44 protein-coding genes are annotated in these 44,463 nt (G+C 42.3%); 7 read left to right on the forward strand and 37 right to left on the reverse strand.

Features of this window, described 5'->3' with window-relative positions; genetic code table 11:
* Positions 1–446: 446 nt before the first annotated feature.
* Complete coding sequence (locus tag LEP1GSC194_RS14850; RefSeq protein ID WP_020774339.1) at positions 447–1,292, reverse strand: hypothetical protein; 846 nt, start codon at positions 1,290–1,292, stop codon at positions 447–449.
* A 413-nt stretch (positions 1,293–1,705) separates the two neighbouring features.
* Here LEP1GSC194_RS14850 and tpiA point away from each other — a divergent pair, with 413 nt between their 5' ends.
* The 6 genes from tpiA to LEP1GSC194_RS14880 all read left to right on the forward strand — a co-directional run bounded on the left by tpiA (position 1,706) and on the right by LEP1GSC194_RS14880 (position 7,422).
* On the forward strand, positions 1,706–2,458 hold the full coding sequence (tpiA, locus tag LEP1GSC194_RS14855) for a triose-phosphate isomerase (protein WP_036043157.1): 753 nt from the start codon (positions 1,706–1,708) through the stop codon (positions 2,456–2,458).
* Positions 2,459–2,563: 105 nt separating this feature from the next.
* Positions 2,564–2,911, forward strand: coding sequence for a preprotein translocase subunit SecG (gene secG, locus LEP1GSC194_RS14860; RefSeq protein ID WP_020774286.1), 348 nt, complete (start codon positions 2,564–2,566; stop codon positions 2,909–2,911).
* Between the two features lie 16 nt (positions 2,912–2,927).
* The gene (gene lenA / locus LEP1GSC194_RS14865) at positions 2,928–3,641 is read left to right on the forward strand and encodes an endostatin-like outer membrane lipoprotein LenA (RefSeq protein WP_051185337.1); all 714 of its coding nucleotides are present in this window, start codon (positions 2,928–2,930) and stop codon (positions 3,639–3,641) included.
* A gap of 6 nt (positions 3,642–3,647) precedes the next feature.
* The gene (locus tag LEP1GSC194_RS14870) at positions 3,648–4,775 is read left to right on the forward strand and encodes an LIC_12097 family sensor histidine kinase (protein WP_020774290.1); all 1,128 of its coding nucleotides are present in this window, start codon (positions 3,648–3,650) and stop codon (positions 4,773–4,775) included.
* Entirely contained in the window at positions 4,775–5,767 is a 993-nt protein-coding gene (locus tag LEP1GSC194_RS14875) for a response regulator transcription factor (RefSeq protein ID WP_020774315.1), read from the forward strand. The genes LEP1GSC194_RS14870 and LEP1GSC194_RS14875 overlap by 1 nt, the downstream gene beginning before the upstream one ends.
* Positions 5,768–5,994: 227 nt before the next feature.
* Positions 5,995–7,422, forward strand: coding sequence for an SBBP repeat beta-propeller lipoprotein, LipL53 family (locus tag LEP1GSC194_RS14880; protein ID WP_020774260.1), 1,428 nt, complete (start codon positions 5,995–5,997; stop codon positions 7,420–7,422).
* A 39-nt stretch (positions 7,423–7,461) separates the two neighbouring features.
* On the opposite strand, the gene LEP1GSC194_RS14885 is transcribed toward LEP1GSC194_RS14880, so the two are convergent.
* From LEP1GSC194_RS14885 to LEP1GSC194_RS14955, 15 genes are all read right to left on the reverse strand, one after another.
* Positions 7,462–8,541: an NHL repeat-containing protein gene (locus LEP1GSC194_RS14885; RefSeq protein ID WP_020774305.1), complete on the reverse strand. Its 1,080-nt coding sequence runs from the start codon at positions 8,539–8,541 to the stop codon at positions 7,462–7,464.
* The gene (locus LEP1GSC194_RS14890; RefSeq protein ID WP_020774373.1) at positions 8,538–9,794 is read right to left on the reverse strand and encodes a nicotinamide-nucleotide amidohydrolase family protein; all 1,257 of its coding nucleotides are present in this window, start codon (positions 9,792–9,794) and stop codon (positions 8,538–8,540) included. Before LEP1GSC194_RS14890 ends, LEP1GSC194_RS14885 begins: the two co-directional genes overlap by 4 nt.
* The gene (gene argS, locus LEP1GSC194_RS14895) at positions 9,794–11,554 is read right to left on the reverse strand and encodes an arginine--tRNA ligase (protein WP_020774375.1); all 1,761 of its coding nucleotides are present in this window, start codon (positions 11,552–11,554) and stop codon (positions 9,794–9,796) included. The genes LEP1GSC194_RS14890 and argS overlap by 1 nt, the downstream gene beginning before the upstream one ends.
* A gap of 283 nt (positions 11,555–11,837) precedes the next feature.
* Positions 11,838–12,083, reverse strand: a complete 246-nt coding sequence (locus LEP1GSC194_RS14900; RefSeq protein WP_021064796.1) for a hypothetical protein — start codon at positions 12,081–12,083, stop codon at positions 11,838–11,840.
* A complete protein-coding gene (gene recO, locus LEP1GSC194_RS14905; protein ID WP_020774365.1) occupies positions 12,067–12,849 on the reverse strand; it encodes a DNA repair protein RecO in 783 nt (260 codons plus the stop codon). Before recO ends, LEP1GSC194_RS14900 begins: the two co-directional genes overlap by 17 nt.
* Entirely contained in the window at positions 12,822–13,247 is a 426-nt protein-coding gene (gene ybeY, locus LEP1GSC194_RS14910) for an rRNA maturation RNase YbeY (protein WP_020774379.1), read from the reverse strand. Before ybeY ends, recO begins: the two co-directional genes overlap by 28 nt.
* 68 nt (positions 13,248–13,315) lie before the next feature.
* Complete coding sequence (locus LEP1GSC194_RS14915) at positions 13,316–15,736, reverse strand: HD family phosphohydrolase (RefSeq protein ID WP_020774298.1); 2,421 nt, start codon at positions 15,734–15,736, stop codon at positions 13,316–13,318.
* A gap of 4 nt (positions 15,737–15,740) precedes the next feature.
* Positions 15,741–16,622, reverse strand: a complete 882-nt coding sequence (locus LEP1GSC194_RS14920; RefSeq protein ID WP_173644566.1) for a PhoH family protein — start codon at positions 16,620–16,622, stop codon at positions 15,741–15,743.
* Between the two features lie 100 nt (positions 16,623–16,722).
* Positions 16,723–18,528, reverse strand: a complete 1,806-nt coding sequence (gene aspS, locus LEP1GSC194_RS14925) for an aspartate--tRNA ligase (protein WP_020774348.1) — start codon at positions 18,526–18,528, stop codon at positions 16,723–16,725.
* A 42-nt stretch (positions 18,529–18,570) separates the two neighbouring features.
* On the reverse strand, positions 18,571–19,899 hold the full coding sequence (dnaB, locus tag LEP1GSC194_RS14930; RefSeq protein ID WP_003009921.1) for a replicative DNA helicase: 1,329 nt from the start codon (positions 19,897–19,899) through the stop codon (positions 18,571–18,573).
* Positions 19,900–19,915: 16 nt separating this feature from the next.
* Entirely contained in the window at positions 19,916–20,365 is a 450-nt protein-coding gene (gene rplI / locus LEP1GSC194_RS14935; protein ID WP_020774285.1) for a 50S ribosomal protein L9, read from the reverse strand.
* Position 20,366: 1 nt separating this feature from the next.
* Positions 20,367–20,681, reverse strand: coding sequence for a 30S ribosomal protein S18 (gene rpsR, locus LEP1GSC194_RS14940; RefSeq protein ID WP_017808746.1), 315 nt, complete (start codon positions 20,679–20,681; stop codon positions 20,367–20,369).
* Between the two features lie 11 nt (positions 20,682–20,692).
* Positions 20,693–21,133, reverse strand: coding sequence for a single-stranded DNA-binding protein (gene ssb, locus LEP1GSC194_RS14945; RefSeq protein ID WP_020774387.1), 441 nt, complete (start codon positions 21,131–21,133; stop codon positions 20,693–20,695).
* The gene (gene rpsF, locus LEP1GSC194_RS14950) at positions 21,126–21,401 is read right to left on the reverse strand and encodes a 30S ribosomal protein S6 (protein ID WP_017807811.1); all 276 of its coding nucleotides are present in this window, start codon (positions 21,399–21,401) and stop codon (positions 21,126–21,128) included. The genes ssb and rpsF overlap by 8 nt, the downstream gene beginning before the upstream one ends.
* Positions 21,402–21,465: 64 nt before the next feature.
* Positions 21,466–22,629 (reverse strand): CapA family protein, encoded by a 1,164-nt coding sequence (locus tag LEP1GSC194_RS14955; protein ID WP_331272596.1) that lies wholly within the window; start codon positions 22,627–22,629, stop codon positions 21,466–21,468.
* 260 nt (positions 22,630–22,889) lie between these two features.
* On the opposite strand from LEP1GSC194_RS14955, the gene LEP1GSC194_RS14960 reads away from it, so the two are divergent.
* Positions 22,890–23,648 (forward strand): sterol desaturase family protein, encoded by a 759-nt coding sequence (locus tag LEP1GSC194_RS14960; RefSeq protein WP_036043189.1) that lies wholly within the window; start codon positions 22,890–22,892, stop codon positions 23,646–23,648.
* Between the two features lie 110 nt (positions 23,649–23,758).
* Here LEP1GSC194_RS14960 and LEP1GSC194_RS14965 read toward each other — a convergent pair whose 3' ends face one another.
* The 21 genes from LEP1GSC194_RS14965 to LEP1GSC194_RS15070 form a co-directional block, all read right to left on the reverse strand.
* Positions 23,759–24,193 carry a TA system VapC family ribonuclease toxin gene (locus tag LEP1GSC194_RS14965; protein ID WP_020774361.1) on the reverse strand — a complete coding sequence of 145 codons (435 nt, stop codon included), beginning with the start codon at positions 24,191–24,193 and terminating at the stop codon, positions 23,759–23,761.
* A 1-nt stretch (position 24,194) separates the two neighbouring features.
* Entirely contained in the window at positions 24,195–24,437 is a 243-nt protein-coding gene (locus LEP1GSC194_RS14970) for an antitoxin (protein ID WP_231384535.1), read from the reverse strand.
* A gap of 204 nt (positions 24,438–24,641) precedes the next feature.
* Positions 24,642–26,036, reverse strand: a complete 1,395-nt coding sequence (locus tag LEP1GSC194_RS14975; RefSeq protein ID WP_020774284.1) for a DASS family sodium-coupled anion symporter — start codon at positions 26,034–26,036, stop codon at positions 24,642–24,644.
* Positions 26,037–26,072: 36 nt separating this feature from the next.
* Positions 26,073–26,912 carry a glycosyltransferase gene (locus LEP1GSC194_RS14980; protein WP_017808482.1) on the reverse strand — a complete coding sequence of 280 codons (840 nt, stop codon included), beginning with the start codon at positions 26,910–26,912 and terminating at the stop codon, positions 26,073–26,075.
* 46 nt (positions 26,913–26,958) lie between these two features.
* A complete protein-coding gene (locus LEP1GSC194_RS14985) occupies positions 26,959–27,888 on the reverse strand; it encodes a glycosyltransferase family 2 protein (RefSeq protein WP_020774382.1) in 930 nt (309 codons plus the stop codon).
* 5 nt (positions 27,889–27,893) lie between these two features.
* On the reverse strand, positions 27,894–28,862 hold the full coding sequence (locus LEP1GSC194_RS14990) for a glycosyltransferase family 2 protein (protein ID WP_020774310.1): 969 nt from the start codon (positions 28,860–28,862) through the stop codon (positions 27,894–27,896).
* 9 nt (positions 28,863–28,871) lie between these two features.
* Complete coding sequence (rfbA, locus tag LEP1GSC194_RS14995) at positions 28,872–29,756, reverse strand: glucose-1-phosphate thymidylyltransferase RfbA (RefSeq protein WP_020774369.1); 885 nt, start codon at positions 29,754–29,756, stop codon at positions 28,872–28,874.
* Positions 29,757–30,806, reverse strand: coding sequence for a dTDP-glucose 4,6-dehydratase (rfbB, locus tag LEP1GSC194_RS15000; protein ID WP_020774296.1), 1,050 nt, complete (start codon positions 30,804–30,806; stop codon positions 29,757–29,759).
* Positions 30,803–31,717, reverse strand: a complete 915-nt coding sequence (gene rfbD, locus LEP1GSC194_RS15005; RefSeq protein ID WP_020774394.1) for a dTDP-4-dehydrorhamnose reductase — start codon at positions 31,715–31,717, stop codon at positions 30,803–30,805. Before rfbD ends, rfbB begins: the two co-directional genes overlap by 4 nt.
* 3 nt (positions 31,718–31,720) lie before the next feature.
* The gene (gene rfbC / locus LEP1GSC194_RS15010; RefSeq protein ID WP_020774359.1) at positions 31,721–32,281 is read right to left on the reverse strand and encodes a dTDP-4-dehydrorhamnose 3,5-epimerase; all 561 of its coding nucleotides are present in this window, start codon (positions 32,279–32,281) and stop codon (positions 31,721–31,723) included.
* 160 nt (positions 32,282–32,441) lie between these two features.
* Positions 32,442–34,193, reverse strand: a complete 1,752-nt coding sequence (locus LEP1GSC194_RS15015; protein ID WP_020774342.1) for a glycosyltransferase — start codon at positions 34,191–34,193, stop codon at positions 32,442–32,444.
* Between the two features lie 203 nt (positions 34,194–34,396).
* A complete protein-coding gene (locus LEP1GSC194_RS15025) occupies positions 34,397–35,236 on the reverse strand; it encodes a glycosyltransferase (protein ID WP_036043190.1) in 840 nt (279 codons plus the stop codon).
* Between the two features lie 135 nt (positions 35,237–35,371).
* Positions 35,372–36,166: a glycosyltransferase family 2 protein gene (locus LEP1GSC194_RS15030; protein WP_017809945.1), complete on the reverse strand. Its 795-nt coding sequence runs from the start codon at positions 36,164–36,166 to the stop codon at positions 35,372–35,374.
* 147 nt (positions 36,167–36,313) lie between these two features.
* Positions 36,314–37,399, reverse strand: a complete 1,086-nt coding sequence (locus LEP1GSC194_RS15035; protein WP_020774368.1) for a DegT/DnrJ/EryC1/StrS family aminotransferase — start codon at positions 37,397–37,399, stop codon at positions 36,314–36,316.
* The gene (locus tag LEP1GSC194_RS15040; protein WP_020774356.1) at positions 37,396–37,827 is read right to left on the reverse strand and encodes a sugar 3,4-ketoisomerase; all 432 of its coding nucleotides are present in this window, start codon (positions 37,825–37,827) and stop codon (positions 37,396–37,398) included. Before LEP1GSC194_RS15040 ends, LEP1GSC194_RS15035 begins: the two co-directional genes overlap by 4 nt.
* A 349-nt stretch (positions 37,828–38,176) precedes the next feature.
* Entirely contained in the window at positions 38,177–39,205 is a 1,029-nt protein-coding gene (locus LEP1GSC194_RS15045) for a glycosyltransferase family protein (protein WP_020774325.1), read from the reverse strand.
* Positions 39,202–40,092 (reverse strand): TIGR04325 family methyltransferase, encoded by an 891-nt coding sequence (locus tag LEP1GSC194_RS15050; protein ID WP_036043161.1) that lies wholly within the window; start codon positions 40,090–40,092, stop codon positions 39,202–39,204. The genes LEP1GSC194_RS15045 and LEP1GSC194_RS15050 overlap by 4 nt, the downstream gene beginning before the upstream one ends.
* A gap of 109 nt (positions 40,093–40,201) precedes the next feature.
* Positions 40,202–41,107 (reverse strand): glycosyltransferase family A protein, encoded by a 906-nt coding sequence (locus LEP1GSC194_RS15055; protein WP_020774314.1) that lies wholly within the window; start codon positions 41,105–41,107, stop codon positions 40,202–40,204.
* Positions 41,108–41,117: 10 nt separating this feature from the next.
* Positions 41,118–42,452: a flippase gene (locus tag LEP1GSC194_RS15060; RefSeq protein ID WP_020774327.1), complete on the reverse strand. Its 1,335-nt coding sequence runs from the start codon at positions 42,450–42,452 to the stop codon at positions 41,118–41,120.
* Between the two features lie 59 nt (positions 42,453–42,511).
* Positions 42,512–43,732, reverse strand: a complete 1,221-nt coding sequence (locus tag LEP1GSC194_RS15065; RefSeq protein WP_020774291.1) for a DUF1229 domain-containing protein — start codon at positions 43,730–43,732, stop codon at positions 42,512–42,514.
* A gap of 103 nt (positions 43,733–43,835) precedes the next feature.
* Positions 43,836–44,463: IS4 family transposase (locus tag LEP1GSC194_RS15070; RefSeq protein WP_020772098.1), on the reverse strand; the 628-nt coding region annotated here is incomplete at its 5' end.

Consider the following 44,463-nt stretch of genomic DNA (forward strand, 5'->3'; position numbering starts at 1 on the left):
TCCACCAATTCCGCGCCTTGAATTGGGCTGGAGAGTATTTGAGAAATCACATATAATCGCGATACTTTATAAGCTTCGCGAACGTTACCTCTTTTACTGTAAATCTGTACAAGAGCCTTTCTCATAAAGAATTCCTCCAACAATTTACCTCTTAAATATCATAATAGAGTTGTTGAAAAATTAATTCTCCATTTGTTTCCGTTGCATTGAAATGGACGATTGAAGCAGTTTTGTTAATCGCGACTATTGAATTTTTCAACAACTCTAATATAAAATTATGCATGAATTTAAGAACAAGAACGCGGCTCAAAAACTCAAATCCAGGCTTGGAATTCAAAATCAAATCAACCGCATAGAACTTTCAAAATTCAAAATATTCTAAAATCAATATATTATTCAGTCCTATAACTTTTTGTTCCCCGCCGCCTTCTCATTTACCGAATCGTCTATCGATACAAAGGCCCATCCACATCGTAAGTACATCTTAAAATATCCGGAAATTCCGCTCCGAACTGAAAACGGTTTACTCTTTTACCGGACCGGCCAGAGAAATGCTCCGGATTCAATTCTTTTATTTGATAATCGTTTTTCCCTAAATCAAAACAAGTTAGGTTACGCCTCCCCCAAAAAAAGAACTTCCGATTTTCCGGCACGCTCATCTCAAAAGTAAGATGAAAATTTTTAGAGATCCATTCCTTGGCCGGCCAAAGATCGTATTCGATCACCCCCCAAAAATCGGAATCTCCGAAAGATAAATATCCAAAACCGGTTTCATTCTGCCCAGGACGCATAACGTATCTGATTTCGATTTCTTGAATTCCTTTTTCCAAATTCAATTGAAACTCGGCAACATGAGGTGTGTCATAGACCTTATGCTCCGGATATTTCTTTTGTTCTTTCATAGAATCGGCGAGTTCTTTCAGATAAGGAGAAAGTTCTTTTATGGATTTTTCCGCTTTGGATACGGTCGAAATTCCATTTCGATTGTGAAGAACTTCCAAAGTAGCGGATGCGGGAAGAACAAAGGAAAAAAGATAACTTCCTTTTTGTTCCGAATGAATCCGATATACCGCCTTGATCGAACATAGGTTCTCGCAGTGTATGAATAATTTTTCCTCTTCTAAACGGACTTCTTTCGATTTGGAAAAGAGCACGCTTCCCGGTGCCGCGTTAACCGCTCTCGGAGCCCTACTGTTTGAATAAGTGGAAAAAATCGGGATCAGAAAACACGATAAAAGAATTCCTTTGATCCATTTGAAATGGGAAATTAAATTCGAATCGAGTCGTTCCATGTTCATTCTGAATTTTTTGATCTACAAAACTGTCTTTAAAAATCGAAACCTTCTGAAGAATCAAATTTTTGAAATCAAAGAAAATAACGATATAAAAACAAAACTCCTACCAAATTCTCAAACACCCAAAAACGAAACATTCTGTGTCTCGGAAAAAATTTTAAATTCATAGGAGTTCCCACATTCTGAGGACAAAGGACGAGGCAGCTTTGAAACAAAAATCATCGTAGGAGTTCCCACATTCTGAGAAAATCAGGTTTATCGATCGTCTTTAGATCAAAGTAAAACTTCAATTTTCTGCAAAATCTTTCCGTCTTCCACCGCCTATCCTCTGAATGCGAAAAAATCCTTGTAGCCATTTCCCTTTCCCCCAAACTCTTCCCATCTTTCATGAAATCATCAACGAGGAACGCATGCGTAAGACAGTGATCGCCGGAAATTGGAAAATGAATCTCTCCGAAAAGGAAGCGGTTTCCCTGGCACAATCGATCAAAGAAAAAATCCCGTCCATCTCCAAAAACAAGATCTCGATGGTCTTTCCTTCCACCCTCCATTTAACGAAAGTTGCAAGTATTCTCGAAGGAAGCGGGGTCATCGTCGGAGCGCAAAACTGTTATCACTCCGGATTTGCCGCTTTTACGGGAGAAACCTCTCCCGATCAACTGAGAGAAGTCGGCGTAAAAGTGGTGATGATCGGTCACTCCGAAAGAAGACAATTTTTAGGAGAATCCAGTTTTTTCTGTAACGAAAAGATCCGTTTTCTTTTAAAAAACGGTTTCACGGCTCTTTACTGCGTAGGGGAAACTCTTTTGGAAAGAGAATCCGGAAAAACATTCGAGATCATTTCTTCTCAAATCAAAGAGGGTCTCAAAGAAATCGAAAGCAGCTCATTCTCCAATTTAATCCTGGCTTACGAACCCGTTTGGGCGATCGGAACCGGAAAAGTTGCCACTCCCGCCGAGGCCCAGGAAGTGCACGCTTTCATTCGTAAAGAAGTTGCGGAACTTTTTGTGGGAGCGTCTTCCGTGGCCGAATCTCTTTCGATCCTTTACGGAGGTTCGGTAAAACCCGACAATATTCAAGATCTCCTAAAACAAAAAGACATAGACGGCGGTCTCGTAGGCGGAGCCAGCCAGAAAATCGATTCGTATGCGGGACTTTTTTAAAACGACTCGGACCAATCAGTAGGCCCTTAAGATGAGTATTTTAATTGTCAACCCTCACAGGCTCCATAATCTGGCAAAGGATTCAATTTTTTTTCAGGAACTGATATGTTAAACGGAGTGATTCTAACCCTTTTTGTTTTTGTTTCTCTCTTTCTGGTTCTGCTCGTTATGATTCAGACCGGCAAAGGAGGAGGACTTTTAGGAGGAGGCTCCAGCCAATCCGTTTTCGGTTCTTCCACTGCGGATGTTCTTACCAAGGCGACGCGTGTAACGGCGATTTTATTCATCGCCCTTTCTCTTGTTCTTTCTTTCCTTTTTGCTAAAAAAGAAGATAGACTGATGCCGGAAGCAACTCCGAATCTGACCGCACCGCCTGAGGAGACCAAAAGTGAAACGACCGCACCTACTACGACTCCCGTTCCTGCGACGCCAACCCCTACGACCAATCCTTAATCTTAGATCGGAACCAATCGAAGAAGAATTTTCCTTTCACCCGGAAAACTCTTCTTCGAGTCGAAAATCGGTTTCCTTTTTTTTAAACTTCCTGATTCTTCTTCTCGTATTCACAAACTTTTCCGTATTTTCCCAGAACGACGACAAACATCCGAACAAGTCCTCGGATACGGCTTCTATTTTAAACCGAAGAATCTTGAAAATCTACGAAGAACTGGGAGTCGCTAGAGAGTTGTTGAAATTGGAAAAAATGGAATCCGTTCCGAGCGGGACCTATGTTAGTTTCCTCGGAACCTACCCGAATCGAAAGGGAATTAAGATCGTAAAACATTCGATTCAGGAAGGAAAAAACGGAATCGAAAAAGCGGAAAGCAAATCGATTCTTTTGGAATTTACCGGAACCACTCTTTCCAAAATTGTAACGGAAGTAAAAGCCGAAAATGCGGACGGTTCCGATTCGACTCTGATCCGGTTAACGGACGAAACTCCCCTGGATCAGAATGTGGACGATATTCTTCTACAAGCGGATCGAAACGGAAAGGAAGTTCGATATCCGATTCAACTTCTTCCGGATGATCGAGAGAGGTCCGACTTTAAGCAGGGATTTTACTTAAAACTTCTGGAAGATTTTCTGATCCAACTCTTAAGACTTCAAGAGATGCAAAGCCAGGAATCGGCAAAAAATAAAAAAAAGTTACTGCAAACTTTTAAAGATTCTCTACAATATTGAATCTTCATGTCCTCGTTGCAGGAAAATCTCTTAGAAAGAGCCGGTGAACTTCAATCCATCTTGGATGGGATTACCGAGCCGTTGGTATTGATCGATCCGGGATTTCGTATACGCCGTGTCAATCGGTCTACTCTTGAATTTTCCGGTCAATCTTCGTTTTCTTCCATTATAGGAAAAAAATGTTACGAGGTTCTCTACAATCGCGGCGACGTTTGTCCCTATTGTCCGATGAAAGAAATGCAACCGGAAGAGGAGAATTTCAATCGATACTTTGAATATCCGAAATCGGACGTGAATCGGGAAATTTTTCATTCCGTCAAAGGCCAGAAAGAAACTTTTTATTTGGACTTTTATCCGATTGAGAAGGACGGGATTATCGGTTCCGTTCTCGAAAAGGTAAACAATATCACTCGAATCAAAGAAAAGGAAGAGGAAAATTTGAGGATTCGTAACCTCGCCTCTTTGGGAATTTTTATTTCCGGAATCGCACACGAACTCAACAATCCTCTCACCGGAATGAGTTTAACCCTTCAGAGCCTTTTGAACAACCTGACTTCGATCGACCCCGAATTTTTTCGTAAACGTTTGGACATGATGAAAGAGGATCTAACGCGGGCTGCGATGATTGTTACGGACATCATCAGTTTTGCCAAACCGGATCGATTGGCGACCACAACCGCCGACATTTACGAAACCATTCAAAAAGCGAAAGAGAACGTGATCTGGGTATACCCGGTCCTTTCTAAAAACATCACCTGGGAAATTCTCTGCGAACCCGGAACTATGTTTCAATTTAATCCAGTGAAGATGGAACGCCTTTTTATCAATTTGTTTAAAAATTCCCTGCAAGCCTTCGACTACGGAGAAGGAAAAATCCGTGTGGAAGTCCGTAAAACAAGAAACATGTTGCATATCATCGTGGAAGATAACGCGGGAGGAATCCCGGACAATCTGATCGATAAGATCTTTTCTCCTTTTTTTACGAAGAATAAAACCGGAACCGGACTCGGACTTTCCATCTGTCATTCGATTGTCAGGGAACACAGCGGCGAATTATCGGTGAAGTCTTTCGAAAAAAAAACCAGATTTCGAGTATCTCTTCCCTTCACACAAAATCACGGATATTCCTCCTGATGTATCATATTCTTATTGTTGAAGACATTCATTCGATCCGAGAGGCGATCAAGGATTTACTTTCCGCTCAATATAAAATCTTCGACGCGGAGAATTACGACGAGGCGATTCGTATATTAAAAAACGAAAAGATTCATTTAGTCATCACGGATATTCGGATGCCGGGAAAAACAGGACTCGATCTGATCAAAACGATCCAACACGAATTTCCGCACATACTTTATACTCTGATGACGGCTTACAACATCAACGACTATATCAACTTTGCCTACAAACACGGAATTTGGAATATCATCCCTAAATATTCTTTTCTGGATATAAAATTGATCTCCGTGATGGTTCACAAACTTCTCACCGGAGATATTTTCGGAGTGGAAAAATATTTCGGACCCGACTTTGCCATCGAAGAATCCGGAGCGGGAGATAAGGACTTCTCGGTTCCTCGCGCGGAAGGAATCGCCTTCAAAAGGATCTATTCGGACGAACAAAGAAACTTTCTCTGCAATCGAATCGCTAAATTTCTGGTGGAAAAAGGAGCTCCTAACGCGATCAATCAAATCCTGGAAGAATTGACTTCCAACGCGATGATCCGGGCCCCGCGGGATTCCAAGGGAAATTATAAATACCAGTACGAACTTCCTTCCCGAGATCTTGTCATCCCTTTGGAAAACATCCAACTCGCGGAATCGGATTTTTTCGAGATCGGTTATGGAATCGCCGAAAATACGTTCATCATCGTGATTCGGGATCATTTCGGTTCCTTGGACAAGAAGGAAATTCTAAAACGTTTGGACCGTCATATCACGGTGGATGAAAACACCGGATTTCCTCCCGGACTTGCCGACTCTCACGGTAGAGGTTTGTATATTTGTAGAGAGATTTCGGATCAGTTGATCTTTAATATCGAAAAAGAGAAAAGGACCGAAATCATCGCTCTCCTCGATAAACAGGGGAACAAAAGTTATAAATCCCTTTCGATTTACGAAGTTTAAACGAATCGAAAAAATATACGTAACGAAAGTTGTGAACATTACTCAAAGGCCGTCTGCACGTTAAGCGCCTTTTACCTTGGACATACCAATTCCATTACTTAAAGAATACAAATTGAACTACATTCACGTATATTATAATAGGTTAAATTACCCTATTTCTAGTTAAATTCCTATCTCAAATATCTCCCGCAGTTTTAGTAGGTCGTGAAACGTTGGGAAAAAATATCGTGAACCGCTTTTCCATTCTGGTTTTTATTTTGCTTTCGGCTTGTGCCCCGGCTCGGATATTCAACGTCGCAGATCCGGGAACCGGCGATTTTTGGATTCAATTTTTACTTCGAGGAAGCGCCGATCACGATCCGTCATTACACGATACATTCCGCGAGGATTCGCCACACTCCTTGGAGCTGGATTGGACCTTAGCAATCGGATCGCCGAACAGTATGGTTAACGGCCAAGATCTTGTGGTCGATCAAAACGGTTTTATCTATGTTCTCGCAGGCACCGACGGGGGCATTTACATTCCGCAGGCAATCGGAACCGAGGACATTATTGTCGGAAAGTACGATTCTCAGAGGAATGAAATCTGGACACAACAACTCGGAGCCGCAAACGCGAGGTTGGAGTCGGTAGGCTTAACCGTCGATTCGAATGGAAACGTATATGTAACCGGCAACACGTATGATGACGGTTTTTTAATACGTCCCGTCGCGAGTTCGCTAGATATGTTCATAATCAAATTCAACGCCGACGGAACGCGAGGTTGGACGGCTCAGACAGGCGCGATCGGTCCCGATTTCCTAACAAATCCTAGGGGTATTTGCGTAGATACATTTGGAAATACTTACGTAGTCGGTGAATCGAACGGTCCCTTCGGAGGTCCGGAAGTCGGTGGTGACAACGGATTTATCGTTAAGTTTGACTCGAACGGAAATCAGGTTTGGGCTCGTCAACTTTCAATTCGAAACGCCCTCATTCAGCCGAAAGCAGTAGCCTTTGACGGATTTAGCGGCGATATCTATATGGTTGGCACGAGTGCGAGGGTAAATTTTGAGACGTATACGGCAGCGGGTATCGGACTAAGCGATCTTTTTATTCTCAAATACGACGGTGACAACGGAAATAGAAGTTTTTTTGCTCAACTCGGCTTTCCTTTAAAAAACGTCGAGGGAAACTTTATAACTGTGGATCCGATGGGAAACGTTTTTGTGGGCGGACAGAGCAACGCAGATTTCGGATCGGGAGCGGACGGGACGGCGAATCTTGGAACCTTAGTGAAATACAATTCCTTAGGCGTCCGTCAATGGATCCGACAATTCGGTCCTAAACGCGGACTTCAGATTAAGACGGGAATCAACAAATTAACAACGGACGTACATGGAAACGTTTATTCTACGGGTATAACGAACGCGAATATTCTGGACGAAAACAAAGCCGCTTTGTCGCAGAACGAAGTTTTTTTAACAAAACACGATCCCTTTGGACGAATAGAATGGGCGCGGCAGTTCGGTACTCCCGTAGTAGGAATAATATGGCCCGCCGGAATCGGAGTTGACCTTAAAGGAAATCTTTATTTTGCCGGAAATACCGACAGGGGTCTAGATTGGCTTCCTCGCGTAGGAATGGTCGACCTATTCATATCCAAATACAAATGAATGTTTATTATTTTTTTAGAATATTCGGGATTTATTAAATCAAAGATTCCGATAAAGAAACAATTCCTTTCCCGTTTCCAATACGACCGAACCGTTTTTACCGGAAGGAAAAAAACGAGCGGGTAATTCGGAACCTCGAATCTTCTCCTTTTTTAAGATTTTTCCGTTTTCATCGATAAAAAGAATTTCCTGATTTAACTCCGCGATAAACCAACTTCCGTTGTGATATGCGGTTTGATAAACGCCGTTGTTCGAAGTTCGCTTTAGATCCAGAATTTTCTTACCGGTAATATCGCGGAACTCGATCCGATTCGGAGCCGCCACGAGCACTTCTCCCGTATTAGAAATCGCTAAATAAAGTTTATGAGGATAAATCGTATCCAAATCGAAAGTGGAAATCTCCTCACCCTTCTCCCCTAAAACGAGAATCTTGTCCTTATTCGCATTCAAAAGATGAACGGCGGTTTTGGTTCCGTCGGGAGAAATCGTAACACTCTTTGCAAATACGGGATTTTTTTCGGAGCCGAGACCTTTTTTGATTTGAATCGCCCCTTTTGCGTCGAGAACGAACAATTCTCCTCCCGAAAAAAGAACTCCCGTTATGAGCGAGGATGAAGCGAACGTATAATCGGTCAAAAATCGTCCGTCTATTTTTACGGCCCCGGTTGTGTTCCCGTTGATATCGGATAAAATTACCTGATTATGATCTCCGGCGATAAGAAGCACAAGATTTCCGGAAGGGGAAATGCGAGGATAACTTCTGTATTCTTTCGTCCAAAACATCTCTCCGGAAGGAGAATAAAAATTCACTTCGGAGCCTATCTTTTTGTATTCGAGATATCCTTTAGCGTTCAGCGGATATTCGATTCTCCTTGTGTCGTCTAACGCGATTCCGTTTGAAGAATGGATCGTATAATACGAATTTTCGAATTTATACCCGTTGATCGTGTCTTCCGGATTCCAGGAAAATCTGGGATCGGGCGCCATTCCGGCGTGTGCCGATTTGGAAAAGGCCCATACTTTTTGGATTCCGATCGCGGTAGGATACGGATTCCCCAGAAAATAAAAAAACAACACGGAAAAAAATAAACCGAATCCCGCTATGGAAATGAGTTTCATACCGACCTCTTCAAACGATTGTATAACAAATAAATTCCCGTATGAGCCGCAAATTCACGGAAAGAACTTCGAGGAAACGGAAAGTAATGTTCGTGAATTTCGGTTTCCCCGTTTTTTTGTCCGATTCCGAAATAGACAAGTCCCACTTTTTTTTGGGGAGTTCCACCTCCCGGTCCCGCGATTCCGGTAACGCTGATCGAATAGTCGACTCCAAGAGCGACTAACGCACCCTCTGCCATTTCTTTCGCCGTTTCCGCGCTCACGGCTCCGAACTCGTCCAACGTGCCGCGTTTGACTCCGAGAAGTCCTGACTTTACGCCGTTATCGTAGGAGACCACTCCCCCGTAAAAATACGCGGAGGAACCGGGAACATCCGTAAACGTTTTGGCGATCAATCCGCCGGTACAACTTTCAGCCGTCCCTACTTTGATTTTTCTTTCCACCAATAATTTGGGAAGTTCCTCGAATACGTCAGCCGTGGATTTGGGTCCATAAACTTTATCCAATTTTTGGAGCAGATCCTCGACTAACACGCGTTCGGCGGATTGAAAACTGACTCGGATATATCCCCTTTTTGCCGCGACTCCCCATATCACTTTACCGGTTGAGATCGTTTCCTCTTTAGAAATAAATTCTTTCTGAAACTGGGACTCGCTCATCCACCAGATAAACCGGAATCCGGAATACAATTCCTGCGCGGAAAATGTCTTTGTTATCCAAGGCGCCAGTTCGTCCCGAAACATTTCGGTCATTTCTCCCGGAACTCCCGGCATACAGACTAAGTGCGCGTTTTCTCGTAGGGAAACGATAAAACCCGGAGCGATCCCGACGTTGTTATTTAGGATCGTAGAACCTTCCGGAACGGATACTTGACGGATTGCGGTTTGCATCGCTTCCTGAAAATTTTTTCCGCGAAGTCTGTACAGTGTTTCGATCCTTTTCCTTGCGACCGAACTTTCTACGGAAACGACTTCTTTTAATTTACAGACAACTTCCAGAGTATAATCGTCTTCCGTGGGTCCGAGTCCGCCCGTCATCACTATTAGAACCGGGGTTTCCTTCGTTGCGAGAGCGGCTAACGTTCTTAATTCCTCGTCGATCGCGACCGGATCGTCCGGTAAAACTACGAACTTGGAAACCGTAAATCCCATCCCGAAAAGTTCGTTTGCGATCCAGGAAGAATTCGTATCCCGGCTTCTTCCGGCCGTAAGTTCCGAACCGGTGGACAAAACGACAATCCTAGGCAAAAACATCAGCTTTCCTTTTCCATTCTCTCCGGTGCGGAAACCCCGATCAATCCGAGACCTTCCGCAAGCACGTTCCTAGTCGCCAGACAAATTCTTGCAAGTCCTAGTCGCACGTCCGGAGTCGCGTCCTTTAGTTTATTATTCTTTCCTAAATAAAAACCGGTAAAGGCTTTTGCAAAACTCTGCAGATAATTGGTGACACGATGCGGTTCCATAGCATTTGCAGAATCGAATATTTCCTCCGGGAACCTGGCGATCCAAAATAATAGCCGTTTCCTTTCTTCAGACATTTCTAATGTAGCGGCCGCCTCTTTTGAGGTTTGGTTTCCTACTTCCCGAAAAATGGAACAGATCCTTGCGTGTGCGTATTGCAAATAAAAGACGGGGTTTTTATCCGATTCGTCCTTTGCAAGATCGAGATCAAAGTCCAAAGGTGCGTCGAGTGACCGCATTACAAAAAAGTAACGTCCCACGTCCTTTCCGTGTTTTCCCAAATATCCGATGAGATCACTCATCGTTTGAAAGGAACCGGCGCGTTTGCTCATCTTTACTTTCTGTCCCGATTCGAGGAGGTTGACTTGTTGTGCTATAAGCACTTTAAAATTCTCTTTTTTATATCCCAAAGATTGCACCGCTCCGGAAAGCCTCGCGATATAACCGTGATGATCGGGTCCCCAAATATCGTAGATTCTATCATATCCGCGTTCGATCTTATCCTTATGATAGGCGATATCCGCCAAAAGATACGTGGGTCTTCCGTCGTCGCGAACGACAACCCTATCTTTGTCGTCTCCGTATTCCGTGGAACGAAATACTTTTTTTCCTTCCTCTTCGAAGATCTTTCCGGATTTTTCCAAATCCTTCATCACCGCGAGAACCTTGTCGGTCTCGTGTAACGTGCGTTCGCTGAAATAATTGTCGAACTCGACTCCGAACGAATCCAAATCCCTTCTTTGCCAAACGAGATTGTTTTCCACGGTCCACACCGAACAAAGTTCCGCAAGTTCGCGGTATTTTTTTTCCTTCAATAACGTTTCGATTTTATGGGATTTCGCCGGATCTTTTAAAAGAGTATTTGCAATATCTTTAATATACTCGCCTCGGTAACCCTCCGCCGGAAGGATATTCTTTTCCAGAATCGTCTCGATCGGTGTGGAATCGTCCGTTTCCTGCTGAGTCCCGGATTCGCCTTTCAATTCACGGATCCGAACCAAGGTCGAGACACCGAGCAGAAAAACCTGATTTCCATAATCGTTTATGTAAAATTCCTTATCCACATTATGACCGATCGCTTTCAATAGGGAAGCCATAGCATCTCCGTTGGCGGCTGCGCGCGCAGATACGATGTTGAGCGGACCCGTCGGATTTGCGGACACGAACTCTAAATTGATTTTGAGAGGACGATCGACTTTCGGATAATAATTTCCTAATAGAATAGACGATTCGATAAATCTTAAAAGAAACGCCGACGAGATCCGAAAATTCACAAAACCGGGAGGAGTAAAATCCACCGTTTCAAATAAATCCGTTCGTTTTTGCATAATGGCGACCAAATCACCGGAAACCTGAATCGGATTCTTCTTTAGAATTTTAGAATTTTCTAATGCAAAGGAGGTGGAGTAATCCCCAAATTTTTCCTCTCTGGAATATTCGATTTTTATCCGGAGCGATTTTTTTTCAACTTCCGGAAAAGAGGTTATCAGGGCATCCACCCCTTCTTCCAATGCTTTTAGTACGACTTGTTTGAGCGTTTCATTTTCTTTCATATGTCAAACGATCCATAGAAAGCGAGGCTGAGTTTAGCGTTGTTTCTCAGCGTAGCTGAAATTCGAGATCTTCTGTAAAATGTGGGAACTCCCACGAAATTCGAAATCTTCCGTAAAATGTGGGAACTCCCACAAGAATCACTGCATTTAATCATTCTATCCTCTCAACTTGCGGGGTTTTATGATAGGAAACGAGACACTGCGTTTAACCGGAGAACTCGCGTTTGGCGTGAGAAATCATACGAATCGTTTTTGTCGTCAACTCCGGAAGGAACAGTCGATTTCATTTCCTTTCGTAGAACACGTTTTTCTTTCGAGACGTTTCCCAACTGATTTCCAATTCCTCAAAAACCATTTTTTTTAAATTCATCATGGAAACAAGTATTGATCTTTTCCCTCTTTCTTTCGTTTCCGCAACAACCGGAATTTGCACCGGGGTTTTTTGATCCCATCGGATATCTAAGATTACGAGAAAAAGTAAAACGCAGAAATAGAACGTAAAAAGTATCGTTTTAAGAAAATTTTCCAAGATTTTCTCCCAAAGCCTCGTAGAGCGTAAGCGCCGATTTCAACTTCTTTCTTAAGATGGGTTCGAGCATTCGATTACAAATTCTGTCCAGGTCCAGGATGTTTTCAACGGATATTTTTTTTTCCTTTAACTCCCGAAACCGGAGCATCAAAAACGTCTGAATCCATTGCACAAAACCCAGATCGTTCCGATCTCCATGAAGACAATTTCCGCAGACGAGTTCCAAAGGAGAAGTTTGTAAAGTGACGGACGTCATCTCTTTCAACTCCGTCCCGCAGGAATGACAAAGAAGTTCCTTGGAAAGGAATCCTCCGGAAACGAGAAGACGCAATTTGAAAAAAGGAAGAAGCAAAGCGGATGGCCCGTTTTCCTCCAATTCTTCCAGAGCCCCGGAAAGAAGACGAAATTCTCCGGGATGTTCCCCTCCGTCCGGAGTAAAGGAAGAAGCCAACTCTACAAGATACGATACGAGCACGGTCCCCAAGTAACCCGACTTCGCTTTATCGAAACGATTGATAAGCGAAATCTCCTTTACGTTATGCGTCTCTTTATTTTTGGAATGATAATAGTCCACGTCGGAAAGGGAACCCGGTTCCACGGATGCCATCGGTCTCGTTTTGCTTTTTTTTATTCCTCTAACGCGAAAATTCTCCACCTGCCCCGTCTCCGGTAAAAGCCGAATGATTGCGTCGCCGTCTTGAATCGTCTTCGATTCCAAAACAATTCCCCGTATTTTTCTCAAAGCCCCCGGAGCATTTCCAGACATTCGTCTTCCTTCGATTTCATGATTTTTTCCTCTTCCTCTCCCCGTTCGTGATCGTAGCCGAGAAGATGTAAAAACCCGTGAACTAGAAGTCGATAAAACTCTTCCTTAGGCGAATGTCCGATCTCGACGGCCTGTCTTTCGAGAGTATCAACGGAGATGATAATTTCGCCTAACGCAATCGGCGGAGAAGAATCGGAATCGGGACGTTTTATACCTTGAAGGACGTTTCGTAAAGGGGAAAAATCGAACTCCAACGGAAAGGAAAGTACGTCCGTCGTTTTATCCCTTCCTCTTCTCAAAAGATTGATTTCCTTCATATCGAAATCGTCCACGAGCAAAAGACTGAGTTCGCAGTGTGCGTTTTTGAATTCTTTGCGGAAAAGAATTCCGCAGTTCAAAAGAACCTCCTCTTCCTTCCACCAGGAAATATTCCCGTAGTCGTTCGAAATGGAAACGGAATCCGCGATCAGTTTCCTTTCCCCGATGCGGTTCTGGTTTGTTTGTGTCCGTTTGCGAAGTTTAATGCATTCTTTTTTTCTAATGCTTTGGTTGCTTCCATACTCGGATATTTCGGTCTGGAATGAAGGCTGGACAACAAAACTTCCTTAAACGAAGCCTTGATTACTTCAAGGTCGCCTAACGTAAGTCCGCATTCGTCCAATTGATTTTCGGCGAGTTTGATTCCTATGATCTTCGTGATCAAATTGTCCAGGGATTCCTGATTGATCTCCTCTAAAGAACGGGAAGCGGCTTCGAGAGAATCCGCGATCATCACGATGGCCGTTTCCTTTCTCTGCGGTTTCGGACCAGGATATTGAAAATCCTGCTTTTTAAGTTTTTTCTTTTGTGTCGGAGAAAGTTCGGACAACGCTTTATGATAGAAGAAAGCCATCGTGGAAGTTCCGTGGTGTTCCGGAATGAAGTCGATCACCTCTCTCGGCAGTCTGGCTTTTTTCGCCATTTCGATTCCGTCTAACACGTGATCAATGACGATCTTTGCGGCAAGAGCCGGATTATTCTTATCGATGTTTTCTTTTTTGGGAATCAAATGCTGATTCTCCACAAAAAAACCCGCGTTCGGAATTTTACCGATATCGTGAAAATAAACCCCGACCCTGGTCAAAAGCCAATCGAGTCCCAGATTTTGGCACGCGCGTTCCGAAAGCGCCGCAACTAAAAACGTATGTGTGTATGTGGAAGGAGCCTTTGTTAAAAGATCTTGCAACAACGGATGCCCCGTATCCGCGAGCTCCATCAGTTTAAAACGAGTCGGAACGTTAAAAAGATATTCGTAGATCGGAAGTAAAAACTGAGCCGCGGTCGAACAAGCAAACCCGTTGATCAAACAAAGAACGTATAACTTAAAGATATTGGATTCGATCAAGTCCTTGAGCCAGGAACCGCTCGGAATTGCGACCCAATAATTGCGGGAATCGAAAAGATAACCGCTGGAAGCGATGATAATCTGGACGCCCGCGATATACAAACCCGCTTTGATGAAATCGATTCGTTTCCTGAGATTTCTTCCGTAACTCGCCGAAACGATACAGGAAACAAATCCGAGCATAAACGAAGTCGGATTGTAATGCGAAGCCATAAATACGAAAAAGGAAAGATAAAATCCGATCGCAATGGAAAGTTGTTCGTCGTAGATAAAACTGATGATCAGACAGACCATTCCCACGGGAACGAACAAGGCGAAGTAAAAAATGGAATCGTATTTGGTTTCGAAATTGAAAAAGATCCTGGAAGCAATCGTACAACTTAAAACCAAAAACCAGATCAAAGAGAACACGATCACGTTACTCGAAACGTCGTTCAATCGTTTCGGATTGTATTTTTTCAAAAAAATATAAATGATGACCACAAAAACGGTCTGGATGAGCAGAATCGAAACGATGGACGCGATGTTCGCGCGGGTCGCGTACGTGTTTACAATTTGCAATTTTTTGAATATTTCGGGAGTGATGATCTCTCCTGATTTTACGATGTTCTCCCCCGCTAAAATCCGCGAATTGATCGGTTCGGCCCGATCCGCCGCAAACTTCTTAGCCGCAAGAGTCTCGTCCGCATTATATGAGCAGGAAGGATTGGAATAAATATAACTTAAGGAGATCTTCTGAATGATAGGAAGAACCGCCGGATCCATTCGGGAAAGTTTTTCCTGAGCCATCCGATTGAGAATATTGACCGTATCCGGATCCCGATACAGAAACGATCTCGGAACGATATAGCCGCCTTCCAAATTGGAGATCTGTTCCTTGATTCCCTGATTTCGGACCCGCGCCCCGGACGTTTTCAGAGTCGCGTAATCGGGCGGCAAGTCCCGTAATATGCAAAAAGAAGAAAATACTAAATTAGAATATTGTTGAACGAGATCCTTGAGTTTTCCCTTTCCCGGGGTTTTGTATAAAAGTTCGATCTCTTCTTTGGAACGATTCTTCCATCGGGGAACGACGCCCAAAAGTTCCGGATAAGCTCTTCCCTCCGCGCTCGGTTTGAAGGAACGAAAATTTTCCATATCCTCTTGAATGGCGTTATTGATCTGATCTTGTAGCGGTGTATAGTCGCGGTCGAAAACGAAAGGAGCGGATTGATAAGCGGCGAGTTTTTTGGCTTTGGTCTTATCCTCGTCTTCGTAGACGATCTCTTTTGCCGAAACGATTTTTTCGGGAGCGGTCTTACCTTCGGAATACAATCCGTCGGGAGAAAGATCCATTTTATCCTGACCGAAAAAAGGGATGGCGAGCATCCAAATCACCATGAATAAAGTGATGACGACTAGAACGACCTGAAATCTACGAACGAATAAAATCGGACGGACTCTTGTCAGAGTATCCGTAATCCAAGCCATAGCGGATTCGATCTGTTCTCCCGGACTGGGCATACGATCACAACTCCTCGAACTTACGAACGATTACTTCCACAAGCGGGTGTCTCGTAATATCTTCTTTGCCGAAAAACACCATTCCGATTTGATCCGTGTTTTTGAATAAAGTCACCACTTTTTCAAGTCCCGAACGTCCGTGATCCAAGTCGATCTGAGTCGAGTCGCCGGAAATACACATTCTCGAATTGCGACCCAAACGAGTCATAATCATCTTGAGTTGCGCCAAGGTGCAATTTTGCGCCTCGTCCAAAATGATAAACGCATTGGAAAGAGTTCGACCTCGCATAAACGCAACGGGAGCGATTTCGATTTTTGTAAGCGCGATATATTCCTGCGTTTTTTCGGCGCCTATACATTCGTTCAAAGCGTCGTAAACCGGACGCAGATAAGGATCCACCTTTTGGTTGAGATCCCCCGGTAGAAAACCCAGATTTTCTCCCGCCTCGACCGCAGGTCTTGTAAGAATGATTTTATCGATCGTGCCGCTCTGCAAAAGACGACAAGCGGTCGCCACGGAAAGGAACGTCTTTCCGGTTCCGGCGGGACCGAGTGCGAACGTGATCAGATTCTCTTGAAAGGATCGAAAATAAATTTCCTGATTTCTGGTCCGAGGAAAGATCTGTTTTCCCCGGTATGTGGTGAGAATTTTTTCGCTCGGTTTCCAAGGAGTAATTCGTTCCGGTTCGGTTTCCCTCGCCCTCTTTTTGCGAAGTTCCTTACCTGCGTCTTTTAGAATATAAGAAAAATCGAATGAATCGATAAAATCCCGGTCCGGACGTTCTCTATAGTTCGCCTCGAGTTTTTTAAAGAAGTCTAACGCGAATTCCACTTTGGTGGAATCGCCCTCGATCTGAAAACCGTTTCCCCTCGGGATGATGTCCATTTCGAGTTGTTTTTCGAGAATTTTGACCCCGTCGTCGTTGATGCCGCAGATCTTACGATACAGATCCTGATTCTCGAAGTTAAACTGTTCTTTGCGCAATTTAAACCTTTACGAGTTTGATCTTCAACTCTTGAAGCTGTTTTTCCTCGACGGGAGAAGGACATTCGCTCATGAGACAAAGGCCTTTTTGCGTTTTCGGGAAAGCGATCACGTCCCGGATCGATTTTCCTCCGGTGAGTAGCATGAGCATTCTGTCGATTCCGAACGCCAAACCTCCGTGAGGCGGGGCGCCGAACTCCAGTGCTTCGAGTAAAAATCCGAATTTTTCCTTGGCTTCTTCTTCCTCGATTCCGAGAACCTTAAAAACTTGATTTTGAATATCGCGGGAATGAATCCGGATCGAACCTCCTCCGATTTCGACTCCGTTCATCACGAGGTCGTACGCTTTCGCAGTCGCGAACCCCGCGTTCTTTTGAAGGGTTTCCATAGATTCAAAATACGGAATACTATCGTCAGACGGAGATGTGAACGGGTGATGCAAAGCGTCCCAACGTTTGTGGTCCTTGTTCCACTCGAACATGGGAAAGTCGACGATCCAAGTGATGTTGATCTCCCCTTCCTTCGGAGTTTCAAATCGTTCGGAAAGTTTGAGACGAAGTGCGCCTAACGAGTGATTGACGATTTCCCTTTCGTCCGCGCCGAAGAACAACATGTCCCCTTCTTTCGAACCGCAGGCCTTGGAGATCGCGTCCAACTCTTCTTTTTTAAAACGTTTTGTGATCGTGGATTCGAGACCTTCGGTTCCGTGTTTCATATACGCGAGACCCTTTGCTTTGTAGTCCCGGTTCAACCACGCCGTGTAGTCTTCGATTTCCTTTCTGGAAATTGACGAACCTCCGGGAACACAAACGACCTTTACTTTTCCACCGCCTTTAACGGCTCCGGAAAATACGTTGAAGTCGCAGTCCTTTACGATTTCGGAAACGTCCACGAGTTTCATACCGAAACGAAGATCCGGTTTGTCCGAGCCGTATTCTTCCATCGCGGTTTTATAAGTCATTCTCGGAAACGGAGTCGTCAGAGGAATATTAAAAACTTCTTTATAAATAGAGGAGATGAGCCCTTCCATTTCAGCGAGAATTTCCTCCTGACTGACAAAGGAGAATTCCATATCGAGCTGAGTGAACTCGGGTTGTCTGTCCGCGCGTAAGTCCTCGTCCCGGAAACACTTTACAATCTGGAAGTAACGTTCCATTCCTCCGACCATCAGAATCTGTTTGAAGATCTGAGGAGACTGAGGAAGCGCGTAAAACTGATTCGGATTGAGACGGGAAGGAACTAAAAAGTCTCTCGCTCCTTCCGGAGTGGATTTGTTCAAGATCGGAGTTTCAATTTCCACGAACTTACGTTTGTTAAGATAATTACGAATTGCGAATATGAACTCGTGACGTTTGAGCATCCGGTTCTTAAGTTCTTCCCTTCTGAAATCCAGATAACGGTATTTTAACCTTAACTCTTCGGAAACCTCGTCGAACTCGTCCAAAGAAAACGGAGGGGTTTTCGCAACATTCAAAATTTCTAATTTATCCAGAACAACTTCGATCGTTCCGGTCTGCATTCTAGGATTGATGGATTCCGAATCTCTTTTTTTGAGGGTTCCGCTGACTGCCAAAACATATTCGGAACGAACCTTCTCGGCGAGGATAAACGCGTCGCCCAAAAGTTCTTTGCGTGCAACAACTTGAACGATTCCGGTTCTGTCCCTAAGATCGATGAAGATCACTCCGCCTTGATCTCTAAAACGAAACGACCAACCGTAGAGAACGATCCTTTTGTCCACTTGGGACTCGTTCAATTCTCCGGCCCAAGAACGATGTTTATAATTTTCCTGAATCCACTGTTCCAATGATTTCCGTTTCCTATAAAAGACCTTAAAACCGGTCTATGATTAATCTATATTATCAAATCTGCTAAGCTCGGGCCTAAAGGCAAGATGAAAAGAACCGATAGGACCGGAGCGGTTTTTGGCGATGATGATTTCCGCCTTACCTCTCATCTCCGGACTGATCTCGTCTTCTCCTTTTACCTTTTCTTCCCGATAAATAAACGAAACGATATCGGCATCCTGCTCGATCGCACCCGATTCCCTAAGGTCGGAGAGTTGCGGCTTTTGATCCTTGGATCTTTGTTCCACCGCGCGGGACATCTGAGAAAGTGCGATAATCGGACATCGCGCTTCTTTTGCCATTTGTTTGAGAGAACGGGAAATCGAAGCGACCTCTTGCTGACGACCCCCGTCCTTGTTTTTCGGATCGCTCATGAGCTGAAGATAATCCACGACGATCAGACCGATCTTTTCGGTTGTGAGAAGTTTACGCACACGACCTTTGAAATCGTCAATCGTCAAACCTCCGGAGTCGTCGATGTAGATCGGAGCCGCGGTAACCCGAACGATGGACTCCAAAAGTTTGGGAGCGTCCGCACGGGTGAGTTCGGATTTTTTGAGCTTCATCGATTCCACTTGAGAATCGGCGCAGACCATCTTGAGAAGAAGTTCGATCCGGCTCATCTCGAGAGAGAAAATGACCACGGGTTGGTTGTAAACCAAGGCCACGTTAGACGCTATGTTAAGAGCGAACGTGGTCTTACCGTTTCCGGGACGAGCCGCGAGGATCATAAGTTCGTGTTCTTTGAGACCGGAAGTCGCCTCGTCGAGTTTGGTGAAGTTGGTGCGAAGACCGGTGATCTGTCCCCGATTCTTCATGATCTCCATGATGTAATCGGAAAGCGCGACCTTGTCCGAAGAAACGGGAAGTAGCCCTTTTGCGTCTATGTTTCTCGAAATTTCGGTGAGATTTTTTTCTACCGTGTTGAAGACGGATTCGTTGTCTCCGGGTTCCTTGCGGATGAGTTCCAAGGATTCCTGAAGAATCTTGGCGTACATTCTCCGTTCCGAAAAACGTTTGATCCGAGTCGCGTAATACGCGAGAGGTTGAGTGACTACCGTATCGCGGTAAAGAGAATAGATATAATTGAATTCTTTTTCCTCGTCTTTGAGGAGAGAATTTTCTTTGAGAAAGTTCAGGACGGAAACCGGATCGATGGTGATCCGTTTGTCCACAAGATCGGCGATCCCCCGATAGACCCTTCTGTGGAGATCCACATAAAAATCTTCGGGAGCGACCGGAATATCGATAAGATTGTCCGCTCCTTTGAGAAGCAGGAATCCTAAAAAGGCCCTTTCGGATTCCGGTTCGTATAAGGAGTCGGACTGCATGTCCCTTAAAGGAAAATCACTCTTCTTCTTTTTTGACGTGGAGAGTAATTACGGGCTGAATTCCTTCCGCGAGACGAATCTTGATTTTGTAAGAACCCAAACTGCGGATCGGCTCCGCGATTTCGATTTTTCTTTTATCCAATTCGAAACCGTTCTTTTTCAGGATGGAAGCGACATCCATCGGAGTCACGGCTCCGAATAATTTTTCACCCCCGCCGGTTTTTACGAGGATATCGTATTCTTTCCCGTTCAGGCTTGAAGAAAAACCTTCCATTACTTTCTTACGTTTTTCTTTTTTGAGCTCACCCAATTTCTTTTGGTGAAGAGCGGCTTTTGTGTTTCCTTCGTTGGCTCGAACCGCAAGTCGTTTCGGAAAAAGAAAATTTCTCGCATAACCGTCGGCTACTTCCTTCAGATCTCCCGCGTCTCCGAGATTAATTACGTCTTTTTGTAAGATCACTCTCATGTTAGTTCACCTTGTAAGGAAGAAGACCGATACTTCTCGCTTTGCGGATTTCACGTGCGAGAACTCTTTGATAACGAGCGCTGGTTCCCGTAATTCTTCTCGGGATGATTTTACCACGGTTGGTGATAAATCTTTCCAAAAGTTCGATGTTCTTATAATTGATTTGTTTTGCAAGTTCCGGGTCGGCCGTAAAACGGCAGACTTTTTTCTTGTATTTGTTCTGTTTTCTCTGCGGCTTACCTTCCATTTCTCCGGAAGATGATTCGCTCGGTTCCGGTCTTTCGGAACGTTCTTCTTTTACTTCATTCTCGCTCATAAATTACCTCATTAAAACGGTATATCGTCGTCGCCATCCGGTGCAGGGCTGTAGTATTCCGGAGAGGATGGATAAGAGTTTCCTCCGGAAGAAGAAGATTCTCTCGGAGAGGAAGAAGAATCGTCTCTCGAACCGAGGAGTTGGAAATTCTCCACGACGATTCGAATCCGAGACGCTTTTTTTCCTTCCGGCGTTTCCCATGTATCCTGTTTCAATCTTCCTTCAATGGCAATCTGCTTTCCTTTTTTGCAGTATTGTTGAATGATATCGGCCGGTTTTCCCCAAACTTCGCAATCGAAGAAATGAGACTCTTCCCTTTTTTCTCCGTTAGACACATAGGTCCGACCGTTGGCCAAGGAGAAGTTTACGAGAGAAGTCCCGTTGATCGATTTGAACTCCGGATCCCGCGTTAGGCGGCCGACCAGAGTTACTCTGTTGATATCATTAGCCATTGAGGCGAACAACCATGGAACGCAGAATGTTCTGGTTGATTAGAAATTCCTTTTCCACTTTTTCAATGGAGCCCGGATCCGCGCTACATTTGTAATGATGGAAGATTCCCTGCTCTTCGTGTTTGATCGGATGCCAGAGTTTTCTTTGGCCCCAGTCTTCGTCGGAGGTGACACTCACGGAAAATTTCTTCAAAGTATCCTGAACTTCGGACTTTGCAATTTCCCTAGAGCTCACGCGTGTAATGGTGGTGAGTTCGTAATTTCTCAAAAGTTTCCCCTATGGTTAAAGCCCGTCTGCGATTTTGCGACGAGCAGAAGAACCGATAATTAGCCTATTTTTTGCTCTGATAGGCCGGGGTCAAGGGAGAATTTGTAGGAAGATCGAGAAAGGCCCGATCCCCTTCGACTCGGAGTTTGGTACCGAGTTCAGCGGAAAGAACCGCAACTTCGCGTAGGAAATCCTGCGCCTCTTGGCCCGTTACAGGCCGGATTTTATGATCTTCTTTTTGGAACTTTCCGAAAATCGGAACCAATTCCAATCGTTCCAAACGATTACGGCGGATATGGAGAATGGCGATCAGGTTGTGATTGAGATAGGAGTTCCTACTTCCGAAAATCAGATTCCCTAAAGAATAGAGAATCACACCTCCTCTGTAAATCTCCACACCCTGTGGAATGTGAGGATGGTGACCGATCACGATCTTTACGCCGGAATCGATGAGCGCCCTTGCGATCTTTCTCTGATCGTCGGTCGGCACGGGAGAATATTCCACCCCCCAGTGTAAAGAAACGATTCGAACGGGAGGGAAATTATTTTTAGAACGGAAGAGGCGTTTTTCAAAAAACGCAGCCTGCAAAGAGGGAAGCAAAAAAGGAGCCACGCCGGACTTCGTCGGAGTCGCATAATGAGCCTGTTCCGCAATCGCCGTTACGGAATGGATCCGTAAGTCGGTGCCTTTCAGGTTTAAATTCAGAGAATCCAAAACATCCGGAAGTTTTTTTCCCGCACCCACGTTTAGAATATTATTTTTATTTAATATATCCAATGTCTCGTTCATTCCCTGATGTCCGTGATCGAAGGAATGATTGTTTCCGAGAAAAACCATATCCACTCCCAAAAACTTGAGAGAGTCCAAATCCTTTTCGTGAGCGGTAAAGATATAAGCCTTTTTGGATTCTTCCGTTTTGGAAGCTACGACGGGAGTTTCGAGATTGACCATTCGAAAATCCGCTTCTTCGAAAAGAGATTTCAGACCTTCCACGGGTGCGATTTCTCCGTGTTTGGCGATCGTATCCCGAATTCCCCAATTGAACATAACGTCCCCACCCGCGAGAACCTTGAGTAGCTCCGGATCGTGATTGTGTTCGGGATGTAAAACGGAATCGATCTTGTCTTGAAGAATCGCAAAAGCCGATAAAGACTCGGGCTTCGAACCTTCTGAATCCTTTAAAAATCCGGGAAGACAGCCCGCAAAAATATAAAAAAGACATATAATCCCGAACGTAGAAAAACGTCCCCTCTGAAACAAGGACCTACGACGAAAACGAAAGTTTGTTTCGTAAAAACGAAATATAGGACTGAAGTTTAAATAAGAACGACAAGGATTTTTTCTTGATAAGACTCGTTTTAAAAACGGGAAATAAGACACGAAGGTAGGTTACGAATTCCAATCCGAATTGGAAAGGTTTTTTTAGGACTTTACGGAGCTTAATGAATAAAGTTCCCTACACATACGCAAACAAGGGTAGTAAGAGTATGGAGAATTCGATCATCCATTCGTTGACATCAATCTCGTGGCAAGGCGCTTTTTTAGTCTTTCTTATTGAAAACGTTGTTATATTCATTCTCGTGATAGTGATTGGCAATCTCATAACCTCTCGCTTTTCCTTACGCCCCGTTTGTTTGCCTCCACCCGCCTTAACTCCGGCTGAGATATCCGTTTGGCTAATCAATGTCTGTTTAAATACGCTAATCACGTTGGCAGGTTGGCATCTGTGGAAGAATGGAATCATACAATTTCGAGACGGTATCAATCTTCGGTCATTGATTGACGTTATCGTGTTACTATTGGTCATGGACGGTTTGATGTATGCACTGCATCGGCTCGCTCATATATCATTCCTTTTTCCTTATATTCATCGCTATCACCACCGTTTTGAACGACCTCGACCGGGAACGTTATTCTCGCTTAATCCCGTCGAGAATATCGGATTTGGCGCCCTTTGGTTATTTGTTATCGCCGTTTACTCGACTTCATGGTTCGGTATGTCGGCTTATCTTTTTCTTAACGTAGCATTCGGCACGATCGGTCACCTTGGCGTAGAACCATTACCAAAGTCTTGGGCGCGGATCCCGGTTATCAACTATATTGCAGGAAGTTCATTTCATGCGCAACATCATCGGGATATGAATCACAATTTTGGTTTTTATTCAATTGTATGGGATCGTTTATTTGGCACGTTGCGCAAGGGTTACCACAAACAATTCGGCAAAATACCATACGACGAAATCTAGTATAACGCGTGTTTGGCGAAAGAAAACTCGAAAAATCATCCTACATCCATTTATCCGGTAAGCTCGATCATTGTTTTTAACTTCTTAAATAGTCGGTCTTGAGACCGGCCCTAAGCAGCGATCAATTCCAAATGTTCCTTTCCTCGGTCGATCGCATCGTAAGGAATTTTAGAATCGAAGGTGGCGAATTTTACCTTATGGTTGGCGCTCAAAGCCAAAAGATAAATGTCCGTAAGTTGTTTGGAACTCACGGAAACGACGTTGAGATAAAACAAAGGAGAATCGATCGAAATATTATCCGGAATAAATCGATGACCTTTTACTTTTAAGAGAGAATGTAAAATCGCCGAAGTGACTTCGACCCCTCCCGGACTTCCCGGATAGGAGGAATGACTCATAATTCGAACCAAAGCGTTTTGAGTGATCGGACAAGTCGACCAACCCTTCTTCGCCTTTCGATCGAACCATTGCCAGGCCTTTTCATGAAAGGTATGATTGGAATCGCTCAACGCGATCAAAACGTTTACGTCCAAAAGATATCCCATTCTAATTTTCTTCCTCCATGATCGTATTGATGATTTCGTTGGTTACTTTTACTCCTTTCTTTTTGGAAAGCACGGGCCATCCGAAACTGTTGGTTGCGAGTTTAGACGCCGCCTTTTCTCTTTTGACCGCCTCTTCCACTTTTAGATTGTGTTCCAAAGCCTCAATAAACAAGGCTCTCATGGAAATTCCCCTTTCTGCGGCCTTTACCTTCGCTTTCTTATACAATATATCCGGTATTTCCAACGTAGTTTTCATTACATCTTTATTGTCCCGTAAATATGGGATTTTTCAAGCAAATTTTTCCGGCTTTTTGACTTTTTAAGGTCCGATTTTAAAAGATTTTCATTCCAAAACCGATCGAATTACGGTCGATTTTGGAAAAGTTTTGAGTAGAGAGAAAGGTGAGGATTTAAAGGAAAGATTTGGAATAAATTAAGGAAAAATAAATTACAAAAATGTGAAATACGCCGATAGGACGACAATCAAGCCGAAAATTCCGACGGGCAGACCGGCCCGAATCATATCCTTGATTTCAAAACCCCCAACCGCATAAGCGATCGCGTTAGGAGGAGTACTCACCGGAAGAGACATGGCAAGAGAGGCGGAAAGGGCGATTCCCAGACAAACCTCCAAGAGATAAACGTTCGATCCGGGAAGAACAACCGTTGAAAGCGGAAACGCCAACGGAACGAGTAGATTGGTGGCCGCGGTATTGGACATGAACGTGCTCAAAAGGAGCGCTAAAATACAGAGAAGGAACAACATACTTACTGCATATTCCGGTTTTGTAATAGGTTTCAAAATTTCGGAAAACCAGAGACTCAACCCGCTTTGTTGAAAACCGATACCGATTCCGATCCCACCCGCGATCAAAAGTAAAACCGACCAATCCAAGGAATTGATGTCCTTCTCGTTCAAAATTCCGAATGCGGGAAATAGAATCAAAGGTAATAACGCAGTTACTCCCGCGGGAATCCCGTGTAAATTTTCGGTGAACCAAAGAACGACGGTTCCTAAAAAAATCGCGGAAGTCGTCCTGAACGGAAAGGACTTACTTCCACCTTCCGGTTCCGGAAATTCTACGATCAAATCCAAGGAACCGTTTTCAGGAAAAAGTTTTAAAAGAAGAACCCAAGCGAACCATATCAATACGACTACGAGAGGAACCGCAAAAAGCATCCAAGTTCCGAAAGAAACGACAATTCCCTGTTGTCTAAGAATTCCCATCGCAATGATATTCGGCGGAGAACCGATCGGCGTTCCGATTCCTCCTATGTTCGCCGCAAATGGAATTCCTAATATCAAAGCCTTCCGAAACGGTTCTTTTTCCGGCAAGATCTGAAACAGCGGAAAGGAAAGTGCAATCATCATCGAAGTGGTCGCGGTGTTGCTCATCCACATGGAAATGAAGGCGGTAGTAATCATAAAGCCGAGAAGCACCCGATGACTTTTGACTCCGAACTTACGAATGATCCGATTGGCGAGAAATCGATCCAAACCTGTTTTTACGCAGGCCTTCGCCAATATAAAACCGCCTAAAAAAAGAATAATCGAAGAGTCCGCCAAGGAAGAAAAAAAAACGGCGGGGGCGGGATTTTTACCTGGAGAAAACGTTAGATCCGCAATACCGATCGGATTCGCAAAAAAAAGAATTTCAAGGAAAATAACGAGGATCGAGGTGGCGTAACCCGGAATCGGTTCGGTCACCCAGAAAACGGCGGCCAAAACGAAAATACAAATCATAATAGCGACGTTCAAAGGAACCGAAAAGCGAATTTGAATTAAAAGTAAAATTCCGATAAAAAGCGACGTCCATAAAATCGAGATTAAATTACGCGCCATTTTGACTTCCGATATTTCGCATAATTTTATAATATTCTAAATCAACTTCCAACCGAATTTCATAAAAAAGCGAAACGCGGAGGCGATAAAAAGTCTGACGTGTAAAAAACCTTTTTTGGAGGAATTTCCGCCCTTATGAAAGATCTTAATTTTCGGAAAATAATCCTTACGATTCAAACGCATCGAAAGATCGAAATCCTCGAAATACAAAAAGAATTCTTCGTCGAACCCTCCGATTTTCTTTAAGGATTCCGTTCTTGCAAAGATAAAACAACCGCTCACCAAAGGAACGGATTCTTGAATTTGATTCCAATCTTTTTCTTTGAGATCGTATCTGTCCAAATGTTTCCGAAACGTTTTTTTAAGAATATTCGGGGCAAAAGATCTCAGAAAAAGAACGGAAACCGTCGGATAGGATTTAACCAAAAACTGCATGTTTCCTTCCTCGTTGTCCCAGCCCCAAACGGAAGGAACAACCGCGTCACAATCCGGATGTTCGTCCAGATAACGAGCGCATAACGTCAAGGTTTCCGGAATCATCTTAATATCCGGATTAAGAACCAGATGAAAAACCGTCTCCGATCTTAAAATGGAACGATTATTGGCCGCTCCATAACCCGGATTTTCGGGAAAATGTAAATATTGAAATTCGACGCGTTTATCGAACGTAAACTTCTTCGCCAAATCGTCCAGGATCGCCTTTACCTCCTCTCCGCAAAAAGGGGAATTATCCAATACGTCGATTTTATATCGAATCGATTGCGAAGTATGGGAAATTTGATAAGCGACGGAATCCAAAAGAGACTCAAAGGATTCTTTAAAAATTGGTAAATTAGGTTTATATAATACAATGGATACGGTGACGCCGAAATTCAAAATACGATCCCCTTATTTTCAATCAATGTAAGGAAAAATTCCATCTCTACTTAGGCTGAAAACCGAGCAATTTTTTATAAAAAGAAGATTGTTTTTTTACGATTCCGTCCCTGATTCCCCATAAAATATGACGATAGGTTTGATAAATCGAATTCGAAAAAAAAGGTAGAATCAGAAAGCGAAAACCCGTTTTTAAAATCACCTCCAATTTAAATCGAAAAGGGATATGGGACATTCCACAGATATAAATCGCGTTCCTAAAAAGGAAATACCAACGAAACGGGGAATGAATCGCTACTTTAAAAAGTCCTAATATATTTCTGGAATCGTTTCCGATCGAATGATCCATCTTGGCTTCGGAGACGATTTTGTGAACGTAACCTTTGCGATTTGCCCGAAAACACCATTCGTAATCCAGATAATCGATAAAAAAATCCTGGTAGATCGGACCTACGTCGTTCAAAACCCTCAGCGAATAAAAGCTTCCGGACGTAATGATGAATTCGGCGTTCAAAATTCCGTTTTCATTTTCTTGAATACCGTAAATATTACGATTTTTGATTATATCAAAAATATTCGGACCGAAGGAAGCCACTTTCTCCGTATCGGTTTTTTCGGACTCGTACCTTTCGGTTCTTTGCGAGTGATATTCTTTGACTTTTTGTAAAAAAACGCGTATCGCGGACGATGCCAAAAGGCTGTCCTGATCGAACAACCAAACGTGAGAATATCGATTTACTTTCGCGTATTCGATTCCTTCGTTGAGCGCGGCTCCCAATCCGAAATTTCCGTTATTCTCCAAGAGAACATTTTGTTTTTCGATTTCGGAACGAATTTCGGATACGTTCTTAGAATGATTGTCCACGATCAAAACGGGAACGTCGTTTGAATTCAAATTTCTAATATTTTTCAGAGTTGCGGAAAAATTCGGATTGAACGTTACAATGACGGCTAACGGAGAAAAGTTTTCGGGCATGAGCTTTATTTTCTACGGAAAGGAGAGAACCATTCCCGATCCATCAACGGTACGATTTCCTCAAACCGACCCGCGCGAATTTTACCGATCTCCCGTCTTTTGCGAATCAATCCCGGCAACATCCGTAAAAATCCGAAAGGAACTCCCAATATTTTCGGACTGGTAAAGAACGAATGAAAACAAATGCTCGCTCCGAAAAAAATAAAATGATGAAAGAAGTAACGCAAGCTATAATACAAGGGCATATTTTTCCAATAAACGACTAACGCGTTTCTTAAACCGAAATAGAGGGAGAAAGAACTTCGTTCTTTCGTGGACCCGAATCCGTGATGATAAACCCTTATATTCGGCGTAAAAAGAACTTTTTCTCCAATCAGCCTCGCGCGAAAACTTAGGTCCACGTCTTCCATGTAACAAAAAAAATCGGAATCGAAACCGCCTAACCTTTCAAAAACGGAGGTCTTAATCGCCATCGCACCGCCGCACGCGGAAAAGATTTCCTTTTCTTTCAAATATTCTTCCGAAAGAGTTTGTTTGTAACCTCTTCTCCAAGCGGCTCCGGAAACGTGATACACATCCCCCGCTCCGTCGATAAGCTCCTCTTGATTTTCTTTGAGCATCAAAAACGATACGATGGAATATTCCTTTCCTTTGGACTCCAAAGTCCGCTCGCATTCTTTGAAGAAATCGCCGCTCAAACGGGAATCAGGATTGATCAATAGAATCCAATCCGACTTAGGAGCGATCTTTACGGCCTCGTTGTTTCCACCCGCAAAACCCAGATTTTTTGCGCTAAAATGGATCGACTTTCGATTCTCTTCGGTAAGCCGTTTGAGAAAATCCCTCGTATTATCCTTTGAATCGTTGTCCCAAATCACCCAAGTCCAATTGGGAGAAAGTCTCATGGAATCGTTCAACGCGCGAATATGTCTTTCGGAATTATACGTGATTGTTATAATATTATAATACTGCATTGAATAAGTTCAATAGATCTTTTCATGAAGTACCTTGGTCAGATATTCTCCGTAGCCGTTCTTGCTAAGAGGAGCGATCAATCGTTCAAGTTGGGTTTCGTTGATAAATCCCTTTCGAAAGGCGATTTCTTCGGGACACGCCACCTTAAGTCCCTGTCTTTTTTCGATCGTTTCTATGAAAACCGAGGCCTCTAAAAGGGATTCGTGAGTTCCCGTATCCAACCAAGCAAACCCGCGACCCATCACTTGAACGTTCAACATTCCGCGTTCCAGATAAACTTTGTTTACATCCGTGATTTCCAATTCCCCGCGCGCGGAGGGTTGTATGGACTTGGCTATACTTACGACTTCTTCGTCATAAAAATACAGTCCGGTGACGGCGTAATTGGATTTCGGTTTAACGGGTTTCTCTTCGATAGAAATCGCACGACGATCGGAATTAAATTCGACGACTCCGTATCGCTGCGGGTCTTGAACGGGATACGCAAATACGGTCGAACCGGAGGTTTTCTCCGAGGCGGATTTTAAAAGAGGCGAAAGATCGTGACCGAAATAAATATTATCTCCGAGAATCAAAACGGAAGGATGTCCGTTCACAAATTGTTCTCCGATCCAGTACGCTTGCGCCAATCCTCCCGGATTGGGTTGGACCGCATATTCTATGTCGATTCCCCACTGTCTTCCGTCCCCCAAAAGTTCCTTATACATAGGAGTCGCCTGAGGAGTTGAGATCAGCAATATCTCGCGAATACCCGCTAGCATAAGCGTTGTTAGTGGGTAATAGATCATCGGTTTATCGTAAACCGGTAAAAGTTGTTTGGAAACGACGTGTGTAACCGGATAAAGTCTGGTTCCGGAACCGCCTGCGAGTATGATTCCTTTTCTAGATTTCATTTAACGTTTCTCGTACTGAGTTTCATAATATTCTTTATATTGGCCGGAAAGAATTTCCTTCCACCAGGATTCGTTGTTCAAATACCACCGAATGGTTTCCCTGAGGGCCGATTCGAAAGCGAATTTCGGTTTCCAACCGAGTTCTTTTTCGATTTTGGAAGGATCGATCGCATAACGAAAATCGTGACCCGGTCTGTCCTTTACGTATTGAATCAATCGGGAATGAGGTGTTCCGGAAGGATGCAACTCGTCCATAATCGAACAAATGGAATTTACGATGTCAATATTCTTCTTCTCGTTTCGTGTTCCGATATTATACGTTTCCCCGGGAGTTCCGTGGAACAAAGCGACACGTAAGGCGTCACAGTGATCCTTAACGTACAACCAATCTCTAATATTCTTTCCGTCCCCGTAGATCGGAAGGGGTTTCCCGTGCAAACAATTCAAAATCATTAGGGGAATCAACTTTTCCGGAAAATGGTAAGGACCGTAGTTATTGGAACAATTCGTCGTTACGACCGGCATATGATACGTATGAAAATACGATCGTACGATATGATCGCTACCGGCCTTGGATGCAGAATAGGGAGAGTTGGGCGCATAGGGAGTTTCTTCGGTGAAATATCCGGTATCGCCTAATGTGCCAAATACTTCATCCGTTGAAACGTGGAGAAATTTCTTTCCTTCATATGAACCGTTCCATTGCAAACGAGCCGCGTCCAAAAGATAAAAAGTGCCGAGAACGTTCGTCTTGATAAATTCTTCCGGGCCGAGGATGGAACGATCAACGTGACTTTCAGCGGCAAAATGCGCAACGTAATCGAATGTATGTTCTTTAAAGATCGAAAATACTTCTTCTTTGTTTGCGATATCCGCCCTTACAAAAATAAATCGAGGATCCTTTTTCCAAACGTCCAAACTTTTCAAATTTCCCGCATAAGTAAGCTTATCGAATACGATTACCTGATATTCTTCCGTATCGTTTAAGATAAGATGCGCGAAATTGGAACCGATAAAACCGGCGCCGCCGGTGACTAAAATTTTCTTCATACTTTTTTTCCGGAAATTGCAGCGAGTTCTTTCAGACAAAACATTAGATCTTCCTTCCAATGCGGAATAGGACCGAAAATTTTTCGAGTTTCATCCAAATCTAAAATCGAATACCTAGGTCTTGGTGCGGGTGTGGGATAACTTTCAGTAGGGATGGGAAAGATCGGTTTTAAATTTTCAATCAACGACAAGGAAAACGAAATATCCCGGACAGCAATCGCAAAATCATACCAGCTCGCGACTCCCGAATTCGAAAAGTGCAGGACTTGAGGATACGACTCCCCTTTTAGAATTCCATGAATTAGGAATATTATAAAATCGGCAAGTCTTCCGGCCCAGGTAGGTCTTCCGAGTTGATCCTCGATCACCTTCAATTCGGGTCGATCGGGATCTTTCAAAAGTCTTAGGATCGTTTTCGGAAAATTATTTCCGTGTGCGGAATACACCCAGCTCGTGCGAATGATGTTCGCTTGCTCGGTAAAGTTTTTTCGAATCCATTCTTCCCCTTCCGCCTTTGATAAACCGTAAACACCTTTGGGAGAAAGGAGCGAATTCGGTTTCCAAAAACCGATCGGGTCTCCGATCGTTTTAGGATTCGCATCGAACACGAAATCGGTGGATATATAAATCAGATGAATCTTTCTTTTATGGCATTCTTCCGCGATCCTTTTTACCGATAAGGAATTGATCTTGTACGCGTTTTCAGAATCGGACTCGGCCTTGTCCACGGCGGTATAAGCTCCGCAATGAATCAGGATTTTAGGAGCTTTTTCCAAAATCCGTTCCACCGCGTCCGGATCTCCGAGATCCCATTCTTCCCGACCGAAACCCAGCGATTCCATCGGAACGGATTTGAGACGTTTGGCTAACTCCCAACCTACCTGTCCGTTTTTTCCGGTGTAATAAATCATATTCTAATATACGAATGGACTTTTGAAATCCGCAAAAAGAGGGGTTTCTTGATCCCTTCCGGATAAGATAAATTCCCCGTCCGGCAACCATGTTTTCCAAGGAATGCTTAACGCGGGATCGTTCCAACGAATTCCCACTTCCTTTCCCGGATTGTATTCGCTCGTTACTTTATATAAAAAATCAGTTTTATCTTCCAAGGTGATAAAGCCGTGAGCAAATCCGGGCGGAACCCAAAAGATGTTTTTATTTTCTTCGGAAAGTTCTACGGAAATCCATTTTCCGTAATTTGGAGAGCCGACACGAATGTCGATCACCACGTCGACGACTTTACCTCTGACCACACGTACCAATTTGCCTTGTTCGTAAGGAGGAATCTGCATATGCATTCCTCTCAAAACTCCGCGAGAGGATCTGGAATGATTGTCTTGGGAAAAGTGAGTCGGTATGTTTTCCCTTTCAAAAACGGAGGACTTGAAAGTTTCAAAGAAGAAACCCCGTTCGTCTCCATATACTTTCGGTTCGATCAGAACCGGGCCTTCGATTGGAAATCTCTTAAATAACATGGGTCTTTAATTTTAAGGAAAACGGGAAAACTACCATTCAAACTCTATGATTACCACAAAATCTTACTTTCGAATGTCCGCGATCAAAATTTTATCGCTCTCATAGAGATACGAGAAATTCAAATGGATCGAGCTTTCATAGTAAATTCTTCTTCTAACTCTACTTCCATCTCTTCCGCCAAATCTTGTACTCAAAAAAATGAATTAGATTCCTAGGCCTCATATCACGACCAATCAAATCACTATGGGGAGAATAAAATCGATCCGATTCCAAAACATTTCCCCATTTTTTTATTAGGAGCTCACGATCCGATCGACCGGCTTTATACTTGGGATCATATTCTTGAAAGGATTTTTTAGGCGGGAAGGAGGAAAGAAAATTCGAGAAAGGATTACTTACGATTCTAAGACCTCGCTCTAAAAGCCTTAAAGAAAGATCCACGTCCCAATAATCGTTTCTAAAGGATTCATCCAGTCCGTTCAATGAATCCCAGTTTTTTCGGGAGATCAGAAACACGTTACGCGAAATCGAGGAAACGTTCTTTTCGATAAATTCCCCCGACCAAATTTTAGACTCGGCCGCGGTGATTCCGTTACCCGCAACGCCGACGAATCCTTTTTTTCCAAGAAGTAAGGAGGAATAGATAAGTTCATTCTTTTGATTCAAAATGATCGGACAAACCGCTCCTACTCCCGCAGACTGCGCGTGTTGCAGCAACTCGTACAACCAGTTTTCGTTCTTCGGTTTAAAAAGAGGATTCCAAAATAAAATATAGGAGCCTTTCGTATCGGACACGATCGAATTGATATTCTTAGTCGAAAAATCGAAATCGTTTCGTTCCAGGATCTTAAATTGAACGCGACCTTGAAATTCCTTCAAAACGGATTCAGAAATTCCAAGGTTCCATCGATCTCTTTCAGCATACAAAAGAATCTCCAGTCGAAAATCCGGAACCGATCGAATCATATTATAAATATCTTCAAAACTGTTTTCTAATATACCTTCTATATCGAACACAACGACAGAGATCAGTTTAACCGGTTTCAATTTCCGAATCGGATGATAGGTGAACGGATAATAACCCGGAACGATTTTTTCCAAAACCTCGGAAGACTCCTTATAAAATTCCGCGATCGCTTTTTTCGAACTTCCCTCGCAAATTTCGGCTTTTGTTCTGGAAAAACTTTCCCCATGCAATCTCCATTCGTATAAAAAATAAGGAATCCTTTGAATCCGATCTGTATGTCTACACGCACGAAGCGCAAACTCATGGTCCTGACTTCCGTCATAACCTTCCCGATACCCACCCATCTTTCGAATCAAATTTCTTGAGACAACTACGAAATGACAGATATAATTGTGGGAAATCAATTTCTCCACGGAAAAATCCGGTTTTGTGGAGAGGGAAAATATGCCGGGAATTTTAGATTGAAAAATCTCGTCGGAATAAAGAAATTCCGGTCGATTCTTTTCCTCTTGCAAAGAATCGACAATCGCGGTTAACGCATCCCTTGTGAGAGTATCGTCATGATCTAAAAAACCGATATAATCTCCGGTCGCATATTCCAAAGCCCTACTAGTCGCGATACTAATCCCTCCGTTCTTCTCGGTTCGAAAATAACGAATTTTAGGATTGATCTTACTTATCTGTTTTAAGAATTTACCGGGTTCAAGTTTCGGAGAAGCGTCGTCAAGAAGGATCAGCTCCCAGTGTTCGTAAGTCTGGCTCAAAACGGAGCGGACCATCTCCTTCAAATGTTTTATCTTTGTGTTATAAACGGGTACGATTACGCTTATCAGAGGTTGATAAGTATATTTTGATTTTTGAATATCCTTTCTTAAAGAATAGAGAAAAAAATAATATTGATACTGCCTGAGCAAATAAAAGATTTTTTGAATCAATATCTTCATGTAAACTTTATCGAAGTTTTAGAGTTACCCGGTCCCGCAAATTACGAGAAACGCAAAACATCCGCCACGTTTTCTCCAAAGAACTCTTTCTTGGATCCGCCGATTCTACCCGTAAAAGCAGTTCTTATCCTAGAGTCAAATCATCTCCGGAACTGGAGATTCAAAACAAAATGGACGGTCATGGAACTTGAATTCCTTTCGAATTAGGCTCCGAAAAATTTATTCTTGAGTAAAGAGAAATATCTAAGCAAGCTAATCAATACTTTTGTAAAACCGTAAACGAAAGGATTTCCGGTTAAAATTGAGAATTCATCCTCCAATTGTTTTGCCTTCAAGTGCCTTTGAAATAAAAATTGAATATTATCGGAATATAATTCCTTATGATTCTCATATAACTGCATATACAACGGTAAAAAATGATCCACGGATCTCTGGGAACGGGACGAATGTCCGATCCGATAATAAAATAAAACCTTGGGAATTCTATAAACTTTGCGTCCTCTTTCGATTAGAGACAGCCAAAAATCGAAATCTTCCCACTCGTTCTTCATATTCGGATTAAATCCGCCCGCTTCTTTCCAATCCGATTTTCTAAAGACCGCGGACACGAAGATACAATTGTCCAAAAGTATTTCCGGAAACCGATACTCGGGAAGATTCCATTTCCCTTTTACGGAACCGAAAAATTCGGCTTCGCAATATACGATTCCGAAAGAAGGATCCTTCGCGTAAACCGACATTACTTCCAAAAGATAATCCTTATCAATGATATCGTCGGAATCAAGAGGAAGTATAAACTCTCCCTTGGCCCTACCGATTCCCACATTTCTCGCCGCGGCTGGCCCCGACCGTTCGATTCTGATTACGGTATATGTTTTTTCGAGTTTTTTAAGGATATCAATCGTGAACTCGTCGTTCGATCCGTCGTCCACGATAATGATTTCCAAATTCTTATAACTTTGTTCGAGAATACTTTTGATCGTTTGATCGATGTATTTTCCATAATTGTAACATGGGATTACGATAGAAATCAGCGGATTCATTTTATTATAAAAAATATTCAAACGATCTTTTTCAAAACGCCTTTAGAAATAGCTCATACAGTAAATCTTACACTTCATCTCAAGACAACATTCACCGTTCTATAAGTAATTCTTGAGATAGATTCTTAATGAAGGTTATGCGGTCTTGAGTTTCAAAAGAACGAGTATTTTTCTTAAAAGAAACTTTCCCAAAAGAAACGAAGATCGGATTGTCCCCAAAATATCTCTATATAAGAATAAAGTTATACGATTAAAATAAAGAGACTGGGCCTTTTTTCTCTCTTGGAGAAGAGAATTTTGATTTTGAGGCGCGGAACTCAATCCTTCCAAATTAAATCGAGAGAATGGCACCGAAATATGTTCCGTCGAAACACCGAAAGAAAAAACTTTCAGCCAAAATTCATAATCCGCAGCAATTCTAAAATTAAGATCGTATAATCCATATCGTTCGAATAGCTCCTTTTTTATTAAACAAGCTGGATGCCAAATCGTATCCAGCAAAAGATGTCTTACCGTCATTGTAGAAGGTTGTTTACCCAAACGATAACGACCGTCCTTGGATTCAATATACATATCTCCGTAAATTAAGTCGGAATTTAATTCGTATGAAAGGATTTTAGAAAGAGTATGCTCGTCGGCAAGAACGTCTCCTGAGTTTATAAAAAGAATATATTCACCTTTTGAATTTAGAATTCCCTTATTTTGACCGTCGTAAACGCCTCGATCCGACTCACTGCTCCAAAATGAAAATTGGTCGGCATATTTTAAAATCACATCCAAACTCCCGTCCTTGGAAGCTGCGTCTATTATAATATGCTCGCATTGATCTAAAGATGTTTGACCGCGTACGGATAGGATGGTTTTTTCTAAACCGACACGGTCGTTATAATTAATGGTGATAATCGAAATCTTCGGTTCTTTTTTAGTCATTTATCAAAGTTTATTAAAAAGTTTTTGAACTCTCTTCTGAAATATTCAAAATTTAGAAAGTAGTTACCTTGCAAAATTAAAACTCTCGTTTTGTAACGATGTTTTCTTCGTTTTTCATCGAAACCTTTCTTAAATCTTTTTTCTATATTAGAATTCGTTCATAATCTCTACGACTTTATGAATCTCATCCGCAGTGTGAAAGGATGAAATCGGAAGGCTTAACGTCGTTTTATGAATTTCCTCGGATATGGGAAATTCTACTTCTTCAAATACTCCCCGCATCGCAACTTGCCTATGAGGCGGAATCGGATAATGGATCTCCGTTTTAACTCCGCTCTTCAGCAAGTATTCCCTTAAAACGTCGCGTTTCGTATGGCGAATATTAAAGATATGATATACATCGTACGTATCTTTCGTTACGAACGGTTTGATAAAATCTTCCTTTAAATTTTCGAGATAAATCCGAGCCAAAGTCCTTTTATGTTCGTTCATTGTATCCAAATACTTAATTTTGATACTAAGGATTGCCGCTTGTAATTCGTCCAAACGGGAATTATATCCCGGCAAATCATTTTTATATTTGATCGAAGAACCGTAGTTCCTCAGTTTTTTAATCGCTTCCGCGTATTGGTCGTTATCCGTCACAACGGCGCCGGCGTCGCCGATCGCTCCTAAATTTTTAGTAGGATAAAAACTAAATCCGCTCATTTCCCCGAAAGTTCCCGTTTTCCTGCCTTTATACAAAGATCCGTGCGCCTGCGCGCAATCCTCGATTAAAAATAAATTATTTCTTTCCTTTATCGTTAAAATCGAATCCATTTCACACGGCTTGCCGTACAAATGGACGATCAAAATCCCTCTCGTTCTTGCATTGATTTTTTCTTCTATCCTTTTAGGATCGATATTATAAGTTTTAATATCGGGTTCGACTAAAATCGGTTTCAAACCCGCGTGTAAGATCGCCAAGATCGAAGCGATGTAAGTATTCGATGGTACGATGATTTCGGAACCTTCCTCTAAGTTCAAAGCTTTCAAAGAGAGTATCAGCGCATCCAGTCCGTTCCCGACTCCGATACAATGTCGATTTCCGTTGTATTGGGTGAATTGATTTTCAAAATTGGAAACTTCCTGCCCTAATACATACCACCCGCTTTCGATGACTTTCAAAAGCCGCGTTTTATATTCTTCAAAGTACGGCGCATTCGCCAAACGCAAATTTTCGTACTCGATCATACCGAACTTTTGCCGACTAATTGAATAAAATCGGAATAATCTCGAATATAATCGTCTTCCCTGTAATAATCGGAAGCCACAACCAAAAGAACACAACCCGAGGAAAATCCCTCCATGGAATGCCAAAGCATCTTTCCCAAAATCACTCCCATATTATCGTTATTCATAAAAATTTTTTGTTTCGTCAGTCCGTCATCCAGTTTCAAAGTAAAACTTCCACTAACGCAAAAAATGACCTGCTCAATTTCTTTATGAGCATGAAGACCTCGAATGCTCACTGAATTTTCCAGATTATTAATATAATATATACGTTTGATCTCGAAAGGAATATCACGCAAGGATTCCATGATGACTAAGTTCCCGTCCCGATCATCATGAATTTTTTTCAAATGAACGTAGCCGGAATTTTTTACTGTGATTTCATCCATACAAATTTAAAAAGTATAATCCTTAATTATCCGTCCGTTCTCGCGAAAGAACAAAAAAAATTTAAATCATTACGAGCCTTTACCTTTACTTAACGTGAATTCGTGGAGCAAGTTTGGGCGAATCCAGCCCTGCATGCAAGGGCTGGACCGCGCTCTTCGCTCCAATCTGCAAAGCAACATGTTATTTTTTAGTATCTTCCAAAGTAGTCATTCTTGGAATCATGTTGCATTGCAGGATTTTCACTACGATCGCTTTCGCGTTTGAACTCACATTACTTAACGTTTGCCGAATATCCGGCGCGAATCGAACTCCAGGAAATTTATCAATCTACCCGTCTACAAAATCCAGTCATTGTAAAAGTTTACGCTGAATTTTTCGGAGACAATTCCAACTTAACAAAAACGATTTTTTTCCAAACACAAGGCCGAAAAAGAAAATTTTCCAAAAAAATTCGATCCGATTGGAGGAAGAGTAAAAATTCCTTGCCTCCACCATATTATAAATTTCCATAATATTCAGACTTTTTAATTTTAAATCAAAACGAAGAACGACATCCGTCAATTGAGCTACGTATGCGTCATATATTGTTTTTAACTTTGTATAGTCCAAATTGTAAGCGGAAATTCCGGTTCCGTAAATTCGTCCCGAATAGAACTTAAACATGTGAAAATGATAAAATATAAGCGAACTTCCATTGATTTGAATCTTTCCTTCTCTAGATTGAACCGTATATTTTTCCACGTTCCAAAGAGCGACCCCGGATTGTTCGTTTTTTAACACACACACGTTTTCATACGTCCGAGGCCAAACATCCAGATATTTTTGATCCCCCAAACGACCATCCTCGACTCGATTATAACACCACTCCAGACATTGCTCCCTCCAACGACTGAGGCATTTCATTCCGATTGTGTCCCGATTAAAATAAACCATCTGCACGTTGTAAATTCCGTTCGCCTCGAGATGTTTGAGACGATCCGGAAATCGGTGCGGTATGATCATTATCGAATGTTTTCCGATTTCATCGTAGATCGGAGTTACATCGGAAAAAAAATATATATCCGAATCCAAATAAGTGATGTGATCGATGTTCGGATTTTTAGCCAAAACATAAGACGGTAAAACCGGAGAAAGCGTCCAACAATATTCCTGCCATGTTCGATTTCCTTTCGCAACCAAAACATCTCCCGACTCGACTTCCTTCAACGAAAGCGTCGTAACATGTTCAAGTTGATACGTTTTAAGAAAGTCGTAAGTTTTATCGTCCATCGCAAGAATCCAAAGATGAAAATCACCGAAATGGCGACCGATAGATTCGTACAAAGATAATCCCAAAGGTAGATAATTAAAATCGAATAGAGTGCAAAGATATTTCATTTTTTGATATTATTGATTTCAAAAATCATTCCCATTTCTCTAGTCGCGGTCCCGTCTAACGTATCAACGGCTTGCAGATAACTGTTAAAGTCAGCGATCAGCCTATATTTTTTTTCGAACAAGGAAACAAATTCCTCGAAATTAAAAAACCAAGCCGGATACGACGCTTCGTAAATTTCAGGCGGAACTCGTTGTGCGGACACGATAGACTTCGGTAAATCGATAAAATAAGTTCTATCTATTATAATATAAGGAAAATCGTATTTAGTTATTTTTTCGATTAACGCGAACGGATCCTCGATATACGGAAAGGAACTCGATGCTAAAAATACGTTAATTTTTCGATCTCTTACGCAAGTCTCGATAGAATCGTAAAAATAAAGGATATCGTCCTTAAAGAACGTATTACCCACTTGTACAAAATTCGATTGTTCCACGATGTTCCAGGACAACCGTTTGATCCCTTGCAAGAAAATTCGATTCTGATAGTAGCTGCTGCCTAAAGCGCCTCCGAAATCCAAAACGTTCAATTCGCCGTTTGTTATCGTTTCCGCGTAAAGTAATCCGGATGTTAAGGGCCAAGAATATTGGATCTTATCGAATAAGACCGAGTCCCTCTCGTAAGCGGCAAGACCTTGTTTCACTTTTAAAGTAGACTGTTTACACTTTTCGATGATTTTTTCCGAATCGTAAGAGCCGCATAATTTCGCGGCCTCCTCCCAAGTCTCATATACACCGTTAAAACCAATGCGCAGCGATTCGATTCGTTTCCCGAATTTTACTCGTGTATTCAATCGTGTTCGGGCAAACTTTAATAAATCAAAAAGAATCGGCGGTAGAAGTTTATAGATCAACCTTTTAAAGTATATTCGTAAATTTGAATTCATAGGGGATATTTAAAAACTTGCTTTGAACGATAGCTTATATGTTTTTAGGACTCAACAAATCCGCTTCCATTCAAGAAACCGTCGAAAACGAACGTTAAATCAATAACATTCAAAAACCTTTTAGTAGTCGCATGATTCGATTGAGAATTCGATTTTTAAGACCAGATCGTCGTAGCTTACGAAAATGATCCCGATACAAATCCCTCGCTTTTCTGTTTTCTTCGATTTCAATTTTTTCGATTCTGATCGGCGACGAACTCAAATCGACGTCGTATTCATTCGTGGTATCGCAATGTGTCCCCGAAGCATCCAATCCGATATTGTGCACAAGGGATCTCGCGGGATATAACGTCAATCGATTCAGTAAAAACGCGGAAGCATGCCATCGGATCGCCCAAGAATCGTTCTTGGAGGCAACCTGATCCATTAGCATTTGTGTGTACGGATACGATCCTTGCATATCGAATTCATACGTTAGTTTTCTTGATCTCAAACCGTTCAAAAGTTTTTGTCCATCCGGCTCGAATAAGTCCCACGCCCTTTTCCAAGTCGCCCATCCCCAACAATCCGCCCCTCTTAGAAAATATGTCTCGGGGATTTTAGCGTCAAACGGAAGACGATAAGCGTGTATGGAAACGACTCGATCAACCTTTTCATAATATTCTAAAGCTTGATTTAGATACGTTAAAAAATATTTCGAGGTGATCATATCGTCTTCTAGGACGACGATTCTGCCGTATTCGGCTACAAGTTCTGTCACTCCCGAAACGATGGAGTTTGCCAAACCTAAATTCGTTTCCCTTTCCCGGATCGTAACCTTTTTGAATCCTACGGTTTTTTTGGCGATCGACCTGACTTCGTCGATCTTATCCGAATTCATATTCGTTTTAGGTCCGTCGCAAAATACGAATAATTCGGATTGATCCGCATAATCATTCTTTAATAAAGAATCGATGGTCTTTCTTGTATGTTCCGGTCTATTATAAACAAAAAGTGCGATTGGGGCCAAGTTCATCGTAAATCCCTTAAGTAATCGACTTCCGAAAATCGTTAAACCGATATAACAATCTCCAAAAACGAACGGATTCCAATTGTATAAAAAATATTTCGCGCGTGCGCTTAAAGAAAAGATTAAATAAAGTACTGGCGATAAACTGTGAAATCACGGTCGCAATGGCTGCGCCCTTGATCCCATAAAGCGGAATTAGAAAAAAATTCAGAAATATATTCGTCAAACAGCCGGATATACTTTTATACAATTCACCCCTCGGTAAATTTTCCGTTAAATAATAACGACTACTCGCCACGCCTAAAAAAACAAAAATTCCGGCCCAAATATGAATTGCTAATATGGCGCCCGCCTCCGAAAACTTATCGCCGAAAAATAAACGGATAATCGGATCGGATAAGAATGTCATCGGTATCGCTATCATTAGCGCCAATAAAAACATAAAGGAATGAAGAAGACTCAAACGTTCTAAATACAATTTTTGACTGAATTCTTTCGCTTTTAAAATCGCCGGAAAGATCGACGAAGCGATCGTCATCGGAATAAAATACCAAACCTCGCTGATTTTGACCGCGGCCGTATAAACTCCAACCGCCTCGTCTCCCAACATTTGTCCGATCATAATCTGATCGATCCGCATATAAACGATGACGGCAAGCCCCGAAAGCAACAACATCCAACTGTCCCTCAACAACGCGCGAGCCCTCTTCCAATTGGCATGGATTACGGATAACGTTCCATCATGATACTTATATAATAAATAATATCCGAATAAACTAATAAATGATTCGACGAGACCGACCCAAATGAACGCGAATACTCCCAAACCATTCAGTATCAACAGGATCCTTATTCCGGAAAATATAAAGAACAGCCCGTTTTCAAGCCATACGAAGTATTTGGAAAGTACCTGAGCTTCGTACCAATACTTTACGACGCCGAAGGCCCGGAAAACCAGCGTAAATCCTACGAGAAAGACCATCCAGAATAAGTCCGGCTCATCGGGTCGAAGAAACGGTATTAAAATGATCGCACTTCCGAAAGCAAAAACTCCGGCGATGAACTGCAGTAAAAAAGAGGTTGAAATGATTTCTTCTTTATGAGTTTTTTCTTTGATTAGCTCTCTAACGGCCACTCCGTCGAGGCCGAGATTCGTAAAACTACCGATCAATGCAGTGTATGCGATCACGTAATTTAGTTTTCCGTAATTGTCCGGACCTAAATATCGGGCGATCCATACCCCTAAAAACATTCCCATTCCCATTCGAAAAATTCTATCGAAAAACAACCAACCGCTGTTATGCAATATGTTTTTCAGATTCGGATAACGGACGTATAATTTATTGAGCATTTTGAGTCGTTTGATCGTAGGATTTTGTAATCGAAAAATTACAAAATGATGAAACTTGTTCAGCAAAGATCTTCCGTATTTTCATTATCGGTCGCCGTCGTAATCAAAGCCCCCAATCCCGAGAACAATGCCATCATCTGCGGTTCCGAAGATTCCCAAGGAATCGTTGTAATCAAATAAGGAATCAAACAAACGTAGAAATGAAAATATCGAATGGATCTATGATTTCCTCTAAATGAGTTTATACACACGATGACAAAAATGAAAAACGAATAAACGTAGAGTATTAACGCCGTAATAGGTCCTGACGTTTTATGCGAGTCAAAAAACACGTTGTGATACCAAAAAGTTCCATTGTTTTCAATTGAAATCTTCGGATAAATAAAAAAACCGTCTTTAACCGCATTCCAATAGTCAATATAATGCTTGAGTTTTATGGAATATTCGCCATGTAGAATTCTTTGACCTATTTGTGTATCTTGTAAAAATATATAAAAAATGAAGCTTAGAAAAGATACACTTAACAGAGCGACGATAACCTTATAAACTTTGTTTAAAGACGAAGTAAAAAATAACTTCCATAGTTGAATTGCCGTTATAAAAAATACATTAAGAATGATAATATAAAAGAAGGTCCGCGCATTGAATAAAAATGAAATTGAAATACTAACGGATAAAATTATTAAAAAAAATAGGTGTTTCCACCTTGATTTTTTCTTTATATCAAAAAGATAACCGTTGAGACAAAACAGAACTATAGGAAGTATACTAGCAAGAATGGTAATCCCGGGAGAATTATATTCCGCTTTATTAAAAAAGTGAAACGCTTTCCCGTAATACGGAGGATCCAAATAAACAAAGGTTGCAATTGAATTTATGATCGCGAACAAAAACATACCAAAAGCTATTCCTATAAAAAAAAACTCTTTTTGTTTTGCATTCGGAAGCGCGAAAATAATAAAAAATGAAAATAGAACGGGAAACGCCTTAAATGCGTAACTGATCGGATACAATTTACCGTCTATATGTTCGGGCATAACCGGGGTTCTATAAAAAAAGAAATAGGCTAATAAAAAAGAAATTATCAAAGCCAAGGCCAAAGCCGAAGAAACGCTCCATTTAGCCTGTCTCATCAATAAAATACTGATTATAAAACATAACCCGATCGTCAGTAAGGAAAGACGCCCGTTTACTGTCCCAAGACCTATTGAAATCGAGCAAATCCAAAGAACTATGGAAAAGGAAGAAACTCGGAACTTAAACAAATGATCAATCACCATCAATGCCTTTTTTAAATAAAAAACAGATCCAATATGATCTCTTCGATTATAAAAAATAACAACCTACCTCGCATCCCTATAGAGCCATAACCTTACCCACAAGTTAGGTTTTCGTGAGTAATTTAAACATAAACCCGATTTCCATAGCTCTCATGAGGCCTTTAAAAATGGTAAGGGGGCCCGGAGGAGCATCGGAATTGCGAGCCAAGTGCCCGCCTAATTTAGCAATCCACAGTAAGACGGTTCCTAACTCGGGTTCTTCCTTAGGAGGTTTCGGAGTTTCAAAAAGTCGACAATAAATGCCTTTCCATTCAAAAGACTCGAATAGGATGGATGCTTTTAAACCTGGAATATTTCTACCTAAGAATGTTAACATCATAACTCTCCAAGCAACAATAGCGCAGACAGCAATACAAGCTTTGAATCGATTCCCAAATTTAAATTGAGTAGATTCAATATTACATCCAGACTTTAAAACCTTGAAGAAAACTTCAATACCCCAGCGGCTTTTGTAATAGGCGATCATACTTTTTGCATCGTCCGAATTGTGAATAGGAATTGTGGTTAGAAATTTCCAATCGATAGATTCTTCCGGAGGTCCGCCTACCTCGGTTGCGGTTAACGCATACATATCAATATTTTCTAATTTCTTGTATTGAGGAGGTTTTATCGTTAGCTTTTCAAATCGAAGTTCGATTGTTGCTTCCCTCGCCTCCTTTCCTTTTTTCCTA

The sequence above is a fragment of the Leptospira alstonii serovar Sichuan str. 79601 genome, from assembly GCF_000347175.1.
Lineage (GTDB): Bacteria > Spirochaetota > Leptospiria > Leptospirales > Leptospiraceae > Leptospira > Leptospira alstonii.

What these genes read in the sequence shown, in the direction of transcription:
- LEP1GSC194_RS14850 (WP_020774339.1), bottom strand. Translation starts at nt 1,292, where the DNA reads ATGGAACGACTCGATTCGAATTTAATTTCCCATTTCAAATGGATCAAA.
- tpiA (WP_036043157.1), top strand. Translation starts at nt 1,706, where the DNA reads ATGCGTAAGACAGTGATCGCCGGAAATTGGAAAATGAATCTCTCCGAA.
- secG (WP_020774286.1), top strand. Translation starts at nt 2,564, where the DNA reads ATGTTAAACGGAGTGATTCTAACCCTTTTTGTTTTTGTTTCTCTCTTT.
- LEP1GSC194_RS14870 (WP_020774290.1), top strand. Translation starts at nt 3,648, where the DNA reads ATGTCCTCGTTGCAGGAAAATCTCTTAGAAAGAGCCGGTGAACTTCAA.
- LEP1GSC194_RS14875 (WP_020774315.1), top strand. Translation starts at nt 4,775, where the DNA reads ATGTATCATATTCTTATTGTTGAAGACATTCATTCGATCCGAGAGGCG.
- LEP1GSC194_RS14885 (WP_020774305.1), bottom strand. Translation starts at nt 8,541, where the DNA reads ATGAAACTCATTTCCATAGCGGGATTCGGTTTATTTTTTTCCGTGTTG.
- LEP1GSC194_RS14890 (WP_020774373.1), bottom strand. Translation starts at nt 9,794, where the DNA reads ATGTTTTTGCCTAGGATTGTCGTTTTGTCCACCGGTTCGGAACTTACG.
- argS (WP_020774375.1), bottom strand. Translation starts at nt 11,554, where the DNA reads ATGAAAGAAAATGAAACGCTCAAACAAGTCGTACTAAAAGCATTGGAA.
- recO (WP_020774365.1), bottom strand. Translation starts at nt 12,849, where the DNA reads ATGTCTGGAAATGCTCCGGGGGCTTTGAGAAAAATACGGGGAATTGTT.
- LEP1GSC194_RS14915 (WP_020774298.1), bottom strand. Translation starts at nt 15,736, where the DNA reads ATGCCCAGTCCGGGAGAACAGATCGAATCCGCTATGGCTTGGATTACG.
- LEP1GSC194_RS14920 (WP_173644566.1), bottom strand. Translation starts at nt 16,622, where the DNA reads ATGGACATCATCCCGAGGGGAAACGGTTTTCAGATCGAGGGCGATTCC.
- dnaB (WP_003009921.1), bottom strand. Translation starts at nt 19,899, where the DNA reads ATGCAGTCCGACTCCTTATACGAACCGGAATCCGAAAGGGCCTTTTTA.
- rplI (WP_020774285.1), bottom strand. Translation starts at nt 20,365, where the DNA reads ATGAGAGTGATCTTACAAAAAGACGTAATTAATCTCGGAGACGCGGGA.
- rpsR (WP_017808746.1), bottom strand. Translation starts at nt 20,681, where the DNA reads ATGAGCGAGAATGAAGTAAAAGAAGAACGTTCCGAAAGACCGGAACCG.
- ssb (WP_020774387.1), bottom strand. Translation starts at nt 21,133, where the DNA reads ATGGCTAATGATATCAACAGAGTAACTCTGGTCGGCCGCCTAACGCGG.
- LEP1GSC194_RS14960 (WP_036043189.1), top strand. Translation starts at nt 22,890, where the DNA reads ATGGAGAATTCGATCATCCATTCGTTGACATCAATCTCGTGGCAAGGC.
- LEP1GSC194_RS14965 (WP_020774361.1), bottom strand. Translation starts at nt 24,193, where the DNA reads ATGGGATATCTTTTGGACGTAAACGTTTTGATCGCGTTGAGCGATTCC.
- LEP1GSC194_RS14975 (WP_020774284.1), bottom strand. Translation starts at nt 26,036, where the DNA reads ATGGCGCGTAATTTAATCTCGATTTTATGGACGTCGCTTTTTATCGGA.
- LEP1GSC194_RS14985 (WP_020774382.1), bottom strand. Translation starts at nt 27,888, where the DNA reads ATGCCCGAAAACTTTTCTCCGTTAGCCGTCATTGTAACGTTCAATCCG.
- LEP1GSC194_RS14990 (WP_020774310.1), bottom strand. Translation starts at nt 28,862, where the DNA reads ATGCAGTATTATAATATTATAACAATCACGTATAATTCCGAAAGACAT.
- rfbA (WP_020774369.1), bottom strand. Translation starts at nt 29,756, where the DNA reads ATGAAATCTAGAAAAGGAATCATACTCGCAGGCGGTTCCGGAACCAGA.
- rfbB (WP_020774296.1), bottom strand. Translation starts at nt 30,806, where the DNA reads ATGAAGAAAATTTTAGTCACCGGCGGCGCCGGTTTTATCGGTTCCAAT.
- rfbD (WP_020774394.1), bottom strand. Translation starts at nt 31,717, where the DNA reads ATGATTTATTACACCGGAAAAAACGGACAGGTAGGTTGGGAGTTAGCC.
- rfbC (WP_020774359.1), bottom strand. Translation starts at nt 32,281, where the DNA reads ATGTTATTTAAGAGATTTCCAATCGAAGGCCCGGTTCTGATCGAACCG.
- LEP1GSC194_RS15015 (WP_020774342.1), bottom strand. Translation starts at nt 34,193, where the DNA reads ATGAAGATATTGATTCAAAAAATCTTTTATTTGCTCAGGCAGTATCAA.
- LEP1GSC194_RS15025 (WP_036043190.1), bottom strand. Translation starts at nt 35,236, where the DNA reads ATGAATCCGCTGATTTCTATCGTAATCCCATGTTACAATTATGGAAAA.
- LEP1GSC194_RS15030 (WP_017809945.1), bottom strand. Translation starts at nt 36,166, where the DNA reads ATGACTAAAAAAGAACCGAAGATTTCGATTATCACCATTAATTATAAC.
- LEP1GSC194_RS15035 (WP_020774368.1), bottom strand. Translation starts at nt 37,399, where the DNA reads ATGATCGAGTACGAAAATTTGCGTTTGGCGAATGCGCCGTACTTTGAA.
- LEP1GSC194_RS15040 (WP_020774356.1), bottom strand. Translation starts at nt 37,827, where the DNA reads ATGGATGAAATCACAGTAAAAAATTCCGGCTACGTTCATTTGAAAAAA.
- LEP1GSC194_RS15045 (WP_020774325.1), bottom strand. Translation starts at nt 39,205, where the DNA reads ATGAAATATCTTTGCACTCTATTCGATTTTAATTATCTACCTTTGGGA.
- LEP1GSC194_RS15050 (WP_036043161.1), bottom strand. Translation starts at nt 40,092, where the DNA reads ATGAATTCAAATTTACGAATATACTTTAAAAGGTTGATCTATAAACTT.
- LEP1GSC194_RS15055 (WP_020774314.1), bottom strand. Translation starts at nt 41,107, where the DNA reads ATGAACTTGGCCCCAATCGCACTTTTTGTTTATAATAGACCGGAACAT.
- LEP1GSC194_RS15060 (WP_020774327.1), bottom strand. Translation starts at nt 42,452, where the DNA reads ATGCTCAATAAATTATACGTCCGTTATCCGAATCTGAAAAACATATTG.
- LEP1GSC194_RS15065 (WP_020774291.1), bottom strand. Translation starts at nt 43,732, where the DNA reads ATGGTGATTGATCATTTGTTTAAGTTCCGAGTTTCTTCCTTTTCCATA.